This window comes from Pseudomonas sp. FG86 (assembly GCF_057808775.1).
Window position 1 is genome coordinate 1 of sequence record NZ_JBMDIS010000046.1, and the last position, 51,544, is coordinate 51,544.

Sequence of the window (51,544 nt, forward strand, 5' to 3'; positions counted from 1 at the left end):
CCGGCACGGATGCCGGATCCTGCCAAGGTGGTGCGGGCCGCACCACTTATATGGCGGCCACCTCCGGTGCCGGATGCTGTCAGGGTGTTGTGGGCCACAACACTTGCCATGTCGCCGGCACGGATGCCGGATCCTGCCAAGGTGGTGCGGGCCGCACCACTTATATGGCGGCCACCTCCGGTGCCGGATGCTGTCAGGGTGTTGTGGGCCACAACACTTGCCATGTCGCCGGCACGGATGCCGGATCCTGCCAAGGTGGTGCGGGCCGCACCACTTATATGGCGGCCACCTCCGGTGCCGGATGCTGTCAGGGTGTTGTGGGCCACAACACTTGCCGTGTCGCTGGCACGAATGCCGGATCCTGGGCAAGTGATTTGGGCCGAGTCACTTGCGTGGCGGCCGCGGCGTATTTCGGTTCCTGTCAGGGTGTTGCGGGCCGCAACACTTGCTGTGTAGCTGGCACAGATTCCGGTCACGACCGCTTCGCTCTGGGCCGCGTTACCACGATATTCTGGTTGTCCACCTGACATCATGGATGTGTACCCCGATTAGGCTTCAGCAGATGCAGCATTCCGCTGAGTGTGTGTTTTGCGGTTTGTATCGACTCAGGGCTACGCGTCTGCGTTAGCGTCTTCGTCGGCTGCTCTGCGCCCTCTGGCGGGGCTGAAGCGTCTTGACGCTCGGGGCTCGCTTTTGCCTTGTCGTCAGGGTTCCATTGGCTGTTGAAATCGCCGCGAACGGCCATGCCGACGAGCGTCATTAAGTATCCAAGCGGGTTTCGGACCCCTCCCGAGTCACAGCGGTGGACCCATTGTTTGATGAGCGCGGTTTTCAACTCTGCTGGAACCTTTTGCAGCGCCAGGACCGCGTTCTGTTTTTGCTCGACCGGTAGTCGATGCAGTGCACCGAGCAAATCGGCAGCGATGTCGTTTGGTGTGGGCGGTACATGTACAGAGCTTTTACAAACATCTTTGTGTGTATCTGTATACGTACTATATGAGTTCGGATGCCGAACTAAGTCCGAACTCAGTGATTTACGGCTGAGTTCGGCATCCGAACTCTGCTCCAAAGCGATTCGCTCTTCGCCTTTTTCACTGAGTTCGGTATCCGAACTCAGTGGAGATAGAGCTATATTTTGCTGAGTTCGGATTCCGAACTCAGTCGCTTTAAGAACGACTGGAGCCTGCGCTTTGGTCCAGGCCTGGCTATTCATGCGGGATTCGATGATGTCCAGCCTGCTAGGTAAGCGTTGGCCAACATCAGGATCAGCTGCAAATTCCTTCCAGGCAATTTCTGCCACTTCGCGAATCACCTTGGTCTGGTGCTGCATTGACTGCGCGAGTAGCTGCAAGTAGTCCTTGTCGAACTCTATAGCTTCGGCCGGTGTGACCGGTTCGTCGTGAAGCAGGTAGACGTTGCCTTGCACTTGTCCACTCAGATCATTGCGCACCCGTCGCCCCAGGCTAAGCCAACGGGTGAGACGTAAGGTCACTAATGCTTTTGATACAGTTTCACGCGAGGCAGGCCTACCGGGTTGCATACCCAAATATGGCCGCAGTTGGTCATAGGTAGGGAACGCCGTAAGGCCGTCGTCATTGATCAGTAGGCGAAATACCTGCCAGGTGTTTCTTTCAAGCGGGGTTAAGCGATCATCCAAAAGCAATCGGCGAGGAACCGTTTCGTGTGGGTTCCCGCTGAAAATAATTCCGGAGTAGGGGGAAGACCCTTCAATCCCCGGAGGCGCCGACTCTTTTTTCTGAAGCAAATGAGCTTCAAGGTGACCCGAGGCCGAGTCTAAAAGCGTCGACAAGGGAAGCCGAGACAACCTCATAATACAGAGTCACCTTCCACCGATGTCGCTGCAGGCTGTGCAAGTCGTTGAGAAGACACAAGCTGTAGCCTTCTCGGAAGGCCAGGGTTTGCAGGAGGGTAAAGCCCTTCCTTTATCCAGGACTGAATGCGATGCCAGATGATGGCCAGGCTGAGGTTTTCGTGGGTCTCATCTGGGCTAGTATCCTGTGGAGCATTGAGTTCCTCGGCGACCAACATGGCGATGTCCAGCAACGCGAGACTGTCGCCAAGCTCTACCTGATGCTCTTGCATTAGGTGCGTCCATCGGTACCAAAGCTGAGCGTCCATCTCCTCACTGAATTCGCGCCAACGGCCACGACGTGCCGTCACGCCGATCATTAGGCGTTGAAGGGCCACATCCTGCGGAGACAGCCCGAAGAACTGTTGCAGCATTTGAGTGGTCGCGCCAAGTCGCAGCGCACGTTCAATCATGCGCACTTCTTCATCAGAACGCTGCGCGCCTGACAGTAGTTTTTTTACCATGTCCCCATCAATGGTGACGTTGCACCAAGACACGGGAGTGTTAAGCAGCAAGCTCAGTACTGAAGGTTGTTGGAGCTGAGCCAATATCTCTGGCTCCAGGCCCATTTCGATGCAGCGCCGAAGTTGGCCATTACGCATGTGATGAAGCACCTGTGACAGGATTGCTTCATTTATTGGTGTCTTGGACATGACGACTCCCCCTTGTAGAGTCCGTGTGTTAACTGGCTGAATTCGGACCGTTGTTGGCGACTGACTGGATTTCCAGGTCAATCAAACGTCTTGCGAGACGAATAATGCGGAACAGCTTCACTAGAGCGCCGTCGCTGAGACGGCATTCACTTTCAGGGGGCTGATCTTTTGTGTGAGGCTGGCCCAGTAAGATCTGGCCCAGTCCGGCTGCGAACTCAAAGTCAGCCAACGCGTCGATTTGAAGCTTGGGTTGCTGCTGAATCATTTTCAGTACGATGGCCATCGAGCCGCTCAAAGACTGGAGCAGCGTCAAGGTATGTTGGGCTGTGGCAGTAATTTCGACTTCCGCTTCGGGGTGTCGGTAGCTGAACCCGACGCCACCATCGATATCGATAAATTGACCTGGGGCTTTGACCGAGCTGGCTATTTCGCGAGCCAATTGAGCGATGTGCTGACGCAGGGTCGCGGTATTGTCTATTTCGCGTTCGATGTACCAAAGGTCAGAAATGGGATTGAGTCCGCCAGCTTGAACAGGGATGGCCACCAAGGCATTGGAGGCGAAGTCGGGCAAGACCTCACCGTCAAGCGCAGCGAGCTCCCGTTTCATCTTGTCGACTCTGGGAGAAGTCTTCACAGGGCTCGCAACGTGCCCATCGATACGTGCTTGGCGCTCTTGTGGGCTCATTTGCTCCTGCGGAGTTGGGGCCAGTTGCTGTTGCACCCCTTGAGGTGAAGGACTCTCTTTGGAGGGCGTCGTCTTATGTGTGCTGCCCCCCGAAGTAGTAGGGGGTAGTTGTAGAGGGTTCTGATTAGCCTCAATGCCATTGTTCGAAACGTTAAGTTGAGTCCCCCCCTCAAATTGCGATGCAGGGTACTGTGGCAGCTCAAGAACCGGCGTAGACCGGCGCAATTGGTCCTGGTTCTGAGTGATTTCCAACAGTATTTGCTCGTAGCCGAGGTTCAGCGGCTTTTTAAGGTGATCTATCAGTTCGTCCTGAAATCGCTGGAATAGAAATTCTTCAGCGTCGCCCTCAAACTGGGACAGTACATCTTGGAAAAGCGTATCGAAATCAAGGTGCTGCTCCTGCTCTTGATAATTGCGATCCCAGCACTGAAGAGCTGTTTTGCGCAAAGACAGAAGCTTTATGATTCTGTCTACTCCCAGTCCAGAGTACAGCGCGCCTGGAATTGCTGGCAGTAAGTACCGAATGGTGTCGTGCATACGACTCAAGTGAGACGCGGAGACCGGGTAGCCATCCGCTGACAGCCGCCGTGAAAGCTCACGTAATGAGATAGACTCCCCTGCCTCTGTTTCATACAGCGCTCTCGCTTTGTCGACCCCAATAGCCCGCTCAATGAACAGGAGCTGGCCTTGGAGGTCGTTTTCAGCCAAGTGGCCGGTGAGCGAGATGATTTCGCCCCGAACGGCGTCCCAGGGTCGAAATAGGCAGTGAAACTTGAAGTACTTCTCGTCGCCGGTCTCACGATACAACTCGTTTAAAATTGCCAGGCGAGTGTTGCCGCCGTTGCGGATCCGGTACTTATCTTCCCCAGGTTTACGAGTGACGGGAGGTGGCGTATCGAGTCCCCGATTTCGTATCGACTCTTTAATTTCATCGTACTTCGGGTTACGAGTCGTCCTTGGGTTTTCGTCATACGGCAGCGTTTCGTCGAGAGTCAACAGCATGGGGGTATCGACGATGGGGTCGCTCATTCGCGCTGCCACCGGCGACTTCGATTCAAACGCCGGCAGCAACAGCTTATCTTTCATGGTTTGGGCCAAAGACGCTTTCATACTCTGGCTCCTGGCTGCTCATAAGCCGGGCTTGCCGCCAAAAGCTGGTCAATGATTTTCAAAGCACGATCCAGAGCAGCTTCAAGTTCGGCAGTTGTCTCCAGCCGATAAACAATTTCTGAGTTCATCGACCTGGCGTTTTCACGTGCTTCCAACGCGATGCGTTCGCGCATCCCGTCGGGCAGGCGAATAACGAATTTTTCTTCATGCAGACGCTGTGGTTTGTTACTCATGGTGGGCTCCGATGCCTAGGGTAGAAAGTGTGTTCAGCGACGTTTCAACTGATCAGTGAGTTGGGTAGGTAACCCCTTGATGACTAATGAATTGGACGCCTCGTCGTACTCGATCTTGTCCCCTAGCAGATGCGCTTCAAAACTGATGGACAAGCCTTCGGCACGGCCGGTGAACCGACGGAATTGGTTGAGAGTGCGTTTATCCAGGGGGATTTCCGGCGACAGGCCGTAGTCCTTATTGCGGATATGGTCGTAGAACGCCTTGGGGCGATCTTCATCGATCAAGCCTGACAGTTCCTCCAGGCCCATGGGTTCACCGAGCTTGGCCTGGCTGGTGGCGTAGTCCACCAGGGCCTTGGTTTTCTCGCGGGCCGATTCGTCTGGCAGGTCTTCGTTTTCAACGAAGTCGCTGAACGCCTTGAGGAGGGCGCGGGTTTCGCCCGGGCCGTCGACGCCTTCCATGCAGCCAATGAAGTCGCTGAAATACCCCGAGATCTTCTTACCGTTTTTGCCTTTGATGTACGAGATGTACTGCTTGGATTGCTTGTTGTTCTGCCACTCGGACAAGTTGATACGCGCTGCCAGGTGCAACTGGCCAACGTCCAGGTGGCGTGAAGGAGTGACGTCCAGATCGTCAGTAACCACCACGCCTTCACTGTGGTGGAGCAGGGCGACAGTTAGGTAGTCGGTCATGCCTTGCTGGTAATGGGCAAACAGTACGTGGCCACCGGTGGAGAGGTTGGACTCTTCCATCAGCTTTTGCAGATGCTCGACCGCCGTGTGGCTGAAGGCGGTGAAGTCCTGGTCACCTTCAAAGTACTGCTTTAACCAGCCGCTAAACGGGTGCGCGCCGGACTCGGCATGGAAGAAACCCCAGGCCTTGCCTTGTTTGGCGTTATAGCTCTCGTTGAGGTCGGCAAGCATGTTCTCGATGGCGACCGATTCGGATAGCTCCGAATCGCGTGCCTGGAGAACAGCAGGTGTGCCATCGGGTTTTTTGTCGATCAGGTGGACGATGCAATGACGGATAGGCATTAGATTGCCTCCTGCGAGTGTAGGGTTTGAGCTCGATCAGCACGACGAATACGGGCTTTGGCGTTGAGGCCTGAGCGGTAATCGCTTGCGGTTGATGAGGTGTAAATCGATCCAAGGCCAGATTTCGTGAACTTGATATGGCCACCTTGAGTGCGAGACACCGTCCAGCCATTCGCTTCAGCAAACTTCACGAGTACACGAAGGCTCTCGCTTTTTCCGCGTAGGAGATTGGTGGTCATAGCTCTGCATCCCTGTCTGCCAGAACGTTACCGGTCTGGATCGCGATGATTTCAGCCTGATCGCCAGGAAACTTGGTACCGAGCTCATGCAAAAAGTGACGCGTAGCCTCACGTGCTCCAGGCACGCGGAACACCACGCTGCAGTGCTGAACTTCCGCGGGGTGTTGCAGGTGAGACATGACGGCCACTTTCAGCGAGCAGCACTGGAGGTAGCGGGGCACCCAAACCGACCAGAAGTAGCTGGATAGCAAGGCGCCCGCACAGAGCAGTTCAACGGTAATTGTTGCGCTGGGCGTGTTGGTCAGCTCGACGTAGCCGAGCTTCTCAAACTCCAACAGATCCTCACGCATGCTCATTGGGACCACGGTGCTGTGGTCACGAGCAAGGCGGCCGATCGCTTGAGCTAATGCGTCGAGCTCCACCGGGTTGATCCCAGATTTATGGGCATGAGCCACAGCAGAGGCTTCGAACACGGCACCGGCATGGATACTAGGAAATAGCTCGGCGCTACTGTGCATCCGACACCTCCTGAAGCTCCTCGATGTCATAGCTATTGCAAGTAGGGCAAATAAGCTCGTCCACTTCACCGCCGGGTAAGGCTGGAGCGCCACTCACTTGATGTTTCGGGTGGTGGCTATCGCATTGAAGGCACCAGTGAGTGATGCGTACGAGAGTATTCATCGCTGAGGTGTGCTTTTTCATAGTTGAGCCCCTTGCCAGCCGGCGTTGGGACTGAGGTTGGCAAACCGGGTCTGATTGGCGATGAAGGCTGTTCGTACGGTCCCAGTTGGGCCGTTACGCGCCTTGCCGAGAATGATTTCTGCAATGCCTTTGTGTTCGCTCTGAGGGTGGTACACCTCGTCCCGGTAGACGAACATAATCAGGTCCGCGTCCTGTTCAATCGCACCGCTATCACGCAGGTCTGCGTTGATCGGACGCTTATTTGGCCGTCGCTCCAGTTCTCGGTTGAGCTGGGAAAGCGCAACCACCGGGCAATTCATCTCTTTCGCTAGGGCCTTGAGGGACTGGGATATAGCGCTGATCTCGTTGGCCCTGTTTTCCTGACCTGGGCAGCGCATGAGCTGCAGGTAATCGATCAGGATCAAGCTCGGGTGTCCGAAGCGACGAGCTGCTCGACGAGATTTAGCTCTGATTACTGCAGGCGTGAGCGCTGATGAGTCGTCGATGACCAGCCGCTCTCCATAGCCATTAATACGAGAAACCGCTGCAGTCAGCTTCGGCCAATCATCATCATCGAGCTTGCCCTTCAATAGCCTGCCCAGATCGATATGGCCTAGGATGCCCATCAATCGATACATCAGTGCTTTGGCCGGCATTTCCATGCTGAAAACCTGAACTGTACGATCAAGCTTTGCCTGCAGAGCCGTATCTATGAAGTTCAAGGCCAGAGAGGTCTTCCCCATAGACGGGCGCGCGCCGAGGATGATCAGGTCGGCTTCTTGAAAACCCGACGTCAGCTCGTCCAGGTCCTCCAGGCCTGAAGGCAGGCCGGTCACGGTGATATTGCCGTTGAAATGTTCGTCTATTTGTTCGACGACGTTCGTCAGGCATTGGTTGATATTGACGAATTCCGTTGCGCTCTTGCCTTCACCCAGAGCGAACAGTTGCTGTTCAATTGATTCTTGAACATCCTCCGCACTTGCCAACGGGTCTGTCGCCTCGCGAGAGCATTGGTATCCAAGGGACATGAGCTGTCTGAGCCGAGAGCGATTACGCACGATGGATGCGTAATGCTCGATGTTGGCTACAGACGGCGTGTTTTTGGCCAGCTCGCCCAGATAGCTCAGCCCTCCGGCTTCGTCTGGCTCCTCCAACGCGTTGTGGACGGTGACGATGTCGAACGGAATGGACTTGTCAGCAAGGCTTGCCATTGTCCGGAACAGCAACCGATGGTCGTGTCGGAAAAAATCAGAGGCATCCAGTTTGTCTGCGACGAGATCCCAGGTGTTGTTGTCGAGCAGTAGCCCACCTAACACACCTTGTTCAGCCTCTACGGAGTAGGGAGGTGAGAGGTCAAGGTGATTCATTTCCCAGACTCCTGGCCTATCTGAAGAAAACCACTCCCGTTGCGTGCCCCCAGGGCTTTGACCATGTCGACTTCAACCTTCGCTGAATTGATCATGACCTGAGCAACCTCGGCAACCGCTTTGGCCCGTTCGATTTCCATTGGTCTTTCTGGGTCCAGGAGGCTCTCGATCGCGACGAACAGGTGATTACGTAGATCTTCAATCTTGTTCTTCATGTTCAACCTCCCGGATGGTGCGTTTGAGTTTGCCGATAGCGCGTATTGCGGATTTCAGCTCTTCCGGATACCGATGAATGGTGTTCCGACGCATACGTTCTGCTCTCGTCAGCAACTCCAGGTTATTCAGGGCTATATGGGCCTTGTTGCCGTCCTTGAAGCACACGCACATGTTTATAGGGACTGGTCCGTGATGCTCCTCCCAAAGCAGTACATGCACGGCTTTCCAGTCAACGGGTGGGTAACCGGTATCGGTGATTTTCTTCTGCTGATAACCGTCAGGAGTTGTGCGCAGGCTGCCAATAGGCAGCCAGTTCCCCGGTTTATTGCCGGCCTTAAACTGCGTCTGAGTCATACGGCCAGAGGAGGGGAGCCCCTTAAGGCCCTTATTCCATGGGACGGATCCCTTGGGAAAGCGGAATTCTGCGCCCAACTTGCCGTCAAGCCGGCCACAGAGACTACTGCGAAGAAACTCGGCGCTTTTGCTCAAGCCCAGCCGTTTGGCTTTGGCATAGACCTGATAGACGCTGAGCCCCAATTCGGCGGCTAGGACCTGAGTCGGTTCATTGGGATAGCGGGCAATGAGCGAGCGCTCTTCTGCCTCACTCCAAACATGGTGTTTGTGAACCGGGGCAAGCCCAAGTTGGGATCTGGCTTGTTCCAGCGCCGCCATGGCCAAAGGTGAAAGCGAATGAGTTCTCATTGGCTCCCTCCATGCCCAAGGGCTCCTTGTGACTGCTGTCCGACACCACGATGCAGCCTGGCATGCTTGCCCTGGTCCCATCCCGCTTGCAAAGAGCGGGTGTCATGACCTTTGGCTTCGATGGGCTTGATAATGGCTAGCGTTAGTTTTGGATGATGCCATTCCAGGTAGGCTTGGATCTCCAGCGCAGTGTTTTCGTCTATCCCACCTGCAAACTGGTTCACCTTAGAGGCGACGGCATTGAGCCAGCCCTCGGCAAACAGTTGGCCGCGGTGACGTTTGGTTTTCAGTTGGCAGCGCTTCTGCTGGGCAACATGAGCTCGTCGGGCTGCGACAAGCTGGTGATGCAGCGTTGAATAGGTGTGAGCTGCCAGATCGGGTGAAATACCTTTCCCCAAGAACTTGAAGGACCAGCCAAGTAGCGGATTGAAATACGCCAAGTGGCTGCAATCGAAGGCTTGGGAACAGATTGAGGCCAGGTTGTGCAGCCAATCCTGCGGTGCCCGACGGGTTTTGGTACCCACAATGGATTCTTCGATTGTATGGGCAGCGACTTCGGTGTGTTCCAAGTTGTACTGATTCATCAAATGGCGAGCTTGACGAAGTGCAATTTCCACTTCGTTTGGGGCAGCGCCTTGTGACTTGGCCAGCGCCATGAGTTTGGCGACCTTGCTGAGGACTTTTTGCTTGTCCATCATTCACCCCCTTCCTGTTGGAGGCGGGGGGAGAGCGCCTCTGACCACAGGCGAAGTGTTTCTTCCTCATCAGCAGAGAGGTGAGTCCGGGCAAGGCAGTCCGCAACCTTCTGTTTCAGGGCATCAAGGCGGTCTTGAACACTTGACCCATCGTCGTAAGCAATCTCTTGCTCAACAGCTTGCACAACGTCATTACGAAGAGAGAGAACCGTGCTTATCCAAAAAGCACTTGGGCTGGTCCAGCCAATGAGCTTTCGAGTTCTGGCAGGCGACAGGTAATCACGGAGCCTGAGATTGAACTCCCTAGGGGAATAACCATTCCTGAAAACGTCTGCTCGATTAAGCGTCAGCGCTGTTTTAAGAATATCTAGAAGAGGGTCCAAAGCCGTTGGCTCAGGAGCAAAGGGTTCTAAATATGTTTCAGCTACCAGGCGTTTGGCTTCGGCATATCGACTTTGCTGACGGCGTTTGGCTTGGTTTTCGTCGCGGCCGCGCTTTTCCTTCGCGTGCTTAATGTTCGAGTTCACTGACTCGATAAGCTTCGCGGCGTCCTGCAAAAGCTGAAGCTGGTCAACGCTCAACTGAGCGCCAATCCGACCGGGTAATTGGTAACCGCTTGTCAGGGCTCGGATTTCTCGTGCGGTTCCACTGAGCTTGGCTTGCAAGCTGCGCAATTGCTGAGCGCTGTAGTACTTGCCAACCTCTAGGATGAGGTTTGCAGTAATACTGCGGGCGTCGGTAATGGAGGGCTTCGCCATTTCAACGACCCTCCCTCACCAAGTTAGCTACCTTTTCCTCGGTCATGGCCTCGAAGCGGTCACGCCATTCTGGAAAAAGCTCAATGGCCAATTGGCGGATCACGACAAGGGCTGCAGGGGATATGCGGTTGGAAGGCTGTCTGTATTCCAAGCGGTGTACTGGGACGCCCAGGGATGAACTGTTACGAAACACCACTGCGGAGGGGACGACGCATTCCAGAACGTTGATTTCGTCATTGTCCTGGAAAATTTCCCGTACCGACTGCTCGATCATTTGCGCGTCGGTGGTTTGGTCGAGATTGTTGACGACGATCCGCACAGGAGGGATTTTCATGCCCAGGCGCCCATAGGCGCGCAGGCCGTCCAGCATCTGCATGGATCCCCGGCTGAACTCCCGTGCAGCGAGCATATTGGGCGGAAGTGGGGATATGACCAAATCAGAGGCTAGGACCACCATTTCGAGCATTGCCGACCTGGCGCCTTGGGTGTCAATCAGTACCAGGTCGAAATGATCTTTGAAGCCCGGCATCAGGTTGGCGAGTCGCAACCGTCCGTCAGGTGCTTGCAGGATCAGGCTGTTCAGTTGGTTGTTGATGTCGTTGGAAATGACAAGCGACAGGTTTGGTATCGTGGTGCTGGATATGATCTTGGCTGATTCGGTGATATTGAATGCCAGCAGGTCGTAGATGCCTCCTTGAGCTTCATCGACCAATTGGTAATACGAGGAGAGCGAAGGCTGTGCAGGATCTAGGTCGATCATGAGCACGCGCAGGCCTGCATCCGCACAAAAAGCGCCGAGGTTGGCCTCGATGGTAGTTTTGCCTACGCCGCCTTTGGTCGAAACGACCGCAGAGATTTTCATGGTTTGGAGCCTCTAATGTGGGTTCATTAGAGGCTGCGAGGCCACGGAAACAGCTATGTGTAGCGAACACGATCCTGGGCTATGAAGCACTAAAACCAATTGTCTTTTAACCAATTGGTCGTAGGTTCGAATCCCACACGACCCACCATTTTTGAGACCAGTTAACGCTGGAATCAGATCTTAAGATCAGAGGTCAAAAGCCCTGGTCGCGAAAGGCGACTGAAAGGTCGCCTTTTTTTACCGGGGTATAGCGCAGTCCGGTAGCGCGCCTGCTTTGGGAGCAGGATGTCAGGAGTTCGAATCCCCTTACCCCGACCATATTAAAAATCCTCGTATCGAAAGATACGGGGATTTTTTTGCCTGGAATTTTCTAAAATCCAACACAAAGCGAATATGGGAGGGGGCTTGCTCCCGATAGCAGTGTGTCAGCCACTCATTATTCAGCCGACTCACCGTCATCGGGCGCAAGCCCCCGCCCACATTAGCCGAGCCCCATCAGGGACCGTGTTGTCAGTGAAGCTTGAGTCGCGGCTCGGTCCCGCGCCCGATCCTGCTGCCCAGCATCAGCATCGCCGTGCGGAAGACGCCATACAGTGCCATCTGGTGCATGCGGTACAGCGACACATAGAACATCCGCGCCAGCCAGCCTTCGAGCATCACGCTGCCTGTCAGGTTGCCCATCAGGTTACCCACCGCCGAGAAGCGCGACAGCGAGATCAACGAGCCGTAGTCGGTGTACTTGTACGATGGCAGGTCCTTGCCTTCGATCCGCAGCTTCAACGATTTGGCCAGCAATGAAGCCTGCTGGTGCGCGGCCTGGGCGCGTGGCGGCACGTTGCGGTCGGTGCCGGGTTGCGGGCAGGCGGCGCAGTCACCGAAGGCGAAGATGTTTTCATCGCGGGTGGTTTGCAGCGTCGGCAGTACCTGCAGTTGATTGATGCGGTTGGTTTCCAGGCCGTCGATGTCCTTGAGGAAGGCTGGCGCGCGGATGCCGGCGGCCCACACTTTCAGGCTGGCCGGAATCACTTGGCCGCTGCTGGTGATCAGCGCGTCGGCCGTCACTTCGCTGACCGCCGAGTTGGTCAGCACCGTCACGCCAAGCCTCTCCAGGGTCTTATGCACCGGCCCGCCAATCCGCTCCGGCAGGGCGGGCAGCACCCGTGGGCCGGCTTCGATCAAGGTGATATGCATGTTTTCGGGTTTGATGCGATCCAGGCCATAAGCAGCCAGTTCGTGGGCGGCGTTATGCAGTTCGGCCGCCAGTTCGACACCGGTTGCTCCCGCACCGACGATGGCGACGCTGATCTTTTCCACCACGTCGGTTTGCCCGGCATGGGCGCGCAGGTAGTGGTTGAGCAGTTGCTGATGGAAGCGTTCCGCCTGTTTGCGCGTGTCGAGGAACAGACAGTGTTGCGCCGCGCCTTCGGTGCCGAAGTCATTCGTGGTGCTGCCGACCGCGATCACCAGGCTGTCATAGCCCAGCACGCGCGCAGGCACCAGTTCGCGGCCTTCTTCATCGAGGGTCGCCGCCAGCTGGATTTTCTTCTGTTCACGGTCGAGCCCGCTCATGCGCCCCAGTTGGAACTCGAAGTGGTTCCATTTGGCCTGGGCGACGTAGTTGAGTTCGTCTTCCGAAGAGTTCAGCGAGCCGGCGGCCACTTCATGCAGCAAGGGCTTCCAGATATGGGTCAGGTTGGTATCCACCAGCGTGATGCTGGCGGTGCCGCGTTTTCCCAGAGTCTTACCCAGGCGGGTAGCCAACTCCAGGCCGCCGGCGCCGCCGCCGACGATAATAATACGATGGGTCATGGGGATATCTCGCAAGGCTAAAAGAAATCGGAGCAGTTACCCCCGCGAGCGCCAGGCAGCTCATAGCGTCAGGTAACTCAAAAGGCGGCTCAGCAGGCCGAGCCCAATCACCGCCACCAGCACCACCACAAGGAGCAGCCATGGCCGGAAAGGCTTGCGCTCGACTTGGTTCTGGGAGAGTTGCAGGTACTCTTCGACATGCTGTTGGTCATCGGGGTTCAGGCGGCTGGTCATAAAGGCCTCGTCAGGTAGACGTTGCAGAAGGGCGCCACGTTACAGTCGGTGGGTGGGCGCAAACGCTATAAGCGTAGCCTGTGCCCGTGTCACAGGCTGATGCCCACGTCGAACACTATGCTGCGGCCCAGGTTGTTGCGCAAGAAATCCGGCGCGTCCGGGTGGGCGAACAGCACCCGTGCAAACGTCGGCCCCACCAGTGACAGCGAGCGCCAGCCCTGGCGCAGGTACTCGGTGGGCGGCGGGAAGTGACTGTTGAGGTCCAGGACTTCGCGCTTGAGGCTGGCAAACGCGACGATATCCAACTCGCCCAGGTCCATCCCGCGCTCTTTGTAGTTGTGCGCTTTTTTGCGCAGGGTCGGCGCCAGGCGCAACAGGAACTCATGGGCCGGAATTCGTCGCGGCTTGGCTTCGCGCCGAACCAGTTGGCTCAGGGAGAACGCACTGCGCCGACGCAACAGTTCATCGCGCCATTCGTCGTTCAGGCGCCGCCCCTCATCCAGTACGAAGAACACCTCGAAACTGGCGTCGCGAAACAATACGTCCGGAGGCTCCTGCCCGGCGGCGTGAAACTCTTCGGCGCGGTACGGCACATTCAAGCCTTGCAGCAGGCGTTGGCAGACCCAACGCTCACGCTCCCATTTGCGGGCATTGGACAGGAACGCGTTGGCTTGTTCGGCCGCTACGGTGAGCAGGCGCAAATAATCTGAGTCATCCATGCATGCAGCTTAGCGTCCAAATGATGACGGCAGGAAGTCCCGCCGCAAAAGCTCGGTGTAGACTGGCCACTTGTCCGTTCTCCCTAGCATGAGGTGTGCAGTGAAGTTTTTTGCCGTGCTGTTGCTGAGCCTGTTGCCTGTCTGGGCCCAGGCCGTTGAGGTGGGCGAGCGCGTGGCGCCCTGGACCCTGTTGGATCAGTTCGATCAGGCCTACACCCTGGATGACCAGGCGCAGATCCTGTTGGTCGCCCGCAGCATGGACGCCGCCAAGCAGGTGGACGCGGCTTTGCAAGGCCAGCCCAAAGGTTATCTCGAGGCGCGCCACGCGGTGTTTGTCGCAGACATCCAGCGCATGCCTCGGCTGGTCGCCAAGTTGTTCGCAGTGCCGGCGATGCAAGCCTACAACTATCGGGTGATGCTCGACCGGGACGCCCGTATTGCTCCGCGCTATCCCGCGCCCGCGGATAAAGTGCTCTGGCTGCAACTGGATAACGGCAAGTTGATTGCTCAACACGAGTACAGCTCGGCCGCGGAACTGCGCCAAGCCCTGGAACAGGTCAAGCCGTGATCAGTGCGGCAGTGCTGGCGCCGGCAACCCTCGGCATCGGCTGGTTGCTGTATGCGCCTGTGCTGTTGTGGGCGATCCTGCGTTCGCCGTGGGTCGAGCTGTTCGCCGATCGGCGGCGTCAGCATTTGCTGTTTGGCACGGTGTTCGCGCTGTTCATGTTATGGCTGGTGCGGCGGGATTTCGACACCGGCGTCTCCTACCACTTTATCGGCATGACCGCCGTTACTCTGTTGCTCGATTGGCCGTTGGCAATTGTCGGCGGGTTTGCCGCCCAGTTGGGCTTGATGCTGTTGGGGCGCCAGGACCTGGCGGCGGTAGGCATCAACGGCCTGCTGCTGGTTGTGCTGCCCGTGCTGGTCACCGAAGCCTGCGCGTTGCTGGTGGAGCGAGCGCAGCCACGCAATCCCTTCGTGTATATCTTCTGTTCCGGTTTTTTTGCCGCTGCGTTGTCAGCCTTGCTCTGCCTGCTGGTGGGGCTGGGGTTGTTGTGGTTCGACGGGCGTTTTGCAATGCCGGAATGGCTGGAGGATTTTGTCGGTTACCTGTGGCTGATCATCTTTCCAGAAGCCTTTATCAACGGCATGGTGATCAGCGCGCTGGTGGTGTTTTGCCCGGAATGGCTGGAGACATTCAATCGCACCCGCTACCTCTCGGCACCCTGGAAGGACGACGATTCGCAGACTTGACCCAGGTCAAATCGCTCGCAGCGGGGCAGGCCCATGCTTTGCGAAACTTTTCCTGAGCAAGGCGGGAGTACAAATCATGAGTGTGTATGAGTGGGCACGGCAGGAGTTGCGCAGAAGCCAGGACGCGGCGCAGGAAATCGGTTTTGACCCAGGCTTGACCCTGCGCGCGATGCTCAGCGCCGTGGTGCAGCAGAGCAAGGGTGTGCGCAGTTTCGAAGACCTGGCCGACGAGTTGCAATACCTTGCAGAGAACCTCGACGACCAGCAGGAATATGCCTTTATGCGGCCTTAATGGCGCGGCGGTAGGTCTTCGGAAAACAGCTCGTCTTCGGCGTCCGGCGCCACGGGGATCTTGTGTTCCTCAGCGGCCCAGGCGCCCAGGTCGATGAGCTTGCAACGGTCCGAGCAGAACGGCCGGTTGAGGTTGGTCGCTTTCCATTCCACGGGTGCGCCGCAGGTTGGGCATTCGACGGTCAAGGGTTGGCTCATGATCGGCCTCCACGCAAAGTAAGGTAAAAGTGGTGCAGTCGCTCGACCTCGCTGTGCAGCCAGGCGAGGTCTCGGTCATTGACCAGTACGTCATCGGCATGCTTCAGGCGGTCTTCGCGGCTGGACTGGGCCTTGAGAATCGCCTGCACCTGTTGTTCGCTGATGCCGTCGCGCAGCAGGGTACGCTGAATCTGCAGGGATTGCGGCACATCGATCACCAGGATGCGCTGGGTCATGTGGTACTGGCCGGATTCGATCAGCAGCGGTGACACCAGGATCGCATACGGCGAGCGGGCGCGGGCCAAGTGATTGCGAATCTCCTCGCCAATCAATGGGTGCAGCAAGGCTTCCAGCCAGCGGCGTTCTTCGGGGACTTCAAAGATCAGCTTGCGCAGCGCGGCGCGGTCCAGTTGGCCGTCGCGCTGCAGCACGCCGGCACCAAAGTGTTCGGCGATGCGGGCGAGCGCCGGACGGCCAGGCTCGACCACCCAACGGGCGGCGTGGTCGGCATCCACCAGGTCGACGCCCAGGTCGACAAAGTGCTGGGCCGCAGCGCTTTTGCCGCTGCCGATACCGCCAGTGAGGCCAAGGATCCAAGGTGTTGCAACAGAAGTGGTCATCTGAAACCGACAGACTGCAAATAGAAGTCGGTTATTTGACCACCCCAGAGCACGGCAATCCAGCCGGCAATTGCCAGATAGGGACCAAACGGCATCGGTGCCGAGATCTCAGCCTTGCGCAAGCGCATCAGAATCAGCCCTACGATCACGCCCACCAGCGAAGACATCAGTAGCGTCATCGGCAGAATCTGCCAGCCGCCCCAGGCGCCAAGCAGCGCCAATAACTTGAAGTCGCCATGGCCCATGCCGTCCTTGCCGGTCACCAGTTTGAACAGCCAGAACACTGTCCACAGACTTAGGTAGCCGATCACCGCGCCCCACAGTGCGTCCGGCAGTGCAGTCAGCAGGTCGGCGCTGTTGATGATCAGCCCCAGCCACAGCAGCGGCAGGACCAGGATATCGGGTAGCAGTTGGTGATCCACATCGATCAGGCTCATTGCCAGCAGCCCCCAGCTCAACAGCATGACTGCCCCGGCTTGCCAGCCAAAGCCAAAATGCCAGGCCACCATGGCCGAGATCAGCCCGCAGGCCAGTTCAGTGATGGGGTAGCGTGCACTGATCGGCTGCTGACAATGGGCACAACGCCCCCGGAGCATGAGGTAGCTGAGCAGCGGGATATTCTCCCACGGGCGAATCGGGTGATTGCAGTGCGGGCAGCAGGAGTTGGGGTGCATCAGGTTGTAGGTGGGCCCGGCGGGGTCGGCGGGCATGCCGAGCACTTCTAGGGCTTGTGCGCGCCATTCCCGCTCAAGCATTTTCGGCAGGCGCCATACCAGTACATTGAGGAAGCTACCGATGATCAGCCCCAGCACCAGCGCCACTGCGACAAACGCCCATGGCTGCTCAGTCAGCAGCAGGTTCAAAACGCTGTACCGAGTTGGAAGACCGGCAGGTACATCGCAATCACCAGCGCCCCGACAATGCCCCCCAGCACCACCATTATCAGCGGCTCCATCAGGCTGGTGAGGTTGTCGACCAGGTTGTCGACTTCCGATTCATAGTGGTTCGCGACTTTTTCCAGCATGCGCTCGAGTGTGCCCGACTCCTCGCCGATGGCCGTCATCTGAATTGCCATGCCTGGAAAGAGACCGCTGGCGGCCATGGATTGGTTCAACTGCATGCCTGTGGATACCTCATGACGCATATGTTTGATCGCCTGCTTGTACGGCCCGTTGCCGACGGCACCTGCCACTGAATCCAATGCCTGTACCAGCGGCACCCCAGCCGCGAACGTGGTGGAAAGCGTGCGGGCATAGCGTGCCACGGCCGATTTCTTCAGCAGTGTGCCTGCCAAGGGGGCTTTCAACAAACCCGTATCCAGCCCCTGACGAAAGCCAGGGGCTACGCGATAGGCGTGGCGCAGCGCGAAAAAACCGGCCCCGAGGCCAAGCGCCAGAGCCCACCAGGCTTGCTGCATGAACGTGGACAGGCCGATGACGTGCAGGGTAAAACCGGGCAACTGGCCGTCGACTCCGGCGAACAGGTTCTGAAACTGCGGCACCACGTGGATCAGCAGGATGCTGCTGACCAGACTCGCCACCACCAGGACGGCGATCGGGTAGGTCATGGCTTTCTTGATTCGCGCCTTTAGCTGCTCACTCTTTTCCAGGTGAGTGGCAACGCGTTCCAGCAGCGTTTCCAATGCCCCGGCCTGTTCGCCGGCGGCAATCAGGTTGCAGTACAGGTCATCGAAATAGCGTGGCTGTTTGCGCAGCGCGGTCGCCAGTGCGGTGCCGGCGGCGATGTCCTGCTTCAACCCCTTGAGCAGTTCCTGCATCGGCCGGCTCTCGAAGCCGTCGCTGATGATGTCGAAGGCTTGCAGCAGAGGAACGCCGGCTTTCAGCAAGGTCGCCAACTGGCGGGTGAGCAGGGCGATGTCAGTGGGTTTGATCGGCGCGGCGAGGCAGGCCAGGCCGGGGAATTGCCTGCGCACGCGGCTGGGGCGGATCCCTTGCTGGCGCAGCTTGGCCTTGATCAGGGCGAGGTTGTGGCCCGTGGTGTGCCCGGACACCCTGCGCCCTTGGCGGTTGGTGCCTTCCCAGGCGTAGGTCCTTGAAGCGTTGTCCATGTCCATTTCCGCACCCAGTTCGTCGAAGTTTTATAGCTTAGTCAGGTGACAAATTCGGGCGGCCTGGTGTTGCACGATAAAATGTCAGAATGTGCGTCTTGTGCGCGATGGGCCGCTCGCGGGTGAGTACACTGGCGCGGCTGTGAAATACGGGGTGCAGGACGCGCCTTGTCATGGGTTCTATTCTGGAGAGTGAATGTGATGCGTCAGAAAGGCTTTACCTTGATCGAGTTGTTGATCGTCGTGGCAATCATCGGCATTTTGGCCACCATCGGCTTGCCCATGTACACCACGCACCAGGCCAAGGCCAAGTTCACCGCGGGGCTGGCTGAGATCACCGCGTTGAAAGCCGGCTACGAGGATGTTTTCAACCAAGGCACCGAGCCGAAGCTGGAACTGGTCGGCGGCACCAGCCCGACCGCCAACTGCAAGATCGACGTGGCCGGGGATGTCGCCACCGGTAACGGTTCCATCAGTTGCGAAATACTCGATGCCCCGGCGCCGGTGCTGGGCAAGACCATCACCCTGACGCGCAGCGCCACCGCCGGCTGGAAGTGCGTGACCACCGCTGAGGCGAAATACGCCGCCAAGGGTTGTGATGCCAGCGGTGCTTAACGTCAAGCCCCGCACATGGATGTAAAGGTGGCCAATGTCGTTATCCCTGCAGCAGCGCGGCAATGTTTTCCTGGTGGCAGCGGTGTGCCTGTTGGTGCTGGGCATCTGTGCCCCCTTCAGTGGGCACGACCTGCAACGAGGGGTGCAGATTGCCCTGGGATTGTGTGCGGTGCTGTATGGGCTGTCGGTTTCTCCGATTGAGCGGCTGGTGGATCGGCCCACCGCCATAGGCCTGGTGCTGATTATCGGGCTGGGCCTGCTGTCTTCGGCCCTGGCCCACCAGCCACTCTGGGCATTCACCGAGGTGGCGCTGTTTATCGTCTGTGGGGCGATTGCGCTTGCATTTGCCTTGCTTCGGCGCCACGGCGGTGAGCCTTTGGACCGCGTCCTGGTGCTGGTCGTGGTGCTGTTGTGCCTGATCAAATCGATCCAGTATCTGCATGCTGGCCTGCTGGCTATTACCAGTGGTCAACGGTTACTGGACCCTGACCTGCTCCTGTCAGGTTTTGCCAATAAGCGTTTCTACGGTCAATTCCAAACCTTCACTCTGCCGTTGCTGGCCCTTCCCCTGCTGCTGCCCGGCGTCAGCCGTCCCGTACGAAGTGCGGTGTTGGCGTTGTTGTGTGTCTGGTGGTTGATCGCAATCAGCGGCGGCACACGTGGCACGTGGCTTGGCATGGCGATGGCAAGTGGGGTGCTGGCAGTGCTGGGGCCTTGGGGGCGGCGCTGGCTGGCCTGGCAGTGGGTGGCACTGTGCGGTGGGCTATTGCTGTATTGGCTCTTGTTCACGGTGCTGGTGGGGTACCTGGGCATCGAAGTTTCCCAGGCGGCAGCCGATCGCCTGACCACCTCTCTGTCGGGGCGCGGCCCGATCTGGTGGCAAGCGTGGCACATGCTGGTCGAGCATCCATGGTTGGGTTTTGGGCCGATGCATTTCGCCGATATTGCCAACAACATTGCTGCCCACCCCCATCAGGCGATCCTGCAATGGGCCAGTGAATGGGGCATGCCATCGGCCCTATGCGTGGCAATTCTGGCGTGGCGGGCGAGTTGGGCCACCGTTGGCGTACTCCGTGAACGGGCGCAATTTGCAACGTGTGCCGACCTGCTGCGCACCTGCCTGTTTGCGTCGCTGATCGGCGCGCTGACGCAGTCCATGGTGGATGGTGTGATCGTGATGCCTAACTCGCAGGTGTGGTTGGCGCTGGTGGTGGGCTGGCTGATGGCGTTGCATGCCTGGCGCACCCCGGCAACGCCCGCATTGCCCCTGGCCTGGGGCGCCTGGAACGTGGCGAGTGTGTTGGCCGTTGGTCTGCTGGTGTGGGTGGCCGTGCGTGACCTGCCGCATCTCCAGCAAGCGCAGCAGCGCTATCTGGATACCCGTGGCGGGTACCTGCAACCGCGCTTCTGGGCTCAGGGCGTGATTGCCCTCTCACCGCCGTAAGTTGCCGGACGCCCGATGCGGTGCTAGCTTTAGCCCACCGCCCGTGTAGCTCAGCCGGTAGAGCAGCGCACTCGTAACGCGAAGGTCGCAGGTTCGATTCCTGTCTCGGGCAAAAAGGCAACAGTGTTTCAAAGGCAACGTTTTCAGATGATCCCAGAATGGTTCTGAAGGCCAGACGAGCCGGCATTCGTGCCTGTTCTTTTGTATCTGCGCAACCTTGATGACCCAGATGCATCCCCATTCCTCGATCTAAGAGAACAACATGACCACGACTGAGATGACCCAGGAAGTTCGGCACCAAGCAGCCCTCGACAAGTACATCGGGGAATCGCCGCAGCTTAAAGAAGAGATCAAGGACCTGAGCGCTGAAGATCAGCGTGACCAGATCCAGTGGGCATTCGAGGACGAGGCCGAGAGCCAGGGCTTGCAGCCTTGGGAGCTGACCCTCAAGTACACCTCGACACCGGAAGAGTTCGAAGCGGCACGGCTGGCCCTGCACAAGGAAGCGGCCGAGGTGCTGGGTGTCGAGTGGGAAGAGTACTGCGAGATGAATGACCTGGTGGTTTAAGCGCTTGCTTGTGTAGGAGCGAGCTTGCTCGCGAAAATCGCTAACGATGACGCGGGCTGCCTGGTACCCTGCGGCGTTCTCAGGTTTTTCGCGAACAAGCTCGCTCCTACAGTTAAGGTGCTCAAATACTGAGGCGCATCGACAAATCCACCGCCTTCACATCCTTGGTCATCGCGCCGATGGAGATGTAATCCACTCCGGTTTCTGCGATGGGCAGCAGGGTGTTTTCATTGATCCCGCCGCTGGCTTCCAGCTTGGCCTTGCCGCCATTCAGGCGCACGGCTTCGCGCATGTCATCCAGGCTCAGTTCATCGAGCATGATGATATCGGCGCCCGCCGCCAGGGCGTCGCGCAATTCGTCCAGGCTTTCCACTTCGATTTCCACCGGCTTGCCTGGGGCGATCTGGTGCGCGGCGTTAATGGCCTGGGCAATGCCTCCGCAGGCCGCGATATGGTTTTCCTTGATCAGAAAGGCGTCATACAAGCCAATACGGTGGTTGTGGCAGCCCCCGCAGGTCACGGCGTACTTCTGCGCCAGGCGCAGGCCGGGAAGCGTCTTGCGCGTGTCGAGCAGCTTGACCTGGGTGCTGGCGACAAAATCGGCGAGGTACTGGGCCCGAGTGGCTACGCCTGACAACAACTGCAGAAAATTCAACGCACAACGCTCGCCGCTGAGCAGCGAGCGCGCCGGGCCTTCAAGGTGGAACAGCGCCTGGTTGGGGCTCACGCGTTCACCGTCGGCGACTTGCCAATGCACGGCGACCCGCGGGTCCAGCTGGCGGAACACCGCGTCTACCCAAGCGGTACCACTGATCACCGCCGCATCGCGCGTGATGATCGTGGCCTTGGCCAGCCGTTCGGCCGGGATCAACTGTGCGGTGATGTCGCCACTGCCGATGTCTTCCAGCAGTGCGCGGCGCACATTGGCTTCGATTTCGGCGGTGAGGTCGGCAAGACGGAGGTTCGGCATAACAGGCTCCACAAACAAAGTGCCCCGATTATAGGGGCAGCGCGCGTTTGAACCCAGCCACCTGCTCATTTACACGCCAATGACAGAGTTTGCTGGCGCAACGGCCCTCATTTGCAAGATAATCTCGCGCCTTGCAATTGGCGTCATAGCTTTGACGTACTGGTGATAACCGGAAAACCGCAGTGCCCAGCCGGCCCTGTACCCGATCGTTCCCCAACCCACACCGCCGTTTCAGGAGGCCAGGATGCACAATGACGGAAAGGTGGTGCCTATTCACAAGGCACAGGCCACGCCATCGCCGCTCGCTCGCCTGCCGGTGGTATTGCTGCAGGTTCGCGACAAGTCCGCGCAACAATTGCAGCAGGGCTTGCAGGAACTGTTCGATAACGCCGACGACACCCTGTTCGAAATGGCCGACAAGGCCCGCAACAACATCGATCACCATATTTTCTTTGAAGCCATGCGCGACTTGCGCCTCAAGCGCAAGAATTTCGAACGGGTGTTCATGGAGCAACTGTTCGAGGCCTTTGCCAACCTGGGCCAGGCTGGGCGCGGTGACCTGCAGTTGGTTCCGGTGGTTTCCTACGATACGGCGTCAGGCACCTCCAGCGATGACCGGGAAAAAACCGTGGCGTTGGAGGCCATGCTGGTTCGCGTGCGCCATCGCGATGGCTTGGCCCTGGGGCAATTGACCGCGCGCCTGAATGCATTGCTGGATAAGCACCTGGATGAGCGTGAGAACCCCCTGGGGCCGGCGTTGTTGTGTGAGTTCTTCCTGCGGGCAGGGCGCAGCCTCGGGGTGGAAATCCGCGTCAAGCTGATCATGCTCAAGCTATTTGAAAAGTACGTCCTCAGCGACGCCGACTACCTGTACGGCGAGGCCAATCAGTTGCTGGTTGCCACGGGGGTGCTGCCCGAGCTCAAGGCTGTGCCGTCGCGGCGCCTCGGCGGGCGGGCGACACGCGAGCATCCGCGTGAAGACAATGTGCCGACGTCCGATCAACCGGTCGACGAAAACGGCCAGCAAGCCTTTGCCGCCCTGCAGGAACTGCTGGCGGCCGTACGTGGCAGCGTGGCGCCCACCCTCGAAGCCAGTGCCGAACCTCAGCCGATTGCCACCCGTGACCTGTTGCGCCTGCTGTCGCACTTGCAGCAATACGTACCGGAGCCGGACGTCGAGGACGACTTCGACTTGCGCAACCAGCTTGAACAGCTGTTGACCCGGGTCAGTGTCAAGAGTGGCAAGTCCCGCGTGGTGGAGGATGCCGACGAAGACGTGATCAACCTGATCGCCCTGCTGTTCGAGTTCATGCTCAATGACCATGGCGTGCCTGACGCCTTCAAGGCCTTGATCGCACGCTTGCAGATTCCCTTGCTGAAAGTGGCGGTGCTGGATAAGAGTTTTTTCAGTCGCCCCAGCCACCCGGCCCGTCGGCTGCTCAATGAAATCGCGGCCATGGCCATGACCTGGAACCCGTGCGATGAGTATCAGCGCGACAGCCTGTACGTGCGCATCGAGCAGGTGGTACAGCGTTTGTTGAACGAGTTTGTCGAGGATCCGGCGATTTTTACCCAGCTTTTGACGGAGTTCTGCGCGTTTACCGCGAACGAGCGGCGCCGCAGTGAGCTGATCGAACAGCACACCCGTGACGCTGAAGCCGGGCACCTGCGTACCGAAGAGGCTCGCCAGCGCGTGGCGGATGTGCTGAACCGCCGGCTGCTGGGCAAAGTGCTGCCGCGCGCGGTGGTGCAGTTTCTCCAGCAGGCCTGGAGCCAGGTACTGTTGCTGGCCAGCCTCAAGCACGGCGAAGAGTCGGTGCAATGGCAGGCGGGGTTGCGGACCATGGACGAGTTGATCTGGAGTGTGAGCCTGCAGCAAGATACCGAGGCCGGGCGGCATTTACTGGAGCAACTACCGGGCTTGCTCAAAGCGTTGCGCGATGGCTTGACCAGCGCGGCGTTCGATCCTTTCAGTACGCGTGAGTTTTTTGTGCGGTTGCAGGCCCTGCATATTCAGCCGGGTGAGGGCGTCGAGACCCTGGTCGAAGTCAGCCAGCCGTTTGTGCTCAGCCCGGGCCTGCCCGACACCGCCGAGGACCTGCCGCTGGACGATCCCGCGCGGCTCAAGGTCCAGCAACTGCGTGTCGGAGGTTGGGTCGAGTTCCAGGCGCTTGAAGAACCCCCCCTGCGCTGCAAGCTTACGGCGATCATGGCACCGTCCAACCGCTACATTTTCGTCAACCGCATGGGGCTCAAGGTCTTGGAGAAAAGCGTCGGCCAACTGGCGCTGGCGTTCAAGCGTGGCACCTTGCGCCTGCTGGACGATGGCCTGTTGTTCGACCGCGCGCTGGCAGCGGTGACGAACACATTGCGTCAACTCAATCGCGGCAAGTGATCGCACCCACCGGGTGGAACGCGGCATACTGGTCACACTTCGTCACGTTCAAGGATCCTGTATGCAGTTGGACCCCACCAGCGGCTGGTGCCAGGGCATTGCGCATTGCCCTTCGCCCAACTTCAACGAGCGCCCCACCGGCGAAATCTCACTGTTGGTGGTGCATAACATCAGCCTGCCGCCAGCGCAGTTCGCGACCGGCAAGGTGCAGGCGTTTTTCCAGAATCGCCTGGATGTCACGGAACATCCCTACTTTGAAGGGATTGCCGACTTACGGGTGTCTGCGCATTTTCTGATTGAGCGCGACGGCACGGTGACGCAGTTTGTATCGTGCCTCGACCGGGCCTGGCATGCCGGGGTTTCGTGCTTCGATGGGCGTGAGACCTGCAATGACTTTTCCCTTGGTATCGAACTGGAAGGTACGGATGACTTGCCGTTCACGGATGCGCAGTATGCGTCGCTGATCGACCTGACGCGCCAGCTGCTGGTGGCTTACCCCGACATTACCCGTCAGCGTATTTGTGGCCACAGTGATATCGCGCCGGGGCGCAAGACCGACCCTGGCCCCGCTTTTGATTGGGTACGCTTTCGTAGCGCCCTGCAGGATGGAGGACACGCACAATGAGTTTCCTGGTATTGGTGCTGGCCGTGTGGATCGAGAAATTCTCGGCCTTGCGCCAGCGGTTGCAGCGTGATGGCGGCTGGTTACGCGAGCTGGCCAAGTTGGAGGCGAGCCCGCGCATGGGCAAGCAGCCGTGGCTGATCCTGGCGCTGCTGGTGTTGTTGCCGGTGGCCTTGCTGGCCTTGCTGCTGCTGGTACTGGAGCCGGTGGCCTACGGCCTGTTGGCGTTGCCGGTGCACCTGTTGGTGGTGATCTACAGCCTGGGGCGGGGGGATCTGCTCGCCGGCCTCGGACCGTTTCGCGATGCGTGGCGCCGGGGCGACTTGCAGGCCGCCGAGCATGTGGCCGAGCGAGACCTGAAGATCGCAGCGGACAGCGGGGAACAACTGCTGGAACGGGTTCAGGGCCATCTTCTATGGCAGGCCTACCAGAGTTTCTTCGCGGTGATCTTCTGGTACTTCCTGCTGGGCCCTGTCGCGGCCCTGGCTTATCGCCTGCTGGCACTGGCCAGTGGGCACAGCCAGAACCCCTTGGTAGCCGAGCGTGCCGGCCAACTGCGCCATGCCTTCGACTGGTTACCGGTGCGCTTGCTGGCGGCCAGCTTTGCCCTGGTGGGCAACTTTGTCGCGGTCAGCCGTGTGATGCTTCACGAATTGCTGAGCTGGGATATCAGCGCCGCGCAGTTGGTCGAAAAAGTCGGTCTGGTGGCCGCTGAGATTCCGCCGCCGGTGGTGGGGGCTGATGGCATCAACAGCCTGGATCGCCTGTGGGAACTGCTGCTGCGTGCGGCGGTGCTGTGGTATGCCGGGTTCGCCATCTGGACGGTGCTGCCCTGACCCGGGAGGAGCCGGCCCGCCGGCTCCGTTCTCGTTAACCTTAAGTTACAAAACTCCCTTTCGATTTGAGCTATACAGACGGAGCGCCAAATAGTGGCTTTCTGCCGCCGCCCTGCGCCTCAAATAAAAATAATAGGAAGGGAGTTCACCCGTGAAGAGCTTGCTCTATCCCGCCGTCGCGCTGATGAACCGCCTGAGCTTCGGCATGAAGTTCAGCCTGATCAGTGTGCTGTTCCTGCTGCCCATGCTGGCGACCAACTATTTCCTGGTGCGTGATTCGTGGCGTGAATTCCAGGGCACCCGCATCGAACTGCAAAGCCTCGACCTGCTCGGCAGCAGCCTGGCCCTGCGCCGCGACCTGGAAACCCTCAACAACCAGGTGCAAATCAACGCAACCCTGGGCCAGTCCGGCAAGGCTGGCGACCTTGAAGGCAAGATCAGCACGTTGGAGCAGCATGTGTTGGCACGGGTGCAGGGGCTCACGGCCATGACCACCGACCCTGAGCAAATTGCCGCCTTCGATGCCAAGCGCGACGAATTGATCGCTGCCTTCAAGGCCCAGCAGCAGGAGTCTTCCCTGCTGAGTAAAAGCGCGCTGATCGGCAAGTTGCTCAACAAAGCGCAGATGCTCAGCCAGATCATCGCCAGCCAGGCCGGCTTGAGCCGCGACCCCCAGAGCGATTTGCGCCAGCTCAGCGAGCTGATCACCAGCATCACCCCGCAGGTCACCCAGACGCTTGGGGAGGGGCGGGCGATGGGCGCCTATTCCCTGGGCCAGGGGTTCCTCAATTCGTCCTCCAGCACCCGCTTTGACGAGTTGCTGCAGCAACTGGAAAAACTCCACGCCGAATACGCCCTGAAACTCCAGGACGCCCTCGGTTCCAGCCAGGCCGCCCACGCTGCGCTCGACAGCCTGGCCAAGGCCAGCAATGCCAGCCTCAAGCAAGCCAGCGAGGTCTTCGAAGAGCAGGTGGTGATGGCTGAAACCCTCGACGCACCGTGGCAGGGTTTCTACGACAACGTCAGCCAACTGATGGCCCAGACCTATCAGCTCGATGAAGCCACGCTGGCGTTTCTCGGGCACCAGTTGGAGCAGCGCCTGGCGCAGTACCGTACGCACATGGTGGTGCTGGTGTGTGCCCTGGCGGCGGTGTTTTTGCTGATCTTCTATTTGTACGCTGGCTTCTATGCCTCCACCCGCACCACCCTGCGACGCCTGGGGGTGATGATGGACAAGGTGGCGGCGGGCGACATGACGGTCACGTTCGTCGCTCATAGTCGCGACGAGCTGGGGGAACTGGGCGAGGTGTTCAATGGCACCGTGGCCAAGATCCACGACCTGATCGAGCGCGTCGGCCACACCGTCGGCCAGGTCGAGTTGCAAGCCAGCCAAGTGGAGGCGGTCTCAGTCCGCAGCAACCAGGCGGTGTCCGGCCAGCGCAGCCAGATCGAGCAAGTGGCGACCGCCATGAACCAGATGTCCTCCACGGCCCAGGAAGTGGCGCGCAATGCGGCGGCGGCGGTCAGCAGCGCCCATAGCGTCAACGATGAAACCGTCAGCGGTCGTGGCCTGGTGCAATCCCAGCAAGGCAGCATCGCGCGCCTGGCCTTGGACATTGATGAGTCGGTACGGGTGATCAACCAGTTGGCGACCGATAGCCAATCGATCAGCAGCGTGCTGGAAGTGATCAAGAGCATTGCCGAGCAAACCAATCTACTGGCGCTGAACGCCGCGATTGAAGCCGCTCGCGCCGGAGAGCAGGGGCGCGGTTTTGCGGTGGTGGCCGATGAAGTACGTACCCTCGCGCGGCGGACCCAGCATTCCACCGAGGAAATCGAGCAGATGATCAGCCGCTTGCACAGTGGTGTCGACGCGGCGGTCAAGGCTATGGGAACCAGCCATGCCATGGCGAATGGCACGGTGGGGCAGTCGGAAAAGGTCCAGCAGGCCTTGGAAAACATCCTGGGTGCCGTCGGCATGATCGTCGATCAGAACCAGCAGATTGCGGCGGCCGTGGAGCAGCAAACCGCCGTCGCCCACGATATCGACCAGAACATCGTCGAAATCAATCGTGCAGGTGAACATGCCGCCCAGGGTGCCCATCAGGCCGAGGCGGCCAGCCGGCAGTTGTCGCGCCAGGTGATTGAGTTGAAGCAATTGATCGGCGCGTTTCGCGTGTAAGACTGTTGAGTAGGATGTTTCTTTTGCTGGAGTGGTACTTGTCTTGATTTTCTTGTACTTCGTCTTTGCTGCCGAGAATGGGTGAGAATTTGTTTCAGCCAATAATCACAGTCCAAGGGAGGCAAGACGATGACCGCTGCCATAGGCATCAAAGGGCACTGCGCCCATTGCGACATCACCTTCGAACTCAAGCCTTGGCAGTTGAATGCCATTGCCATTGAAGAACCCTTCGATTGCCCGTACTGCCATAGGATTCTGCAGTTGTGCTGCACCCGGCAACTGCGTCAGTTCAGGGCACTGGACCATTGGGCCTTGGTACGACTGAGCATGGTGGTGTTCACCTGCGTGGCCCTGATCGTGGCGTTGGTGGCAGAGTGGCTCGGGCTGATCAGCGTTATCGGGCAGTTGAATATTTCACTGCTGGTGCTGTTGGTGCATTTCCTGGTGGCACGCTACGCCCGTCATCGGCAGCGGATGACCTTGGACCTGCAAGTGGTCAGGCCGGTCAACGCCCTACCAATTGAACAACTCGCACGCATTGCGTGTGCTCGCTTCAGCCAGCAATAGCGGGCTGAGGCCCATGCGTTCGGCCAGCGCGGTGCAGATATCGGGCAAGTGTTGCGGGCTGTTACGCTGGCCGGGGTACATGGCGGGGGCCATGTCCGGCGAATCGGTTTCCAGCACCACCGCGTCCAGGGGCAGTTGGGCGAGCACCTTATGCATGCGCAGGGCCTGGGGCCAGGTGGCGGCACCGCCCAGGCCCAGCTTGAAACCCAGCTTGATGTATTCGCGCGCTTCTTCCCGGCTACCGGCAAAGGCGTGGATGATGCCGCCCCGTGGCAGGCGGATACGCTTGAGGGTGGCAATCACGGCGGCATGGCTGCGGCGTACGTGCAACAGCGCCGGCAGTTGGAAATCGACGGCCAGTTTCAGTTGGGCTTCAAACAGGTGTTGCTGGCGTGTGCGGTCCAGTTGTTCGAGGAAGTAATCCAGGCCGATCTCGCCGACGGCGCACAGTTGTCGATGGCCGTGCAGGCGGGTCAGCCAATCGCCCAGCTCCGTCAGGTCGGCGGGGCGATGGTCATCGAGGTACACCGGGTGCAGGCCGAAGGCGGCGAACAAGCCTTCATCGCCTTGCACCAGGTCCCACAACCGCTGCCAATTCTGCTGATACACCCCCAGTACCACCATGCGCTGCACGCCGAGTTGGCGGCTGTGGGCGAGGACTTCCCGGCGATCGCTGTCGAAGTCCGGAAAGTCGAGGTGGGTGTGGGTGTCAATCAGCTCCACGCTCAAGCCTCGTGAATACGCCGCTTGAAGGTCCGGCCGATGGCATGCACGCCGGGTTGGTACTGCTCTTCTTCGATGGCGGCCAGGGCCAGGCGCAACGCCGTGTCGGCGATCAACTGATGTTGCTGGGCCATGGCATTGACCGGCAACGGCAGGAAGTCCAGCAACTGCGTATCACCAAAGGTCCCCAGGCGTAGCGGGCGAGACCTGAGCGGGAAATCATGCAGCGCGTCGAACACCCCTTGCAGCAGCACGTAAGAGGTGGTCACCAGCGCGTCAGGCAAATGCCCCAGTTGATGGAGAAGTTGCTCCATCAGTTGGCGGCCACAATCGCGGCTGAAGGCCTCGCCCTGTTCGACGATCACTTCGCCGGTAAAACCTTGCAGTGCTTCACGGAAACCGGCGGCGCGCTCCTGGCTGATGCTCAACTCAGGCCGCGCACCGATCAGTGCGATCTGCTTGGGCACCGGTTGCAGCAGGCTGCTGGTCAGTTGCTGGCAGGCCTGGCGGTCGTCGCTGACCACCGAGCAGAACTGTTCGGCGTTCATCACCCGGTCGATGGCAATCACCGGCAAACCCTTGGTTTGTAACTCGCGATAGCTGTCGTCGCTGGCCGGCAGGCAACTGGCGACAAACAGCGCATCGCAGCGTCGGGCGCGGAACAGTTGCAGCAGTTGGCGTTCGCTGTCGGCATTGTCGTCGGAGCTGGCGATCAGCAATTGATAACCACGCGCGCGGGCGCCTTGTTCCAATAGCTTGGCGATCCGTGCGTAACTGGGGTTTTCCAGGTCCGGCAGGATAAAACCCAGCGTGCGGGTATGCCGGCTGCGCAGCCCGGCTGCCTGGGGGTTGGGCGTAAAGCCATGGGCTTCGACCACCGCACGCACGCGCTCGACGGTCGCGCTGCTGATGCGTTGCTGTTCGGCTTTGCCGTTGATGACATAACTGGCGGTGGTTACGGACACACCGGCCAGACGTGCGATATCACTGAGTTTCAAACCGGGATTTCCTTGTTTTTTAGAGCTGGCCCCGACATTTTGTCCAATCGTAACCGATTACTGCACACGACTAATGTCTCAGCTCAAGTGCCGAGTGGTTCTTCAAGGATGCGCAATTAACGCGTAATCTGCCATAAATTCTAGATTAAACGTTTCAGCAGGCGTATTTTTGCGATGTTCGCTACTGAGTGGCTACTGCCAATTGACTGCTCAGTCGCTTATTCATGATCAACTTTATACTGATTTATTCAAAACAATACCTAGTGCGCCCGCCGCACTAACTAGGAGAACGGCATGCTTGAGCTCACTCACGAGCAGATATCCATGGGCCAGGTGGCTGTGGATAAATCTGCTGCCTTGCACCTGCTCGCTGACCAGTTGGTGGCCGATGGCCTGGTCGCCGAGGGTTATCTCAGCGGCTTGCAAGCCCGTGAAGCCCAAGGTTCGACCTTTCTCGGCCAAGGGATCGCCATCCCCCACGGGACTCCCGAAACCCGCGACCAGGTATTTTCCACCGGCGTGCGCCTGCTGCAGTTCCCCGAAGGGGTGGATTGGGGCGACGGCCAGATCGTTTACCTGGCGATTGGCATTGCCGCCAAATCCGATGAACACCTGCGCTTGCTGCAACTGCTGACCCGCGCCCTCGGTGAAACCGACCTGGGCCAGGCGCTGCGTCGTGCCGGTTCCGCCGAGGCCTTGCTGAAGTTGCTGCAAGGCGCGCCGCAGGAGTTGGCGCTGGATGCACAGATGATCAGCCTGGGCGTGTCGGCCGACGATTTTGAAGAACTGGTATGGCGCGGTGCTCGTCTGCTGCGCCAGGCCGACTGCGTCAGCAATGGCTTTGCCGCGGTGTTGCAGCAAGTCGATGCGTTGCCCCTGGGCGATGGCCTGTGGTGGCTGCACAGCGAGCAAACGGTCAAGCGCCCTGGCCTGGCGTTTGTCACGCCGGATAAACCCATGCGTTACCTCGGCCAGCCGTTGAATGGTCTGTTCTGCCTGGCCAGCCTCGGTGAAGCGCACCAGGCTTTGCTGGAGCGCCTGTGCGCGTTGTTGATCGAAGGTCGCGGCCAGGAACTGGGGCGCGCCACCAGCAGCCGTGCGGTACTCGAAGTGCTCGGCGGCGAACTGCCGCCCGACTGGCCCAGTGTGCGCATCACCCTGGCTAATGCCCATGGGCTGCACGCGCGGCCGGCGAAGATCCTCGCGCAATTGGCGAAAAGCTTCGAGGGCGATATCCGTGTGCGTATCGTCGATGGCCCGGTGGGCGCGGTGTCGGTAAAAAGCTTGAGTAAGCTGCTCAGCCTCGGTGCACGGCGTGGTCAGGTACTGGAGTTTGTCGCGGAACCTACCATCGCCGGCGATGCGCTGCCTGCGTTGTTGGCGGCGGTGGAGGAAGGGCTTGGCGAAGACGTCGAGCCATTGCCGACCGTGGTGGCCCAGGTTGAAATCCTCGATATCGAACCGCTGGTCAGCGCGCCGTTGGCCGGCAGCCAGCTCCAGGCCATCGCCGCCGCCCCCGGCATCGCCATCGGCCCGGCGCATATCCAGGTGCTGCAACCCTTCGACTACCCGCTGCGGGGTGAGTCTTCGGCCATTGAGCGCCAGCGCTTGCAGGCCGCACTCAACGACGTGCGTCGCGATATCCAGGGCTTGATCGAACGCAGCCAGGCCAAGGCGATCCGCGAGATTTTCATCACCCACCAGGAAATGCTCGACGACCCGGAACTGACCGATGAAGTCGACACCCGCCTCAAGCAGGGCGAAAGCGCCGAGGCGGCCTGGATGAGCGTGATCGAAGCCGCCGCCAAGCAGCAGGAGGCGTTGCAGGACGCCTTGCTGGCCGAGCGCGCCGCTGACCTGCGCGACATTGGTCGCCGCGTGCTGGCACAACTGTGCGGTATTGAAACGGCCCAGGAGCCGCACGACCCCTACATCCTGGTGATGGACGAGGTCGGCCCGTCGGATGTGGCGCGGCTCGACCCGGCGCGGGTCGCGGGTATCCTCACTGCCCGTGGCGGGGCGACGGCCCACAGTGCCATCGTCGCCCGTGCCCTTGGCATCCCCGCGTTGGTGGGCGCCGGCCCGGGCGTGTTGCTGCTGGCCGCCGGCACCCTGTTATTGCTCGATGGCCAGCGAGGCCGCCTGCATGTCACCCCGGACACTGCCACCCTGCAACGCGCCACCGTTGAACGCGACACCCGCGAGCAACGCCTGCAAGCCGCCTCGGCGCAGCGCCACGAACCTGCGGTGACCCGCGACGGCCACGCCGTGGAAGTGTTCGCCAACATCGGCGAAAGCGCCGGCGTAGCGAGTGCGGTGGAGCAGGGCGCCGAAGGCATTGGCTTGCTGCGCACCGAACTGATTTTCATGGCCCACCCGCAAGCGCCGGACGAAGCCACCCAGGAAGCTGAATACCGGCGTGTGCTCGACGGCCTCGACGGTCGCCCGCTGGTGGTGCGCACCCTCGATGTGGGGGGCGATAAACCGTTGCCGTATTGGCCGATCGCCGAGGAAGAAAACCCCTTCCTCGGGGTGCGCGGCATTCGCCTCACCTTGCAACGCCCGCAGATCATGGAGGCGCAATTGCGCGCGCTGCTGCGCTCGGCGGATAACCGGCCGCTGCGCATCATGTTCCCTATGGTGGGCAGCGTGGATGAGTGGCGCGCAGCACGGGACATGACCGAGCGCCTGCGCCTGGAAATCCCGGTGGCCGATCTGCAACTGGGGATCATGATCGAGGTGCCGTCGGCTGCGTTGCTCGCACCGGTGCTGGCCAAGGAAGTGGATTTCTTCAGCGTTGGCACCAACGACCTGACCCAATACACCCTGGCCATCGACCGCGGCCACCCAACGCTGTCGGCCCAGGCCGATGGCTTGCACCCGGCCGTGTTGCAACTGATCGATATCACCGTGCGCGCGGCCCATGCCCATGGCAAATGGGTCGGTGTGTGCGGCGAGCTGGCCGCCGATCCGCTGGCGGTGCCGGTGCTGGTGGGCCTGGGCGTGGACGAGTTGAGTGTGTCGGCGCGCAGCATTCCCGAAGTGAAGGCGCGCGTGCGCGAATTCAGTCTGAGCGAGGCCCAGGGCCTGGCGCAAAAAGCACTTGCGGTGGGCTCGCCCGCCGAAGTGCGAGCCCTTGTGGAGGCCGTGTAGATGGCAAGGATTCTGACCCTGACGCTGAACCCGGCGTTGGACCTTACGGTGTGCTTGGCGCGCCTGGAGCCCGGTGAAGTCAACCGCAGCGAACCCCTGCAGACCCACGCGGCCGGCAAGGGCGTGAACGTGGCCCAGGTGTTGGCTGACCTGGGCCATCAAGTGACGGTCGGTGGTTTTCTGGGGGAAGACAACCCCCAAGCGTTCGAGGCGCTGATCGCTCGCCGTGGTTTTGTCGATGCGTTTATCCGCGTGCCGGGTGAAACCCGCAGCAACATCAAGATTGCCGAGCAGGATGGCCGCGTCACCGACATCAATGCGCCGGGCCCGCTGGTCAGCGAGCAGGCGCAGCAAGCGTTGCTCAACCAACTCATGCTGATCGCCCCCGGGCACGATGCGGTGGTGGTCGCCGGCAGTTTGCCGCGTGGCGTCAGCCCGCAGTGGTTCGAAGGCCTGTTGGTGCAGTTGAAAGGCCTCGGTTTGAAGGTCGCTCTGGACACCAGCGGCGCCGCGTTGCGCGCCGGGTTGAACGCTGGCCCATGGCTGATCAAACCCAACACCGAAGAATTGGCTGACGCCCTGGATTGCCCCACGGATTCCGTCGCGCAACAAGCCGACGCGGCTGAGCATCTGCACGCGCGGGGCGTTGAGCATGTGGTGGTATCCCACGGTGCCGACGGCGTGAACTGGTTCAGCCCGGGCACGGCGCTGCAGGCCACGCCGCCCAAGGTCCGCGTCGCCAGCACCGTAGGCGCGGGGGATTCGTTGCTGGCCGGCATGCTCCACGGTTTGCTCAGCTTCGATGTACCCGAAACCACCTTGCGCCGCGCCACGGCGATTGCCGCCATGGCGGTGACGCAGATCGGCTTTGGCATCAGCGATGACGCGCAGTTGGCGCGCCTCGAAAGCGGCGTCCATGTGCGCCCGCTGACAGAACAATAAGAGGGTTTGTGATGAAGTTAGCCATTGTTACCGCCTGCCCGAACGGTATGGTCACCAGTGTGCTGTGCGCGCGCTTGCTGGACGCTGCCGCGCAGCGCCAGGGGTGGAGCACCAGCGTCGAAGTGGTCGACGTGCAGCGCCCGGAACGGCAGTTGTCCCAGGCGATCATCGACGACGCCGAATGGGTCTTGCTGGTCAGCAGCACCCCGGTGGACATGCAGCGGTTTGTCGGCAAGCGCGTGTTCCAGAGCACCCCGGCGCAGGCGTTGCAGGACGTTGACGCGGTACTGCGCCGTGGCGCAGAAGAAGCCCGGGAGTATGTCGTCAGCCAAGCCCCGGTGGCGACGAAGCAGGCCCCGCGTATCGTCGCGATTACCGCCTGCCCCACCGGTGTCGCGCACACCTTCATGGCCGCCGAAGCCTTGCAGCAGGCGGCCAAGCGCCTGGGTTATGACTTGCAGGTGGAAACCCAGGGATCGGTCGGCGCGCGCACACCGCTGAGCCCGCAGGCGATTGTCGACGCTGACGTGGTGCTGCTGGCGGCGGATATTGAAGTCGCCACCGAGCGATTTGCCGGCAAGAAGATCTACCGCTGCGGCACCGGCATCGCCCTCAAGCAGGCCGAGGCGACTCTTAATAAGGCCCTCGCCGAAGGCGCCGTGGAAAGCGCGGCCAGCGGTGCGGTAGCCAAGTCGGAAAAAACCGGGGTGTACAAACACCTGTTGACCGGTGTGTCGTTCATGTTGCCGATGGTGGTGGCGGGCGGCTTGTTGATCGCCTTGTCATTTGTGTTCGGCATCCATGCCTTCGAAGAAAAAGGCACCCTGGCAGCGGCCCTCAAGACCGTTGGCGACCAGGCCTTTATGCTGATGGTGCCGCTGCTGGCGGGCTATATCGCCTACTCCATCGCCGACCGTCCGGGCCTGGCCCCCGGCATGATCGGCGGGCTGCTGGCCGGTACGCTGGGCGCCGGGTTTATCGGCGGGATTCTCGCCGGTTTCCTCGCCGGCTACTGCGTCAAGCTGATCACCCGCGCGATACGTTTGCCGCAGAGCCTGGAGGCACTCAAGCCGATCCTGATCATCCCGTTGCTGGCGAGTTTGTTCACCGGCCTGGCGATGATTTACCTGGTCGGCCCACCCGTGGCGCGTCTGCTCACGGGGCTGACGGATTTTCTCAGCACCATGGGCACCACCAACGCGGTGCTGCTGGGCATTCTGTTGGGCGGCATGATGTGTGTCGACCTCGGCGGGCCGATCAACAAGGCCGCGTACGCGTTCTCCGTCGGCTTGCTGGCGGCATCGAGCGGCGCACCGATGGCTGCGACCATGGCGGCGGGTATGGTGCCGCCAATCGGCATGGGCATCGCCACGTTCCTGGCGCGGCGCAAGTTCGCCCAGACCGAGCGTGAAGCGGGCAAGGCCGCGATGATTCTGGGCTTGTGCTTTATCTCCGAAGGCGCGATCCCGTTCGCCGCCAAGGACCCACTGCGGGTGATCCCCTCCAGCATCGCTGGGGGTGCCCTGACGGGAGCGCTGTCGATGTACTTTGGCTGCAAGCTGGCGGCGCCCCATGGTGGGTTGTTTGTGTTGATCATCCCGAATGCGATGAACCATGCGCTGTTGTATCTGCTGGCGATCGTCGCCGGTAGCCTGCTGACCGGGCTGGTGTATGCACTGATCAAACGTCCGGAAGCGGTGGAACTGACGGCCGCGCCCGCCCAAGCCTGACGCCATGGACAATGTGGGTGGGGCGGTGTCACATCCACTTCATCCACGCGTGTTCAACTTGCCCTTTTGATACTCAAGAGGGCACCTGCATGAGCCACTTCGACCTTGGCCGTCGCCGCGTGATGCAAGTCGTCGGCGCCGGCCTGTTGCTGCCTGGCCTGGCGCCGGCGGTAATCGCGTCGGTCAAAGACCGTCCGCAACTGACCGATGGTGTGCAGTCCGGCGACCTGCTCGGTGATCGCGCGATGATCTGGAGCCGCAGCGACCGCCCGGCGCGGATGGTGGTGGAGTGGGACACCCGCAGTGTGTTCAGTAACCCGCGCCGATTCGTCTCGCCGCTGGCCGACAGCCGCAGCGACTTTACCGCGCGTGTCGAACTCACCGGCCTGCGCGCCGACCAGGCGATTTTCTACCGCGTGCACTTCGAAGATGCCCAGACTGGCGTCGCCAGCGAACCGTGGTTCGGCCACTTGCGCAGCGTGCCGCAACAGCGCCGCGATATTCGTTTTGTATGGAGCGGCGACACCGTCGGCCAAGGCTTCGGGATCAATCCGGACATTGGCGGCATGCGCATCTACGAAGCCATGCGCCTGCGCTTGCCGGACTTTTTTATCCACAGTGGCGACACCATCTACGCCGACGGCCCGGTCCCTGCGCAACTGACCACCGAGGGCGGGCGCATCTGGCGCAACATCACCACCGAAGCCAAGAGCAAAGTTGCTGAAAGCCTCGACGACTATCGTGGTAACTACCGTTACAACCTGCTGGATGAAAACGTGCGGCGCTTCAACGCCGAGGTGCCGCAGATCTGGCAGTGGGACGACCATGAGGTGGTGAACAACTGGTCGCCGAGCAAGCAGTTGGATGAGCGTTACCAGATCAAGGACATCAACACCCTGGTCGGCCGCGCGCGCCAGGCGTGGCTGGAATATTCGCCGATGCGCCGACAAAGCGCCGACGGTGGCGGGCGCATCTACCGCAAGCTCAGTTATGGCCCTTTGTTGGATGTCTTCGTGCTCGACATGCGCAGTTATCGCGGCCCCAACGACGACAACCTGGGCGGCGAAAAACCCTTCCTTGGCCGTGAGCAACTGGACTGGCTCAAGCGCGAACTCAAGGCTTCCCAGGCCCAGTGGAAGGTGATTGCCGCCGACATGCCTATCGGCCTCGGTGTGCCCGACGGTGAAGTCAGCCCCGGCGTGCCGCGCTGGGAAGCCATCGCCAACGGCGACCCAGGCCCGGCGCAAGGTCGAGAGTTGGAGATTGCCGAATTGTTGGGGTTTCTACGTGCCCAACAGGTACACAACCACGTGTGGCTGACGGCCGATGTGCATTACTGCGCGGCGCACCATTACCACCCGGATCGTGCGGCGTTCCAGGATTTCGAGCCGTTCTGGGAGTTTGTCGCCGGGCCTTTGAATGCGGGCAGCTTCGGTCCGAATCCGCTGGATAAAACCTTTGGGCCTGAGGTGGTGTTCGAGAAGGCCCCACCGGCGCAGAACACCTCGCCGTTTGCCGGGTTCCAGTTTTTTGGCGAGGTGCAGATTGATGGGCAGACGGCAGAGTTGACGGTGATGCTGCGCGATCTGGATGGGGTTTCAGTGTTCGAGCAAAAGCTGCAACCGGTCTGACTTGGAATACAGTCAAAAACTGACTTGGAATACAGTCAAAAACTGTGGGAGGGGGCTTGCCCCCGATAGCGGTGGGTCAGTAACCCATGAATTGACTGATACACCGCTATCGGGGCAAGCCCCCTCCCACATAGGTTCTTCAGTGGCTAGAGGATCTCAGTACACGTCGCGACGATAGCGGCCCTGTTCGATCAGGCGCTCCACCACCTCGCTGCCCAGCACCTCATGCAGTACTTGATCCACCCCGGTCGCCATCCCCTGCAAGCTTCCACACACATAAATCGCCGCACCGTCCGCCAGCCATCGCCGCAACACGTCTGCCGATTCGCGCAGGCGATCCTGCACGTAGATCTTCTCCTCCTGATCCCGGGAAAACGCCAGGTCCAGCAGGGCCAGGTCACCACTGGCCAGCCAGCCTTGCAGCTCGTCCTGGCACAGGTAGTCGTGGGCGATATTGCGCTCGCCGAACAATAGCCAGTTGCGCTGTTGGCCGTTGGCAATATTCGCCTTGAGCAAGCTGCGCAGACCGGCCAGGCCGGTGCCGTTGCCGAGCAGGATCAACGGTACCGGCACCTGCGGCAGGTGGAAGCCGCTGTTGCGGCGCAGGCGCAGGCTGATCGCGGTGCCAATGGCGGCATGTTCGGTGAGCCAGCCGGAGCCCAGGCCCAGGCTGCCGTCCGGGTGGCGCTCCTGGCGTACGATCAGTTCGAGTACGCCGTCGCTGGCAATCGAGGCGATGGAGTATTCGCGCATGCCCAGCGGCACCAACGCGTCCACCAGGGCCTGGGCGTGCAGGCCGACCAGGTGCGTGCGGTTGTCCGGCAGTTGGCGGGTTGCCAGGGCCTGGTCGAGGGTGTGCGGCAGGCCGTCGAGCAGGACTCCATCGCTGCCAGCCAGGCCCAGGCCCCCCAGGAAGCGTTCGATGGCCTGCGGGCCATTGCGTGGAAGGATTTCGACCAAGTCGCCGGCTTCCCAGGACTGGGGCGACGGGCTGGTGAGGCCGAGCCGGTAGACGGCCGAACCGGCACTGCCACGGTTGAGCAGGGTACGTTGGCTCAAGGTCCAGTTTTCATACTGGGCGGTCGGCCAGGCTGCCGTCGGTGCGTGGCCGGTTAACTGCCCCAGCTGTTGTTGCCAGTGCAGCAGCGCAGCGCTGTCGCCGCTGTCGACTTCCACCGGGGCGAACAACGGGGTGCCGCCCTGGTGGGTCAGCCAGAAATGCAGGCGCCGGGCAAAGCCGCAGAAGTGTTCGTACTGGCGATCACCCAGGGCCAATACCGAGTAGTTCAAGCCTTTGAGGGGCAGGTTCTGGCCCAGCACGCTGCGTTCGAAAACCCGCGCGCTGTCCGGGGCTTCGCCGTCGCCGAAGGTGCTCACCACAAACAGCGCATGTGCCGACTGGCGCAGGTCTTCGGGGCTTACGCTGCCCAGGGACTGCACCTTCACTGGCAGCCCCGCGGCCTGCAATTGTCCGGCGGTCTGCCAGGCCAATTGCTCGGCAAAGCCGCTCTGGCTGGCAAAGCCGATCAGCCAGGCCGCTGCATCGCTGGGGTTGGCTGCCAGGCCGTTGCGCGCATCACGCACCTGGCGTTTTTTGCGACGACGGTCGAGGTACAACAGCCAGCCGGTGATAAAGAACAGCGGCATGAGCAGCGAACTGACGGTGAGGACAATCCGTCCGACCAGGCCGAAGTAACTGCCGGTGTGCAGCGCATAGACACTGGTCAGCAACTGCGACTTGAGGCGCTTGCTGGCGTAGCGGTCATGGGATTTGACCTCGCCGGTGGCCGGGTCCAGGTTGAGCTGGTTGAGCGCGCGATCATGGGGGGAGTTTGCCAGCAGGTAATACACGATGGCCGGTTGCCCGGCGACCGCCGGCATGCGGATGTTGTAGGCGCTCAAGCCGGGGCCGGCGTTGCTGTAGATGCTGCTCCACATCGCGTCATAGTTGGCGACCGGCGTCGGCCCCTGAGGGGGTGGACCACGCTTGCGCATCCGCTCGTTCTGCGGGGCGTCGGACAACAGTTTGGTCACGCCTTGGTTGTACCAGTCGTAGGACCAGTACAGCCCGGTCAGCGCGGCCAACAGGTAAAACAGCAGGCACCAGGTGCCGAATACCGAGTGCAGGTCCCAGTTGAAGCTGCGGCCTTTTTTGCGCCAGTCCAGGGTCAACCACGCGCGCCAGCTCGCCACTTGGCGCGGCCAGCGCAGGTACAGGCCGGACAGGCAGAAGAACAGCAGGATCAGGGTGCAGGCCCCGGTGATTTGGCGGCCGGTTTCGCCCATGGCGAGGAAACGGTGCAACTGCAGGATAAAACCGAACACGTCCTGGCCGACGGCATCGCCCATATAGTCGCCGGTGTAGGGGTCGAAGTAGCGCATCTGGCCACGGCGTTCGCCGGGTGGCGGGGTGAAGGACACGCGCGCGGCGTTGCCGCTGTCACTTTCCACCCACAGCATCGAAACGGTCTTGCCTTCGGTGGCTTCGAGCTTGCGCACCAGTTCGGCGGGTGGCAGCACGCCGGCTTCGCGCTTTTGCACGAACAATACGCTGGGGTTGAGCGCGCGCAGGATTTCATCCTGAAACGAGACCGCAGCCCCGGTGATCCCCATCAAGGCCAGCACCAGACCGGCAGTGATGCCGAAGAACCAGTGCAACTGGAACAGGGTTTTCTTCAACACGTCGGACCGCCTCGTCTATCTGGATATGTAGGGCACGGCGCGCATTATGCCGTGGCTGTTCGAGAAACATTCTTTTTTACACGCAAAAAGCCCCGCGCATCCGATGCGTGGGGCTTGGGCGAGCGGTTGGCCGCCTTAGAAGTGGAAGCTGGTGGTCAACAATGCCGTACGGCCGGCTGCCTGGTTGGCGAAGTGGGTCGAGAACGCCTTGTCGTAGTAGGTCTTGTCAGTCAGGTTTTGCACGTTCAGTTGCAGGTCGACGTTCTTGGTCAGCTTGTAGCTGGCCATGGCGTCGAAGCGGGTATAGGACGGCACGTAGACTGTGTTGCCTGCATCGCCGTAGACATCATCGACGTAGAACGCGCCGCCGCCGATGGTCAGTTTCGAGGTGATGTCGTAGGTGGTCCACAGGCTGAAGGTGTTCTTCGGCGTGTTCGGCATCTGGTTGCCTTTGTTCGAGCCCGTACTGACGACGCCGTTACGTCCATTGAGGCCGGCGCTGACCAGTTCGCTGTCGAGGTAGCTGTAGCCAGCGAACACTTGCCATTGTTCGGTGAGCTTGCCGCTGGCGGACAATTCCAGGCCGTCGACGCGGGATTCGCCGGCGTTCTGGTAAGTCAGGGCGTCGACCAGGATGCGGGTGTTTTTCTTCTCGGTGCGGAACACCGCAGCGGTCAGTGACAGACGATCGTGGAACAGGTCCCACTTGGTGCCCAGCTCGTAGTTGACGGTCTCTTCCGGTTGCAGGTCGCTGGTGGCGGCGCCCGCAGACAGTGGGTTGCCGTCGGCACCTTCACCCACCAAACCACCGGCTGGCGTTGCCGAGGTGGCATAGGACGCATAGATACTGCCGTTCTCCATCGGCTTCCAGACCAGGCCGGCCTGCCAGTTGAAGAACTGGCTGTCGTCCTTGATCTTGGTGCGGCCGGTGGTGGCATTGGTGTTGGCTTCGGTGTCGAAGGTGTCGTAGCGCAGGCCGACGTTCAGCAGCCATTGCGGGTCAAGTTCGATGGTGTCGAACACATAGGCGGCACGGCTGGTGGCCTTGGTGTTGGTGCCGTTGTAGTTGCGTGCGACGCTGCCGGTCCAGGCATCATCCGGGGTTGGGTTGCTCAGCGACGTACATTGGCCGCCCAGGCTGCCCTTGACCACGGTGCACGTCGGGTTGGCGTTGGGGCTGACCGTGTAGCCGCTGACGCGGGTTTCTTCGCCGGTGAACTCCAGGCCGGTGGAGTAAGTGTTCTTGAAGCCCAGCGCCTGGAAGCTGCCGAACAGATCGGTCTGGTTGGTGGTCGTGGTGGTGGTTGAGACACGGGTGTTGGCGCGGCGCCACACGGTGCCGTACTTGTTGACGTTGAGTTTGCTGTCGTCCGGTTGCGTGAGCACGTAGTCCTGGCCGGTGCTGCCATGGCGCAGGGTGTTTTTCAGCGTCATGGTGTCGTTCAAGTCGTGCTCGAAGGAAAACGTGCTGATGTCAGCGCGGGTCTTGCGGAAGTCGCGACTCTTGAGGCCATAGAAGTTATTGCTGTCGCCACCGTCGTTGGGTTTGTCATGCACGTGAGCGGTGGCGGTCGAGGAGCCGTAGCCGTAGGGGATTCCCGAGTCCGGCAGGTCGTCGCTTTCCATGTGGTAGTAGCTGACGTTGACGCGGGTCGGCGTACCCAGACCGAAAGTCAGCGAGGGCGCCACGCCCCAGCGGTCGTAGTTCACGGCGTCGCGACCGGCCACGTTTTGTTCGTGGCTCATCAGGTTCAGGCGGAACGCGGCGGTGTCGAGGAACTGACGGTTGACGTCGAGCACATAGCGGCGCGTCTGGTCGGAACCATAGGTGAAGCCACCATTGGTGAAGTCCCGCGCTTGTGGCGTCTTGCTCACCAGGTTGAGGCTGCCACCGGCCGAGCCGCGCCCGCCGAACGAGGAATTCGGGCCCTTGCTGACTTCAATGGATTCAATGTCGAAGATCTCACGGCTCTGGCCGCCGGTGTCGCGTACGCCGTCCAGGTAGGTGTCGCCCTGGGCGTCAAAACCACGGATGAACGGGCGATCCCCCTGTGGGTTGCCACCTTCGCCGGCGCCGAATGTAATGCCCGGTACTGTGCGCAAGGCGTCCTGCAACGAGGTGGCGGCGGTGTCCTTGAGTACCTGTTGCGGCACCACGGTGACTGAGCGCGGCGTATCCACCAGCGGCGCGGTGTACTTTTGCGAAGAGGCTTTTTCGACCTGGTAGGAGGTGTTGTCCTGTTCTTCGCCGGTGATGCTGGTAGCCCCCAGGGAGATGCTGTTGCGCTGGCCTTTCTGCCCGGTGTCTTCGGCCGCTTGCGCCAGGTGGGCGACGGAGCTGGCACCGAGGGCGACGCCGATGGCCGAAGCCAGCAGGCGTGGTGAACTGGCAGGTGTTTTTAGAGTGGTGCGCGACATGACGTGTCCTTTCCCCAAGGATGTGAGGTCGCGAAATATAGGTGTAACAAGATTTTATATCAATTGAGATACATTGCTATTTGTACTGAATTTACATTCTTTACACTTTTGGCTTACGGTTTTTACACGCTCATCCGTCTGTGCGTTTTACAGAGAGGATAAGAATCAATACCATTGGCGCCTCTTCGTTCCCAGGTATCGTCCCATGCTGCTGCACATTCCCGGCCTGTTCTCTCGTGAGGAAGTGCAGCGCATCCGCCAAGCCCTGGAAACCGCCGATTGGGCCGACGGCAAAATCACCGCCGGGCACCAGTCCGCCAAAGCCAAGCACAACCTGCAATTGCCCGAAGGCCACCCGTTGGCCAAGGAAATCGGTGCGGCGATGCTCGAGCGCTTGTGGCAAAACCCGCTGTTTATGTCGGCAGCGTTACCGCACAAGGTCTTCCCGCCGTTGCTTAACTGCTACACCGCAGGAGGCAGTTTCGACTTTCATATCGACAACGCCGTGCGCCAGCCCAAGGGCAGCCATGAGCGGGTACGCACCGACCTGTCGTCGACGCTGTTCTTCAGCGACCCGGAGGACTACGACGGCGGCGAATTGGAGATCCAGGACACTTTCGGCCTGCAACGGGTCAAGTTGCCGGCCGGCGACATGGTGCTGTACCCCGGCTCCAGCCTGCACAAAGTCAACGCGGTAACCCGCGGCGCACGCTACGCCTCGTTCTTCTGGACCCAAAGCCTGGTGCGCGAAGACAGCCAGCGCACCTTGCTGTTCGAAATGGATGACGCGATCCAGCAACTGACCGCCGCTGTCCCCGACCACCCAGCGTTGATCCAGCTCACCGGCACTTACCACAACCTGTTGCGCCGCTGGGTCGAGGTCTGAGCATGGGGTTTTTATTGCGGCGTGAAGAAGTGCTCAACGTCGAGCAATTGCAATCCATGCTCGATGACTCTCCCGTTCGAGCAGCCCAGGCGATCCTGATCGCGGCCAAGGAGGGTGTGGTCGACGCCCAGGCTTTACTCGGGCAAATCCTGCTGGAGGGCCGTGGTATCGAGCGCGATGAAGCGCTGGCACTGCGTTGGTTCCAGATCGCGGCCCAGGGCGGGCACCGGATGGCGCGCAATATGCTGGGACGTTGCCGGGAGCATGGCTGGGGGAGCGCCGTGGACGAAGCGGCAGCGGCCCGTGAATACCGGCTGGCGGCAGACGCCGGGTTGGATTGGGGGTTGTACAACTACGCCAATCTGCTGGCCACCGGGCGCGGTGTTGCCGAGGATCAACCCCATGCGTTGGCGTGTTATCGCCAGGCGGCAGAGCAAGGCCACGCCAAGTCGATGAACCTGCTGGGGCGCTATCTGGAAGAGGGGCAGTATTGCCCGAGGGATCTGGATGCTGCCCTGGCCTGGTATCGACGCTCAGCCGAAGCCGGCGATTTTCGTGGCCAGTTCAGTTATGCAGCGGTGCTGGCCGACAGGGGCCAGGTCGACGCGGCGCTGGAGTGGTTGCGCAAGGCGCTGGCCGGCGGGAACCTGAAGTTTTTGCGAGTGGCGCACAAGGCGCTGGCGGCGGCGAATGACCCGCAGATTCGGGCGATGGCTGATGCCTACCGACAACGGGCCGCGAGCCTTTCCTGAGCCCTAAAAAAACCCATGACACGTCATGGGTTTTTTCAGCGCAGCGGTCTTAAATGTAGTACGACTTCAACGGTGGAAAGCCATTGAACTCAACGGCGCTGTAGCTGGTGGTGTACGCACCGGTCGACAACCAGTACAAACGATCACCGATCGCCAGGTTCAGCGGCAGGCCGTACTTGTAGTTTTCGTACATGATGTCGGCGCTGTCGCAGGTCGGGCCGGCGATGACCACTTCTTCCATCTCGCCTTTCTTCTCGGTCCAGATCGGGAACTTGATGGCTTCGTCCATGGTTTCGATCAGGCCGGAGAACTTGCCCACATCCGTGTACACCCAACGCTCGACGGCGGTACGGGATTTACGTGCAACCAATACCACTTCACTGACCAGGATGCCGGCGTTGGCGATCAACGAACGGCCCGGCTCCAGGATGATTTCCGGCAGGTCGTCGCCGAAGTCTTCCTTGAGGAAACGGATGATTTCCTCGGCGTAGGTTTCCAGGCTGTTGGTACGGGTGATGTAGTTGGCCGGGAAGCCGCCACCCATGTTGATCAGCTTGAGGTGGATGCCGTCTTCTTCCTTCAGGCGTTCGAAGATCACTTTGACCTTGGCGATTGCCGCGTCCCACACGCTGATGTCGCGTTGCTGCGAGCCCACGTGGAACGAAATGCCGTACGGCACCAGGCCCAGGTCACGGGCGAGGATCAGCAGGTCCATGGCCATGTCGGTCTGGCAGCCGAACTTGCGCGACAGAGGCCAGTCCGCCGTGGTCGAACCTTCGGTGAGGATACGTACATACACTTTCGAGCCCGGCGCGGCCTTGGCGATGTTGCGCAGGTCGGCTTCGGAGTCGGTGGAGAACAGGCGTACGCCCTTCTCGTAGAAGTAGCGGATGTCCTTGGATTTCTTGATGGTGTTGCCGTAGCTGATACGGTCGGCGCTGACGCCGCGGTCCATGACCTTGTCCAGCTCGTAGATCGAGGCGATGTCGAAGCTCGAACCCTTGTCTTTCAACAGGTCGATGATCTCGACGGCAGGGTTGGCCTTGACCGCGTAATACACCTTGGCGAATTCGAAACCGGCGCGCAGGTCATCGTAGGCCTGGCTGATCATCGCGGTGTCGATCACCACGAACGGGGTTTCTTGCTTGTCGGCGAACGCCTTCATTTTGTCAAAAGTGGCGCGCGCGAAATAATCTTCGACGTTGATCGACATGCTGGGAACTCCTAAGGGCAAACTGATTTGATCAATGGGTGCAACTGAACGTCCTCCGTATCCCCACTTTGGTTCGCCTACTTCCCAAGGCATGTCGCCGAAAGCAAAAAGGCCATGGGGCTATCGCTACCCTTGGCCTTGCTGTCTCGTCGTCAGTACTTGAGCCGGATGGATCGTTTCCAGCATGGACGTTCGGCGCGAACTTTAGGACGTGAGAGGCCATAGATCAACTAAAAATGTCGCGTTTTTGCACGCGTTCGTCGCGCGATGGCGTGCAGCTACTTATGTAACCGACAGGTGTGACGGATTGATGTTCCCCGCAGGCGGATAATTAGGGGGATTTCCCTGACACACCACAGGCCAAATGTGGGAGGGGGCTTGCCCCCGATGGCAGTGTGTCAGTCATGAATATATTGACTGATACACCGCCATCGGGGGCAAGCCCCCTCCCACAGTTTTAAGCGTGTTGTGTCAGATCAGGCCAGGGCAGTCTCTGCAGGCGAAACAATACTGGTCTTGCCCCCACGCGACTTACCGGAACTCAGGTACTCGGCAATCGACTCCTGGGTCACCTCACCCAGGAACACCCGCTCCGCATCCATCACCGGCAGCCACGAGCGATTGAACTCGTACATGCGTGACAACAGGATGCGCAAATGCTCGTCGTACGCCGCCGTGGCGTTGAACTCACGCAGGTACTGGCCGCAGGTGCCGGTCTGACGGTGCAGGTCGCGACGACGTACATAGCCGAGTGCCTTGTTCTCGGTGCACGTGACTACCACATAACGGCGGTCAGTTTCGTCCATCAGCTCCAGGGCCTCGGCCACCGGGGTTTCCGGGCTCACCGACGGGGCGTTGTCGGCCGCATCTTCAGCCTTCACCAGCAGCAGGCGCTTGAGGGTGCTGTCCTGGCCCACGAAGTTGCTGACGAACTCATCGGCCGGATGCGCCAGCAGGGTGTCCGGATGGTCGATCTGCAGCAGCTTGCCGGCGCGGAAGATGGCGATCTTGTCACCCAGCTTGATGGCTTCGTCGATGTCGTGGCTGACCATGATCACGGTCTTGTTCAGCGCGCGTTGCATCTCGAAGAACTCGTTCTGGATCATCTCGCGGTTGATCGGGTCGACTGCGCCGAACGGCTCATCCATCAGCAGCAGCGGGGCATCGGCCGCCAGTGCGCGAATCACGCCGATCCGCTGTTGCTGGCCGCCGGACAGTTCGCGCGGATAGCGATGCAAATACTGCTTGGGCTCGAGCTTGATCATGCTCATCAACTCGCGGGCGCGGTCGTGACATTTTTGTTTGTCCCAGCCGAGCAATTTCGGCACGACCACGATGTTTTCCTCGATGGTCATGTTCGGGAACAGGCCGATTTGCTGGATCACATAGCCGATGTTGCGGCGCAGGGTCACTTCATCCAGGTCGGTGGTGTCTTCGCCGTTGATCAGGATCTTGCCCGAGGTGGGCTTGATCAGGCGGTTGATCATTTTCAGCGTGGTGCTCTTGCCGCAGCCCGAAGGGCCGAGGAATACGCAAATCTCGCCTTCGTTGACGGTCAGGCTTACGTCGTTAACGGCGGAGACAGTTTTGCCGTTGCTTTGAAAAGTCTTGGTCAGGTTTTGAAGTTCGATCATTTGAGTAATCCTTTTGGAGTCAGCGAGCGTTGCAGCCATTGCAGAAGCAGGTCGGCGAAGATGGCCAGGAGACTGACCAACACGGCGCCAACGATCAGCATCGACATGTCGCTGCGGCTGATGGAAGCCAGAATAAGTACACCCAGGCCGCCGGCGCCGATGGTGGCGGCGATGGTCATCACACCGATGTTCATCACCACGGCGGTGCGCACCCCGGCGAGGATCACCGGCACGGCGATGGGCAGTTCGACCATGCGCAGGCGCTGGCCGAAGGTCATGCCGATGCCTTTGGCGGCCTCGCGAATGCCCGGATCCACACTTGTCAGGGCCAGGTAGGTGTTACGCATGATCGGCAACAGGGAATAGAGGAATACCGCGGTGATCGCCGGCATCGGCCCCAGGCCCTGGCCGAATTTGGAGTAGAACGGCAGCAGCAGGCCGAACAGCGCGATGGACGGTACGGTCAGCAGCACGGTGGCGCTGGCTTGCAGGGGGCCGGCGAGGGTTGGGAAGCGGGTCATCAGCACGCCGAGGGGCACGCCGACGACAATCGCGAGGATGACCGCGATGCCGACCAGGGTGATGTGCTGCCAGGTCAGGTGCAGGACTTGGGCCCAATCAAGATGGGAAAAGGCGTTCAGGAATTCCATGTCTTCTCCTTCTTAGTTGATCGGATGTTGGCGCAGGAAATCGGCGGCAACAGCGGATGGGCTTTCATGGTCGACGTCGACCCGCGCGTTCAACTCGCGCATGGTCTTGTCGTCGAACAGCGCGGCCAGGGGCTTGAGGTCAGCCTCCAGTTGCGGATGCGCGTCCAGGTAAACCTGGCGCACCACGGGGGCGGCGGTGTAGTCCGGGAAGTAGTGCTTGTCGTCTTCCAGCAGCTTCAATTTGAACGCGTTCAGGCGACCGTCAGTGGTGTAGACGAGGCCGGCAAACACCTGGCCATTACGCAGCGCGGTATAGACCAGACCGGCGTCCATCTGCCGGGTATTTTTGCGCGTGAGGTTCATGTCATACAGCTTGACCATGCCGCCCATGCCGTCGGAACGGTTGGCGAATTCGGTGTCCAGGGCGACCAGGCGCGTGCCTTTGGTTTTCTCGGCCAAGGCTTGGGTCAGGTCACTGATGCTGTTGATCTGCGGGAACTCCTTGGCGACGTTCTCGGGCAGGGCCAACGCGTAGGTGTTGCTGAATTTCGACGGCGACAGCCATACCAGGCCTTTTTTCGCGTCGAGTTCTTTCACCCTGGCGTAGGACTGTGCGCTGTCGAGCTTCTCATCGACGTGGTTGTAGGCCACCAGCGACACGCCGGTGTATTCCCAGATCAGGTCCAGTTGCCCGCTTTCCTGGGCACTGCGTGCCAGGTTGCTGCCCAGGCCACCGGTCACACGGGCGTCGTAACCCTTGGTGCGCAGGTACTGGGAGGTGATTTCGGCGAGCAGGGTCTGTTCGGTGAACACCCGGGCGCCGATGCGGATCACGGGTTTTTCAGCGGCTTGCGCAAAACCTGCAAACAGCAGGACGCAGCTCAATATCAGAGTCAGTTTTTTCATGTGATTTCCTTTGCCGAGCCTTAAGACGGACGCAACCCGCGTTCCAGCCAGAGGCGGCTGGCCATGGTCACCAGGCCGTCGAGCAGCAACGCCAGCAACGCGGTGCACGCGGCGCCGAGCAGCAGTTGCGGCTGATTGTTCAGGGCGATGCCGGGGAAAATCAGGCTACCCAGGCTGTTGGCGCCAATCAGGAACGCCAGCGGCGCGGTACCGACGTTGATCGCCAGGGCCACGCGCACACCGCCGATAATGATCGGCACGGCGTTGGGCAATTCGACGCGAAACAGCACCTGGCGCGGGGTCATGCCGATGCCGGTGGCGGCTTCTTTCAGCGAGCCTTGAACGTTTTTGAGGCCTTCGTAGGTGTTGCGCACGATGGGCAGCAAGGAGGCGAGGAACAGCGCGAAGATGGCCGGGCCGCTGCCGATGCCGAGGACGCCGAGGGCGATGGCCAGTACGGCCAGGGGAGGGACGGTGTTGCCGATGTTGAAAATCTGCATGAAGCGTTCTGCGCGCCCGACCATGTTCGGTCGGCTGAGCAGGATACCGGCGGGGATGCCCACAATCAGGGCGGCCAGCATGGAGACCAGGACGAGAATCAGATGAGCTTGCAGGTAAAACAATAAATCGTCGCGGTACAGTTCGATCGTGTTGATGCCGATCCAGTGGACCAGCAGGGCCAGGAGAGCGACGACAACCGCTCCTCCTATCAGCCCTTTGCCATAGCGAATAGCCACAGGCGGACTCCTTTTTTCTTCTGTCGGCGAACACATTCCTTCGTGGCATGCCATTCCTGGCTGTCTTCGAATGTGGTCGCGAAAAGCAGCTTGCCAATGCCGGCAAAAGCGGCATGAGGTCAAGCCATGAGCGCAGCCTCGTCAGGCTAACTTGCTGATTTTTCAGCCTCTGTTCCGAGTGCGGTAGCAGGGGAGTGGACGTCTCTACCTTTTAAAAGGTTCCACACTTGGCAGTATTTAGCCACCCCCAATGGGGTGAACGGTGGTCCGCCAGCCTGGGTTTGCGCTATACTCGCCGCCCTTTTTTGACTCACCTGCCAGGCGATTTCCCATGACCCACCAGGCCGCCGAAGTCGCGAAACGCCGCACTTTCGCCATTATTTCCCACCCCGATGCCGGTAAAACCACCATCACCGAGAAGCTCTTGCTGATGGGCAAGGCAATCGCAGTGGCCGGCACGGTGAAATCCCGCAAATCTGACCGCCATGCCACCTCCGACTGGATGGAAATGGAAAAACAACGGGGTATTTCCATTACCACGTCGGTCATGCAGTTTCCGTATCGCGATCACATGATCAACCTGCTCGACACCCCGGGCCACGAAGACTTCTCCGAAGACACCTACCGCACCCTGACCGCGGTGGACTCGGCCTTGATGGTCCTCGACGGCGGTAAGGGCGTCGAGCCACGTACCATCGCCTTGATGGATGTGTGCCGCCTGCGTGATACGCCGATCGTCAGCTTTATCAACAAACTCGACCGCGATATCCGTGACCCGATCGAACTGCTCGATGAAATCGAAGCGGTCCTGAAGATCAAGGCTGCGCCGATCACCTGGCCGATTGGTTGCTACCGCGACTTCAAGGGCGTGTACCACCTGGCCGACGACTACATCATTGTCTACACCGCCGGCCACGGTCATGAACGTACGGATGTGAAAATCATCGAGAAGCTCGACTCCGACGAGGCCCGCGCCCACCTGGGTGACGAGTACGACCGTTTTGTCGACCAGCTGGAACTGGTGCAGGGTGCCTGCCATGAGTTCAACCAGCAGGAATTCCTCGACGGCCAGTTGACCCCGGTATTCTTCGGTACGGCCCTGGGCAACTTCGGGGTCGACCACGTGCTCGACGCAGTGGTGGACTGGGCGCCGCGCCCACTGCCACGCGTGGCCAACGAGCGCACCGTGGAACCGGTGGAAGAGAAGTTTTCAGGTTTCGTGTTCAAGATCCAGGCGAACATGGACCCCAAGCACCGCGACCGTATCGCCTTCATGCGCATCTGTTCCGGCCGATACGAAAAAGGCATGAAGATGCGCCACGTGCGCACCGGCAAGGACGTGCGTATCGGCGACGCCCTGACGTTCTTCTCCTCCGAGCGTGAGCAGCTTGAAGAAGCCTACGCTGGCGACATCATTGGCTTGCACAACCACGGCACTATCCAGATCGGCGACACCTTCACCGAAGGCGAAACGCTGGGCTTCACCGGCATCCCGCACTTCGCCCCGGAACTGTTCCGCCGTGTGCGCCTGCGCGACCCGCTGAAATCCAAGCAGTTGCGCCAAGGCTTGCAGCAATTGGCGGAAGAGGGCGCGACCCAAGTGTTCTTCCCCGAGCGCAGCAACGACATCATCCTCGGCGCTGTGGGCGTGCTGCAGTTCGATGTGGTCGCCAGCCGCTTGAAAGAGGAATACAAGGTTGAGTGCTCCTACGAGCCAATCACCGTGTACTCCGCGCGTTGGATCGACTGCAGCGATAAGAAGAAGCTGGAAGAGTTCTCCAACAAGGCTGTGGAAAACCTTGCGGTCGACGGCGGCGGTCACTTGACCTACCTGGCGCCGACACGGGTCAACCTGGCGCTGATGGAAGAGCGTTGGCCGGATGTGAAATTCCGCGCGACCCGCGAGCACCATTAATTCCTGAGCGTCGCCAAACAAAATGTGGGAGGGGGCTTGCCCCCGATAGCAGTGTGTCAGCCCGTACATTGGGGGC

48 protein-coding genes, 2 tRNA genes and 2 pseudogenes are annotated in these 51,544 nt (G+C 60.2%); 21 read left to right on the forward strand and 31 right to left on the reverse strand.

Annotated features, from left to right (window positions below; all coding sequences use genetic code 11):
- The 14 genes from ACODSV_RS23970 to ACODSV_RS24035 form a co-directional block, all read right to left on the reverse strand.
- Positions 1 to 326: hypothetical protein (locus ACODSV_RS23970; protein ID WP_489078337.1), on the reverse strand; the 326-nt coding region annotated here is incomplete at its 3' end.
- A gap of 203 nt (positions 327 to 529) precedes the next feature.
- Entirely contained in the window at positions 530 to 1,831 is a 1,302-nt protein-coding gene (locus tag ACODSV_RS23975) for an STY4528 family pathogenicity island replication protein (RefSeq protein WP_019816979.1), read from the reverse strand.
- Positions 1,828 to 2,523 (reverse strand): DUF2857 domain-containing protein, encoded by a 696-nt coding sequence (locus ACODSV_RS23980; protein ID WP_008437329.1) that lies wholly within the window; start codon positions 2,521 to 2,523, stop codon positions 1,828 to 1,830. Before ACODSV_RS23980 ends, ACODSV_RS23975 begins: the two co-directional genes overlap by 4 nt.
- Before the next feature lie 28 nt (positions 2,524 to 2,551).
- Positions 2,552 to 4,318, reverse strand: coding sequence for a ParB family protein (locus ACODSV_RS23985; protein ID WP_008437328.1), 1,767 nt, complete (start codon positions 4,316 to 4,318; stop codon positions 2,552 to 2,554).
- Positions 4,315 to 4,551, reverse strand: coding sequence for an Arc family DNA-binding protein (locus tag ACODSV_RS23990; protein ID WP_008437327.1), 237 nt, complete (start codon positions 4,549 to 4,551; stop codon positions 4,315 to 4,317). The genes ACODSV_RS23985 and ACODSV_RS23990 overlap by 4 nt, the downstream gene beginning before the upstream one ends.
- A 33-nt stretch (positions 4,552 to 4,584) precedes the next feature.
- Complete coding sequence (yejK, locus tag ACODSV_RS23995) at positions 4,585 to 5,586, reverse strand: nucleoid-associated protein YejK (protein ID WP_008437326.1); 1,002 nt, start codon at positions 5,584 to 5,586, stop codon at positions 4,585 to 4,587.
- The gene (locus tag ACODSV_RS24000; RefSeq protein ID WP_008437325.1) at positions 5,586 to 5,825 is read right to left on the reverse strand and encodes a type II toxin-antitoxin system HicA family toxin; all 240 of its coding nucleotides are present in this window, start codon (positions 5,823 to 5,825) and stop codon (positions 5,586 to 5,588) included. Before ACODSV_RS24000 ends, yejK begins: the two co-directional genes overlap by 1 nt.
- Positions 5,822 to 6,343 carry a hypothetical protein gene (locus tag ACODSV_RS24005; RefSeq protein ID WP_008437321.1) on the reverse strand — a complete coding sequence of 174 codons (522 nt, stop codon included), beginning with the start codon at positions 6,341 to 6,343 and terminating at the stop codon, positions 5,822 to 5,824. Before ACODSV_RS24005 ends, ACODSV_RS24000 begins: the two co-directional genes overlap by 4 nt.
- Before the next feature lie 180 nt (positions 6,344 to 6,523).
- On the reverse strand, positions 6,524 to 7,873 hold the full coding sequence (dnaB, locus tag ACODSV_RS24010) for a replicative DNA helicase (RefSeq protein WP_008437319.1): 1,350 nt from the start codon (positions 7,871 to 7,873) through the stop codon (positions 6,524 to 6,526).
- Positions 7,870 to 8,088, reverse strand: a complete 219-nt coding sequence (locus ACODSV_RS24015; protein ID WP_008437317.1) for a hypothetical protein — start codon at positions 8,086 to 8,088, stop codon at positions 7,870 to 7,872. The genes dnaB and ACODSV_RS24015 overlap by 4 nt, the downstream gene beginning before the upstream one ends.
- The gene (locus ACODSV_RS24020; RefSeq protein ID WP_020301295.1) at positions 8,072 to 8,791 is read right to left on the reverse strand and encodes an HNH endonuclease signature motif containing protein; all 720 of its coding nucleotides are present in this window, start codon (positions 8,789 to 8,791) and stop codon (positions 8,072 to 8,074) included. The genes ACODSV_RS24015 and ACODSV_RS24020 overlap by 17 nt, the downstream gene beginning before the upstream one ends.
- Positions 8,788 to 9,489 carry a DUF2786 domain-containing protein gene (locus ACODSV_RS24025; RefSeq protein WP_008437315.1) on the reverse strand — a complete coding sequence of 234 codons (702 nt, stop codon included), beginning with the start codon at positions 9,487 to 9,489 and terminating at the stop codon, positions 8,788 to 8,790. The genes ACODSV_RS24020 and ACODSV_RS24025 overlap by 4 nt, the downstream gene beginning before the upstream one ends.
- On the reverse strand, positions 9,486 to 10,244 hold the full coding sequence (locus tag ACODSV_RS24030; protein WP_008437314.1) for a hypothetical protein: 759 nt from the start codon (positions 10,242 to 10,244) through the stop codon (positions 9,486 to 9,488). The genes ACODSV_RS24025 and ACODSV_RS24030 overlap by 4 nt, the downstream gene beginning before the upstream one ends.
- Position 10,245: 1 nt before the next feature.
- Positions 10,246 to 11,106, reverse strand: a complete 861-nt coding sequence (locus ACODSV_RS24035; protein WP_008437313.1) for a ParA family protein — start codon at positions 11,104 to 11,106, stop codon at positions 10,246 to 10,248.
- A 241-nt stretch (positions 11,107 to 11,347) separates the two neighbouring features.
- Here ACODSV_RS24035 and ACODSV_RS24040 point away from each other — a divergent pair.
- A tRNA-Pro gene (locus ACODSV_RS24040) sits at positions 11,348 to 11,424 on the forward strand.
- A gap of 192 nt (positions 11,425 to 11,616) precedes the next feature.
- On the opposite strand, the gene ACODSV_RS24045 is transcribed toward ACODSV_RS24040, so the two are convergent.
- The 3 genes from ACODSV_RS24045 to ACODSV_RS24055 all read right to left on the reverse strand — a co-directional run bounded on the left by ACODSV_RS24045 (position 11,617) and on the right by ACODSV_RS24055 (position 13,868).
- The gene (locus tag ACODSV_RS24045; RefSeq protein ID WP_150054123.1) at positions 11,617 to 12,915 is read right to left on the reverse strand and encodes an NAD(P)/FAD-dependent oxidoreductase; all 1,299 of its coding nucleotides are present in this window, start codon (positions 12,913 to 12,915) and stop codon (positions 11,617 to 11,619) included.
- 60 nt (positions 12,916 to 12,975) lie between these two features.
- The gene (locus ACODSV_RS24050) at positions 12,976 to 13,149 is read right to left on the reverse strand and encodes a DUF3094 family protein (protein ID WP_024073379.1); all 174 of its coding nucleotides are present in this window, start codon (positions 13,147 to 13,149) and stop codon (positions 12,976 to 12,978) included.
- Between the two features lie 89 nt (positions 13,150 to 13,238).
- Entirely contained in the window at positions 13,239 to 13,868 is a 630-nt protein-coding gene (locus tag ACODSV_RS24055) for a DUF1780 domain-containing protein (protein WP_017845475.1), read from the reverse strand.
- Positions 13,869 to 13,968: 100 nt separating this feature from the next.
- Here ACODSV_RS24055 and ACODSV_RS24060 point away from each other — a divergent pair, with 100 nt between their 5' ends.
- The 3 genes from ACODSV_RS24060 (at position 13,969) to ACODSV_RS24070 (ending at position 15,414) form a co-directional block, all read left to right on the forward strand.
- On the forward strand, positions 13,969 to 14,436 hold the full coding sequence (locus ACODSV_RS24060; protein ID WP_069075203.1) for an FAD/FMN-containing dehydrogenase: 468 nt from the start codon (positions 13,969 to 13,971) through the stop codon (positions 14,434 to 14,436).
- Complete coding sequence (locus ACODSV_RS24065) at positions 14,433 to 15,122, forward strand: energy-coupling factor ABC transporter permease (RefSeq protein ID WP_024073381.1); 690 nt, start codon at positions 14,433 to 14,435, stop codon at positions 15,120 to 15,122. The genes ACODSV_RS24060 and ACODSV_RS24065 overlap by 4 nt, the downstream gene beginning before the upstream one ends.
- 76 nt (positions 15,123 to 15,198) lie before the next feature.
- A complete protein-coding gene (locus ACODSV_RS24070; protein ID WP_003171680.1) occupies positions 15,199 to 15,414 on the forward strand; it encodes a hypothetical protein in 216 nt (71 codons plus the stop codon).
- Here the strand turns inward: ACODSV_RS24070 and yacG are convergent.
- The 4 genes from yacG to ACODSV_RS24090 are packed head-to-tail and all read right to left on the reverse strand — an operon-like array spanning position 15,411 to position 18,299.
- The gene (gene yacG, locus ACODSV_RS24075; RefSeq protein ID WP_017845472.1) at positions 15,411 to 15,611 is read right to left on the reverse strand and encodes a DNA gyrase inhibitor YacG; all 201 of its coding nucleotides are present in this window, start codon (positions 15,609 to 15,611) and stop codon (positions 15,411 to 15,413) included. The two genes, ACODSV_RS24070 and yacG, sit on opposite strands and share 4 nt — an antisense overlap.
- A complete protein-coding gene (gene coaE / locus ACODSV_RS24080; protein ID WP_102624199.1) occupies positions 15,608 to 16,231 on the reverse strand; it encodes a dephospho-CoA kinase in 624 nt (207 codons plus the stop codon). The genes yacG and coaE overlap by 4 nt, the downstream gene beginning before the upstream one ends.
- On the reverse strand, positions 16,228 to 17,094 hold the full coding sequence (locus tag ACODSV_RS24085) for a prepilin peptidase (protein ID WP_069075202.1): 867 nt from the start codon (positions 17,092 to 17,094) through the stop codon (positions 16,228 to 16,230). The genes coaE and ACODSV_RS24085 overlap by 4 nt, the downstream gene beginning before the upstream one ends.
- Positions 17,091 to 18,299 (reverse strand): type II secretion system F family protein, encoded by a 1,209-nt coding sequence (locus ACODSV_RS24090; RefSeq protein WP_150054125.1) that lies wholly within the window; start codon positions 18,297 to 18,299, stop codon positions 17,091 to 17,093. Before ACODSV_RS24090 ends, ACODSV_RS24085 begins: the two co-directional genes overlap by 4 nt.
- 201 nt (positions 18,300 to 18,500) lie before the next feature.
- Here ACODSV_RS24090 and ACODSV_RS24095 point away from each other — a divergent pair, with 201 nt between their 5' ends.
- From ACODSV_RS24095 to ACODSV_RS24110, 4 genes are all read left to right on the forward strand, one after another.
- The gene (locus ACODSV_RS24095; protein WP_024073385.1) at positions 18,501 to 18,914 is read left to right on the forward strand and encodes a pilin; all 414 of its coding nucleotides are present in this window, start codon (positions 18,501 to 18,503) and stop codon (positions 18,912 to 18,914) included.
- A 34-nt stretch (positions 18,915 to 18,948) separates the two neighbouring features.
- The gene (locus tag ACODSV_RS24100) at positions 18,949 to 20,358 is read left to right on the forward strand and encodes an O-antigen ligase family protein (protein WP_150054126.1); all 1,410 of its coding nucleotides are present in this window, start codon (positions 18,949 to 18,951) and stop codon (positions 20,356 to 20,358) included.
- A 39-nt stretch (positions 20,359 to 20,397) separates the two neighbouring features.
- Positions 20,398 to 20,470 (forward strand) — tRNA-Thr (locus tag ACODSV_RS24105).
- A 150-nt stretch (positions 20,471 to 20,620) separates the two neighbouring features.
- Entirely contained in the window at positions 20,621 to 20,926 is a 306-nt protein-coding gene (locus ACODSV_RS24110) for a DUF6388 family protein (RefSeq protein WP_024073387.1), read from the forward strand.
- Between the two features lie 121 nt (positions 20,927 to 21,047).
- Here ACODSV_RS24110 and nadC read toward each other — a convergent pair whose 3' ends face one another.
- Complete coding sequence (gene nadC / locus ACODSV_RS24115; protein WP_150054127.1) at positions 21,048 to 21,896, reverse strand: carboxylating nicotinate-nucleotide diphosphorylase; 849 nt, start codon at positions 21,894 to 21,896, stop codon at positions 21,048 to 21,050.
- A gap of 244 nt (positions 21,897 to 22,140) precedes the next feature.
- On the opposite strand from nadC, the gene ACODSV_RS24120 reads away from it, so the two are divergent.
- The 6 genes and pseudogenes from ACODSV_RS24120 to ACODSV_RS24145 all read left to right on the forward strand — a co-directional run bounded on the left by ACODSV_RS24120 (position 22,141) and on the right by ACODSV_RS24145 (position 28,498).
- Entirely contained in the window at positions 22,141 to 24,291 is a 2,151-nt protein-coding gene (locus ACODSV_RS24120; protein ID WP_024073389.1) for a DUF1631 domain-containing protein, read from the forward strand.
- Positions 24,292 to 24,352: 61 nt separating this feature from the next.
- The gene (ampD, locus tag ACODSV_RS24125; protein WP_024073390.1) at positions 24,353 to 24,916 is read left to right on the forward strand and encodes a 1,6-anhydro-N-acetylmuramyl-L-alanine amidase AmpD; all 564 of its coding nucleotides are present in this window, start codon (positions 24,353 to 24,355) and stop codon (positions 24,914 to 24,916) included.
- On the forward strand, positions 24,913 to 25,749 hold the full coding sequence (gene ampE, locus ACODSV_RS24130) for a regulatory signaling modulator protein AmpE (RefSeq protein ID WP_150054128.1): 837 nt from the start codon (positions 24,913 to 24,915) through the stop codon (positions 25,747 to 25,749). The genes ampD and ampE overlap by 4 nt, the downstream gene beginning before the upstream one ends.
- Positions 25,750 to 26,869: 1,120 nt before the next feature.
- Positions 26,870 to 27,073, forward strand: a pseudogene (locus ACODSV_RS24135) (HAMP domain-containing protein); the annotation flags it as partial.
- A 348-nt stretch (positions 27,074 to 27,421) separates the two neighbouring features.
- A pseudogene (locus tag ACODSV_RS24140) lies at positions 27,422 to 27,931 on the forward strand (methyl-accepting chemotaxis protein); the annotation flags it as partial.
- Between the two features lie 129 nt (positions 27,932 to 28,060).
- The gene (locus tag ACODSV_RS24145) at positions 28,061 to 28,498 is read left to right on the forward strand and encodes a hypothetical protein (RefSeq protein ID WP_024073393.1); all 438 of its coding nucleotides are present in this window, start codon (positions 28,061 to 28,063) and stop codon (positions 28,496 to 28,498) included.
- On the opposite strand, the gene ACODSV_RS24150 is transcribed toward ACODSV_RS24145, so the two are convergent.
- Positions 28,445 to 29,221 carry a TatD family hydrolase gene (locus ACODSV_RS24150; RefSeq protein ID WP_024073394.1) on the reverse strand — a complete coding sequence of 259 codons (777 nt, stop codon included), beginning with the start codon at positions 29,219 to 29,221 and terminating at the stop codon, positions 28,445 to 28,447. The genes ACODSV_RS24145 and ACODSV_RS24150 overlap by 54 nt on opposite strands.
- Positions 29,222 to 29,223: 2 nt before the next feature.
- Positions 29,224 to 30,219: a catabolite repressor/activator gene (cra, locus tag ACODSV_RS24155; protein WP_024073395.1), complete on the reverse strand. Its 996-nt coding sequence runs from the start codon at positions 30,217 to 30,219 to the stop codon at positions 29,224 to 29,226.
- A 294-nt stretch (positions 30,220 to 30,513) separates the two neighbouring features.
- Between cra and ptsP the strand changes: the two genes are divergently transcribed.
- The 4 genes from ptsP to ACODSV_RS24175 all read left to right on the forward strand — a co-directional run bounded on the left by ptsP (position 30,514) and on the right by ACODSV_RS24175 (position 37,675).
- On the forward strand, positions 30,514 to 33,372 hold the full coding sequence (ptsP, locus tag ACODSV_RS24160; protein WP_150095336.1) for a phosphoenolpyruvate--protein phosphotransferase: 2,859 nt from the start codon (positions 30,514 to 30,516) through the stop codon (positions 33,370 to 33,372).
- Positions 33,373 to 34,314 carry a 1-phosphofructokinase gene (gene pfkB / locus ACODSV_RS24165; RefSeq protein WP_150055866.1) on the forward strand — a complete coding sequence of 314 codons (942 nt, stop codon included), beginning with the start codon at positions 33,373 to 33,375 and terminating at the stop codon, positions 34,312 to 34,314. It begins immediately after the preceding gene.
- An 11-nt stretch (positions 34,315 to 34,325) separates the two neighbouring features.
- Positions 34,326 to 36,044: a PTS fructose-like transporter subunit IIB gene (locus ACODSV_RS24170; protein ID WP_150055867.1), complete on the forward strand. Its 1,719-nt coding sequence runs from the start codon at positions 34,326 to 34,328 to the stop codon at positions 36,042 to 36,044.
- An 89-nt stretch (positions 36,045 to 36,133) separates the two neighbouring features.
- Positions 36,134 to 37,675, forward strand: a complete 1,542-nt coding sequence (locus tag ACODSV_RS24175) for an alkaline phosphatase D family protein (RefSeq protein WP_150055868.1) — start codon at positions 36,134 to 36,136, stop codon at positions 37,673 to 37,675.
- 156 nt (positions 37,676 to 37,831) lie between these two features.
- Here ACODSV_RS24175 and ACODSV_RS24180 read toward each other — a convergent pair whose 3' ends face one another.
- Both ACODSV_RS24180 and ACODSV_RS24185 read right to left on the reverse strand, forming a co-directional pair.
- Positions 37,832 to 40,357 (reverse strand): PepSY domain-containing protein, encoded by a 2,526-nt coding sequence (locus tag ACODSV_RS24180; protein ID WP_150055873.1) that lies wholly within the window; start codon positions 40,355 to 40,357, stop codon positions 37,832 to 37,834.
- A 135-nt stretch (positions 40,358 to 40,492) separates the two neighbouring features.
- On the reverse strand, positions 40,493 to 42,775 hold the full coding sequence (locus ACODSV_RS24185) for a TonB-dependent receptor (RefSeq protein WP_150095258.1): 2,283 nt from the start codon (positions 42,773 to 42,775) through the stop codon (positions 40,493 to 40,495).
- Positions 42,776 to 42,980: 205 nt separating this feature from the next.
- Between ACODSV_RS24185 and ACODSV_RS24190 the strand changes: the two genes are divergently transcribed.
- Complete coding sequence (locus ACODSV_RS24190) at positions 42,981 to 43,661, forward strand: Fe2+-dependent dioxygenase (protein WP_150055875.1); 681 nt, start codon at positions 42,981 to 42,983, stop codon at positions 43,659 to 43,661.
- 2 nt (positions 43,662 to 43,663) lie between these two features.
- Positions 43,664 to 44,413, forward strand: a complete 750-nt coding sequence (locus tag ACODSV_RS24195) for a tetratricopeptide repeat protein (RefSeq protein WP_150055876.1) — start codon at positions 43,664 to 43,666, stop codon at positions 44,411 to 44,413.
- A gap of 49 nt (positions 44,414 to 44,462) precedes the next feature.
- On the opposite strand, the gene ACODSV_RS24200 is transcribed toward ACODSV_RS24195, so the two are convergent.
- From ACODSV_RS24200 to ACODSV_RS24220, 5 genes are all read right to left on the reverse strand, one after another.
- The gene (locus tag ACODSV_RS24200; RefSeq protein WP_024073404.1) at positions 44,463 to 45,626 is read right to left on the reverse strand and encodes a type III PLP-dependent enzyme; all 1,164 of its coding nucleotides are present in this window, start codon (positions 45,624 to 45,626) and stop codon (positions 44,463 to 44,465) included.
- Positions 45,627 to 46,102: 476 nt separating this feature from the next.
- Positions 46,103 to 47,260: an osmoprotectant ABC transporter ATP-binding protein OsmV gene (locus ACODSV_RS24205; protein WP_024073405.1), complete on the reverse strand. Its 1,158-nt coding sequence runs from the start codon at positions 47,258 to 47,260 to the stop codon at positions 46,103 to 46,105.
- Positions 47,257 to 47,910, reverse strand: coding sequence for an ABC transporter permease (locus tag ACODSV_RS24210; protein WP_024073406.1), 654 nt, complete (start codon positions 47,908 to 47,910; stop codon positions 47,257 to 47,259). Before ACODSV_RS24210 ends, ACODSV_RS24205 begins: the two co-directional genes overlap by 4 nt.
- A 12-nt stretch (positions 47,911 to 47,922) precedes the next feature.
- A complete protein-coding gene (locus ACODSV_RS24215; RefSeq protein WP_069075193.1) occupies positions 47,923 to 48,816 on the reverse strand; it encodes a glycine betaine ABC transporter substrate-binding protein in 894 nt (297 codons plus the stop codon).
- 20 nt (positions 48,817 to 48,836) lie between these two features.
- Positions 48,837 to 49,553 carry an ABC transporter permease gene (locus ACODSV_RS24220; protein ID WP_004372306.1) on the reverse strand — a complete coding sequence of 239 codons (717 nt, stop codon included), beginning with the start codon at positions 49,551 to 49,553 and terminating at the stop codon, positions 48,837 to 48,839.
- Positions 49,554 to 49,884: 331 nt separating this feature from the next.
- On the opposite strand from ACODSV_RS24220, the gene ACODSV_RS24225 reads away from it, so the two are divergent.
- Entirely contained in the window at positions 49,885 to 51,468 is a 1,584-nt protein-coding gene (locus tag ACODSV_RS24225; protein WP_024073408.1) for a peptide chain release factor 3, read from the forward strand.
- Positions 51,469 to 51,544: the final 76 nt, after the last annotated feature.

What these genes read in the sequence shown, in the direction of transcription:
- ACODSV_RS24020 (WP_020301295.1), bottom strand. Translation starts at nt 8,791, where the DNA reads ATGAGAACTCATTCGCTTTCACCTTTGGCCATGGCGGCGCTGGAACAA.
- ACODSV_RS24190 (WP_150055875.1), top strand. Translation starts at nt 42,981, where the DNA reads ATGCTGCTGCACATTCCCGGCCTGTTCTCTCGTGAGGAAGTGCAGCGC.
- yacG (WP_017845472.1), bottom strand. Translation starts at nt 15,611, where the DNA reads ATGAGCCAACCCTTGACCGTCGAATGCCCAACCTGCGGCGCACCCGTG.
- ACODSV_RS24175 (WP_150055868.1), top strand. Translation starts at nt 36,134, where the DNA reads ATGAGCCACTTCGACCTTGGCCGTCGCCGCGTGATGCAAGTCGTCGGC.
- ACODSV_RS24050 (WP_024073379.1), bottom strand. Translation starts at nt 13,149, where the DNA reads ATGACCAGCCGCCTGAACCCCGATGACCAACAGCATGTCGAAGAGTAC.
- coaE (WP_102624199.1), bottom strand. Translation starts at nt 16,231, where the DNA reads ATGACCACTTCTGTTGCAACACCTTGGATCCTTGGCCTCACTGGCGGT.
- ACODSV_RS24145 (WP_024073393.1), top strand. Translation starts at nt 28,061, where the DNA reads ATGACCGCTGCCATAGGCATCAAAGGGCACTGCGCCCATTGCGACATC.
- ACODSV_RS24205 (WP_024073405.1), bottom strand. Translation starts at nt 47,260, where the DNA reads ATGATCGAACTTCAAAACCTGACCAAGACTTTTCAAAGCAACGGCAAA.
- ACODSV_RS23985 (WP_008437328.1), bottom strand. Translation starts at nt 4,318, where the DNA reads ATGAAAGCGTCTTTGGCCCAAACCATGAAAGATAAGCTGTTGCTGCCG.
- ACODSV_RS24025 (WP_008437315.1), bottom strand. Translation starts at nt 9,489, where the DNA reads ATGATGGACAAGCAAAAAGTCCTCAGCAAGGTCGCCAAACTCATGGCG.
- ACODSV_RS24095 (WP_024073385.1), top strand. Translation starts at nt 18,501, where the DNA reads ATGCGTCAGAAAGGCTTTACCTTGATCGAGTTGTTGATCGTCGTGGCA.
- ACODSV_RS24215 (WP_069075193.1), bottom strand. Translation starts at nt 48,816, where the DNA reads ATGAAAAAACTGACTCTGATATTGAGCTGCGTCCTGCTGTTTGCAGGT.
- ACODSV_RS24170 (WP_150055867.1), top strand. Translation starts at nt 34,326, where the DNA reads ATGAAGTTAGCCATTGTTACCGCCTGCCCGAACGGTATGGTCACCAGT.
- ACODSV_RS24200 (WP_024073404.1), bottom strand. Translation starts at nt 45,626, where the DNA reads ATGTCGATCAACGTCGAAGATTATTTCGCGCGCGCCACTTTTGACAAA.
- ACODSV_RS23990 (WP_008437327.1), bottom strand. Translation starts at nt 4,551, where the DNA reads ATGAGTAACAAACCACAGCGTCTGCATGAAGAAAAATTCGTTATTCGC.
- yejK (WP_008437326.1), bottom strand. Translation starts at nt 5,586, where the DNA reads ATGCCTATCCGTCATTGCATCGTCCACCTGATCGACAAAAAACCCGAT.
- ACODSV_RS24030 (WP_008437314.1), bottom strand. Translation starts at nt 10,244, where the DNA reads ATGGCGAAGCCCTCCATTACCGACGCCCGCAGTATTACTGCAAACCTC.
- nadC (WP_150054127.1), bottom strand. Translation starts at nt 21,896, where the DNA reads ATGCCGAACCTCCGTCTTGCCGACCTCACCGCCGAAATCGAAGCCAAT.
- ACODSV_RS24120 (WP_024073389.1), top strand. Translation starts at nt 22,141, where the DNA reads ATGCACAATGACGGAAAGGTGGTGCCTATTCACAAGGCACAGGCCACG.
- ampD (WP_024073390.1), top strand. Translation starts at nt 24,353, where the DNA reads ATGCAGTTGGACCCCACCAGCGGCTGGTGCCAGGGCATTGCGCATTGC.
- ACODSV_RS24055 (WP_017845475.1), bottom strand. Translation starts at nt 13,868, where the DNA reads ATGGATGACTCAGATTATTTGCGCCTGCTCACCGTAGCGGCCGAACAA.
- ACODSV_RS24225 (WP_024073408.1), top strand. Translation starts at nt 49,885, where the DNA reads ATGACCCACCAGGCCGCCGAAGTCGCGAAACGCCGCACTTTCGCCATT.
- ACODSV_RS24100 (WP_150054126.1), top strand. Translation starts at nt 18,949, where the DNA reads ATGTCGTTATCCCTGCAGCAGCGCGGCAATGTTTTCCTGGTGGCAGCG.
- dnaB (WP_008437319.1), bottom strand. Translation starts at nt 7,873, where the DNA reads ATGAATCACCTTGACCTCTCACCTCCCTACTCCGTAGAGGCTGAACAA.
- ACODSV_RS24110 (WP_024073387.1), top strand. Translation starts at nt 20,621, where the DNA reads ATGACCACGACTGAGATGACCCAGGAAGTTCGGCACCAAGCAGCCCTC.
- ACODSV_RS24185 (WP_150095258.1), bottom strand. Translation starts at nt 42,775, where the DNA reads ATGTCGCGCACCACTCTAAAAACACCTGCCAGTTCACCACGCCTGCTG.
- ACODSV_RS24045 (WP_150054123.1), bottom strand. Translation starts at nt 12,915, where the DNA reads ATGACCCATCGTATTATTATCGTCGGCGGCGGCGCCGGCGGCCTGGAG.
- ACODSV_RS23975 (WP_019816979.1), bottom strand. Translation starts at nt 1,831, where the DNA reads ATGAGGTTGTCTCGGCTTCCCTTGTCGACGCTTTTAGACTCGGCCTCG.
- pfkB (WP_150055866.1), top strand. Translation starts at nt 33,373, where the DNA reads ATGGCAAGGATTCTGACCCTGACGCTGAACCCGGCGTTGGACCTTACG.
- ACODSV_RS23980 (WP_008437329.1), bottom strand. Translation starts at nt 2,523, where the DNA reads ATGTCCAAGACACCAATAAATGAAGCAATCCTGTCACAGGTGCTTCAT.
- ACODSV_RS24210 (WP_024073406.1), bottom strand. Translation starts at nt 47,910, where the DNA reads ATGGAATTCCTGAACGCCTTTTCCCATCTTGATTGGGCCCAAGTCCTG.
- ACODSV_RS24000 (WP_008437325.1), bottom strand. Translation starts at nt 5,825, where the DNA reads ATGACCACCAATCTCCTACGCGGAAAAAGCGAGAGCCTTCGTGTACTC.
- ampE (WP_150054128.1), top strand. Translation starts at nt 24,913, where the DNA reads ATGAGTTTCCTGGTATTGGTGCTGGCCGTGTGGATCGAGAAATTCTCG.
- ACODSV_RS24090 (WP_150054125.1), bottom strand. Translation starts at nt 18,299, where the DNA reads ATGGACAACGCTTCAAGGACCTACGCCTGGGAAGGCACCAACCGCCAA.
- ACODSV_RS24015 (WP_008437317.1), bottom strand. Translation starts at nt 8,088, where the DNA reads ATGAAGAACAAGATTGAAGATCTACGTAATCACCTGTTCGTCGCGATC.
- ACODSV_RS24070 (WP_003171680.1), top strand. Translation starts at nt 15,199, where the DNA reads ATGAGTGTGTATGAGTGGGCACGGCAGGAGTTGCGCAGAAGCCAGGAC.
- ACODSV_RS24035 (WP_008437313.1), bottom strand. Translation starts at nt 11,106, where the DNA reads ATGAAAATCTCTGCGGTCGTTTCGACCAAAGGCGGCGTAGGCAAAACT.
- ACODSV_RS24195 (WP_150055876.1), top strand. Translation starts at nt 43,664, where the DNA reads ATGGGGTTTTTATTGCGGCGTGAAGAAGTGCTCAACGTCGAGCAATTG.
- ACODSV_RS24005 (WP_008437321.1), bottom strand. Translation starts at nt 6,343, where the DNA reads ATGCACAGTAGCGCCGAGCTATTTCCTAGTATCCATGCCGGTGCCGTG.
- ptsP (WP_150095336.1), top strand. Translation starts at nt 30,514, where the DNA reads ATGCTTGAGCTCACTCACGAGCAGATATCCATGGGCCAGGTGGCTGTG.